The organism is Paenibacillus mobilis (assembly GCF_058267595.1).
Map to the genome: position 1 here is coordinate 1 of NZ_JBZCMS010000008.1, position 56,257 is coordinate 56,257.

Below are 56,257 nucleotides of genomic sequence, written 5' to 3' on the forward strand. Positions count from 1 at the left end.
CTGCTTGGTTAAAATGTTTCTTACTCATGTCATCCCCTCCATTGCCTCTTCCAGTATACAAAAAGTACCCATAGCCCAGACACCTTTTTTTCAAAGTGTCCAGTCTATGGGTACCAGTTTATTTCCGGCGTCTTTCTTTTTTTAACCCGCGATAGCCTCATGGTTTCATCTTTTTATTCGGCGGCTCCATTGACGGCCGCCCGAATAGCCGCGGCCAGCCGGATTATGCCCGGCTCGATATCTTCCGCTTTGAGCCGGGCGTAAGTGAGCCGCATGTATCCGGCGCCCGCCCCATACACGCTGCCGGGCACAAAAGCGACGCCCTGCCGCAGCGCTTCGGCCATCGTATCCCGCTTCCGGATCAACTCCTGCCGCAGCCGGTTTAGACGACAGAAAGCTTTTTATGAAACTTTTCATCCAATAACAATATTTCTGCTTTTTGGCTGACGGCATGGTTCCCAAGCTTTACATCAATGATGAAGTCATTGCTCAGCATCTGGCGGTAACGGGAAATAATATCGTTGTCAGGCAATTCTCCCATTGCCTTCGTTTCGGGCGGGATTACCGGAATTCCGGCTTGCTCTACCAGGCGAATGTTCTGTTTAATCTCTGCGGCAATCTTGCTTAGAGTGCTTACACTTCTTGCCGTCTCTATATCCACCATTCCGTCCTTCGTATAGAAATGCTTGTTGACGATAGCGAGCGCAGCATGCGAAATATGGAAGGCCTGAATGTCTTTTTGGATTTCGTAATGCAAATCCGCCGATTTAAATATTTTGGCAAGCTCTTTCACTCTTTCGGTCGTTTGTCCATTGATTTCACCCAAAATGGTTCCTTGATGTTTTTCGGAACCAAATTGGGCGTATAGAACATCTTCTTTGATGTCTCCACCTGCGCCCGGGAATCCCGGCAGTAAGCGATCGCCCACGATTTCAAGCCAAGAGTCATATCCAATGGTGTTGGTCAAGGTGACGATGGTCTTGCTTCGATTATGCTTGATCGCTGACAGGGCAGATTCGGCCTGATCATATCTGACCGGGACCAAAATGAAATCATAAATGTCGTCGTTATCAAGTTTTTCGATCGTCTTGATCGATATTTGCTTTATCGTTCCATTATCGTTATATTTCAGTCCGTCCCTTCTCAGCGACTCCAGTCTCTTTCCTCGTGCCAGTATAGTGACGTCCAGTTTCGACTGTACTAATCGAAGTGCATACACACTGCCAATCACGCCAGCGCCAAATATCAAAAGTCTTTGTGGTTTGGTGTTCAATAGGATCCTTCCTTTCAAATAATTAGTCACAGATTGTTTAAACAACACCTGTTTGATAAGATAATAAAATCGCATGCTTATGAGTTCAATCGGCAGAGTTGAAGGAAAGTCGTATAAGCAACACATTGTGATCATTGATGTTTAACAAGGAGATATAGGAATGGCAAATCAGGAAGATCCGAGGGTGCTGCGCACACGACAGTTAATAAGAGCAGCGTTCAGAGATTTGTTGCGGAGAAAAGGATTTGATGCAATCACCATCAAAGATATCGCGCAGAAAGCAACCATTAACCGGGCCACCTTTTATGCCCATTTTGAAGATAAATATGCTTTGCTGGACGAAGTTACAGAACAGGTTTTTCATGAAATGATTCCTGAGCAAGTGGCGAATGCAGAGGAGTTTACGGATGAGATATGCGACCAGTTGATCTTGCTGACGCACAAATACATCCTGGATTTTTATCGGATCTGCAGAATGGATTCCAATTCGATGGCTACGCTTGTCGATGAAAAAATAAAGAAAATGCTGCAGCAAACCATCGAGAACATGTTTCTGAAAGAGGGTTCCCTGCATGGGGCGGACAGGCATCATATACAAATCATGGCGGCCATGACAGGATCGGTGATCTATGGCGCTGCGCATTATTGGTTAAATGTCGAGGAGAAAGATCGAACCGATGTGCTTGTAGCCCTTGTACGTCCCTATGTTATGAACGGTCTGGGGCTTTATCGTAGTGGCGAAGAATATCGATGAAAAGCGAGACTCGGTCAGATAGGAAAGTCTGGATTAAATTATTCGGCCAGTGGGTGAGGACGGAAATCCGAAGGTCATCCATTATAAAAAAACAAACAGACGCCGGTATGATTTACGGCGTCTGTTTATTTTTGCCTGCGTCATAGCTCGGGTTTTTGATCCCGCTATTTCCGGACCTTTACTCAGCGGCGCCGTGTAAGGCTGCCCGAACAGCCGCGGCCAGCCGGATTATGCCCGGCTCGATGTCTTCCGCATTGGGCCGGGCATAAGTGAGCCGCATGTATCCGGCGCTCGCCCCATACACGCTGCCGGGAACAAAAGCGACGCCCTGCCGGAGCGCTTCGTCCAGAAGCCGGGTATCGCTGACTTCCGGCAAAATTTTACACCACAAATGCAGGCCGCCCTGCGGAACGCTAAATTCGACCCGATCGCCGAGATGTTTTCGCAGCGCTTCTGCCATCGTATCCCGCTTCCGGATCAGCTCCTGCCGCAGCCGGTTCATATGAGGGTCGAAATACCGCGACTCCATGAACGCTGCGGCAATTTGCTGGGGAATCACGCTGAACCCGAGGTCCATCTGTCGTCTGGCGTCGGCCAGCCGCCGGATAACGGATGCCGGAGCCACGATCCAGCCGATCCGCAGGCCGGAAGCGGCAATTTTGGAAAACGAGCCGATATACAGCGTGTTCACCGCATCCGATTCGGCCTTTATAGGCGACGGGGAATCCGTGTCATAAGCCATAAGGCTGAACTGGTCGTCCTCCACAATCGGCAGGCGGATTCTGCCGGCCGTCTCCAGCAGCTGCCGTTTCCGTTCCTGCTGCAGCAGCGTTCCGGTCGGGTTTTGAAAATTCGGACTGACGAACAGCATCTGAATCCGGTATTTTTTCTGCAATGTACGCAGACCTTCAGTCTTTACGCCGTGTTCGTCCACCGGCATCCGGTACATCCGCAGACCGGCGGATTGGAACATGGACAAGGACAAGGTATACGAGGGAGATTCAACCGCGACGGCGTCCCCTGGAGACAGCAGGCATTGAGTAATCAGATACAGGGCCTGCTGCGAACCGCTAGTAATGAGAATCGACTCCGGCGAGGTGTCGATGCCCCGGTATTTTTTTAGGAAAGCGGCCAAGGCTCTGCGCAGGGGAGGGTAGCCTAGGATGCTGTCATTTTCAGGCTCAGGCCGATATACGGAGCTCCTCATAATTTCATTGATTTCCTGCACGGGCGAAAGGTCCAGCGACAGCTTGCCGCTGGCAAAATCGATGATCGACGGGTCCTGGGCCAGCGCCTCCCGGATGTGGCGCAGAAACGGCGTATTGGGCAGGAAAACGCCATTTTCGGCATAACGGTGCCACTCCGGCGGAAGAGCTTCTTCGTCCCGTCCGCGGTGGAGACTGACCCGCGTTTTGCTTCCGGGCCGGCTTTCAATGAGGCCGTGCTCCCGCAGTTCGGTATAGGCCTGAACAATCGTGCTGCGGTTGACGCCGAACAATTCGGCAAGCTTGCGTTCAGAGGGGAGAGAGCTCCCCGGCGAATATTCGCCCTGAATAATTAAATGCTGCAGCCGGTCTGCAATCTGGAGATAGATCGGCGTCGGACTCCGGCGGTCGGGTTTCCACACAATACACACCTGCTTCATGGTTCCTGATTGATTTTTCCCCATCGTATCACAAGAGGCAAGAACCGAACAAACCCGAAAGGCGAAGAATGGCAGGGGAGCCCGGCGTTTAAATTGGGTGGCGTTATCTTTTGAAAACTGGCTGGTGCGAAAGACAAAACCCTCCACTATAATTTGTAAATGATAATAATAATCATTCACAATTAAGAAGGAGATTCAGATGAAAAAAAACATCCTAACCCTTATTATTTTTATAACGATGTTAAGTCTTGCGGTGACCGGATGCGGCTTCGCTAACGATAGTTCGAATGCGGCACAGGCTGCAGGCGGTTCAAACGCGGGGAATGCGGCAAATGGCGCCAGCGGCTCGAATTCCTCGGCCGCCTCGAATGATAGCGGCTCAGGAGCTTCAAGCGCCGGAACAGGAACGGCCACAGCAGTCGGGACCACTCCGTTTGAGGTGCCGAATGAGTGGAGCACCTTGACGGTCAAGCAAACGCCGCAAAAAATCGTTACTCTGGATTTCTCGTTCATCGATACTTTGACCGCCTTAGGCGTTACTCCGGCGGGAAATGCGGGAGTAGGGACGAGCAGGGTTCCCGAATATTTGAAGGGCATGGTGAAACCGGACATTGCCGATGTCGGTGAAAGGAAAGCGCCGAATCTGGAGGTCATCCAGTCGCTGCAGCCGGATTTGATTATTGCCAGCGTGAAGCGCCATGGTATGATTCGCAAGGAACTGGAGGGGATTGCCCCGACCGTCGCTTTTGACGATGAAAGCTACAGCCGGATTTTGGACAATCTCCACAGCATCGGTAAAATTTTGGGCAAAGAAAAGGAAGCTGACCAGTTCGAGGCCGACTTCAATAAAAAAATCGAGACGGCCAAGCAGCAGCTTCCGGGGAGCCCTTCGATCCTCGTAGTCGGATTTTTCGATAATCAATTTACGGTATGGGTTAAAGACTCCTTCATTGGTTCGCTCCTGAGCAGCATCGGCCTGAATTATGCTTTCAGCGGCGAGGCATCGACCGATCTGGAAAGCAAAGGCGAAGGGACGCACATGGGCCTGGAACGCGTTCATGAGATTAACCCGGACTATATTATGGTTTACGGAGACAAAACCGATCCGCTGCAGTCTAATCCTTTATTTAAGGATCTGAAGGCCGTGAAGGATAACCATCTGATCGAGGTGGACCGCGATCTGTGGTCGCGCGGACGCGGACCGATTGCCGCTACTAAAATCATTGACGAGGCCCTTTCCTACATCACGGCCGCGAACGCTTCCAAATAAGGAGAGAGCACGAGATGAGCAGCAGTTTACAGGAGGAACGCAAAAGAGCCCGGTTCCCGGTTCCGGCAGGTTGGATCTTCTTCGCGATGATCCTCCTGTTGGCCGCCGTGGTGGGTTTAAGCCTTACATATAGGGTAAGCGGCCTTGCCATCCGGCCGCTTTTTTTTCCGTCCGGCAGTTCTGAGGACGTCCTGCTGAACTATACGGTTTGGCAGGTGCGCCTGCCGCGTTTGCTTCTGGCCGTTTCGCTGGGAGCGGTCTTGGCCGTGGCGGGCTGCCTCCTGCAGGCGATGACCCGCAATTTTCTGTCCGACCCGGAGATTATGGGGCTGAATCAAGGCGCTTCTTTTTTTGCCGTGGTCGCTTTATTGGCTTTTGGGGAAGCCAGTACGTCCAGCGTCATTTGTATAGCGGCTTTGTGCGGGGCCGGTGTCTGCGGACTGCTGGTCTTCCTGATCTCCCGCTTCGGCGGAAAAGATCCTTCCCGGCTTGTGCTTGCGGGCGTAGCGATCAGTGCTTTTATGGGCGCTTTGACAACGGGGACGATCCTGCTGTTTGAAACCCGGCTGAGCGAAATTTTGTATTGGATGGCCGGAAAGCTGACCGGGGCCGAATGGCGGGACAATTACCTGGTCTGGGCACTGGATATTCCGGCGATTGCCGCCGCTTATCTGCTTGCCGGAACGCTGAATGTCATGGGGCAAGGGGATGAGGTGGCATCGGGCCTGGGTGTAAAAATTGCCCGGACACGGGCCCTGCTGGGCCTTTTGGTGACGGTGCTGGCGGGAAGTGCGGTTGCCGTCGCCGGCCCGATCGGTTTTATCGGCTTGATGGTGCCCCATATGGCCCGCAGAATCGGAGGGGTTAATTACAGGGTACTGATCCCCTTGTCGGCGCTGCTGGGCGCCGTTCTGCTTTCGCTGGCGGATTTTGCGGCCCAGTGGATGTTTTATCCGTCGGATGTTCCGGTAGGGATTATAACGGCCCTTATCGGGGTACCGTTTTTTCTATATTTGCTTCGGCGCGGCAGGGGGGGACGCTTGTGAAAAAAGGATATTATCTCTTCCTGGTCGCCGGTCTGGCCGGATTGCTGCTGATCGCTGCGCTGCTGAGCTTGTGGTTTGGCGCCGTTAAAACGCCGCTGCCGACTATTTTTCGAGAACTGGAGACCGGGGATCTGCTGGTGCTGAAATATCGCCTGCCGCGGCTGATTCTCGCGGTGCTGGTCGGCGTTAATATGGCGGTATCCGGGTTTATCCTGCAGGGCGTCACCCGGAATCCGCTGGCTTCCCCCGAAATTATCGGGGTGTCGGCCGGAGGAGGGCTGTTTGCGGTCATCGTGCTGCTCGTTTTTCCGACGCTTGGGGAGGAGGTGCTTCCGGGCGCCGCTTTTGCCGGGGCTTTGCTGGCTGCAGCTATCGTCTACCTTGTCGCCTATCAGGGAGGGGGCATCCGCCCGATGAGGTTAGCTTTGACGGGGGTGGCGATATCGACCGGGCTTCAGGCGCTGATCACGTATATGATCGTCAAATACGCGCTGGATTCGTCGCAGGCGCTGGTATGGCTGAAAGGGAGCTTGTACGCCCGTTCCTGGCAGCATGTCGAGCTGATCTGGCCTTGGACAGCGGCGGGTCTGATCTTGGCGCTCATTAACCGCCGGAATCTCAATACGCTGCAGCTTGACGAAGAAACCGTCAAAGGGCTGGGCATGCGGATTCAGCTTGTGCGGCTGCTTCTGCTGCTGGTTGCGCTTGGCCTTGCCGCCAGCGCCGTGGCGGTTGCCGGCACGATCGGTTTCGTCGGGCTGGTCATTCCGCCGCTGGCCAGGCTGCTGACCGGCCCCGACAGCCGGTATTCGCTGCCGGTGGCGGCTCTGCTGGGCGCGCTCCTGGTTGCGCTGGCCGATTTGGCCGGGCGGGTGATTCATCCGCCGCTCGAAATTCCGGCCGGCATCGTTACAGCGCTGCTGGGCGCGCCTTATTTCATTTATATATTGCTCAGACGCAAAACCGGATATAGGTAAAGGCCTAAGATATGAGAGAGTCCTGCAAAAAGAAGGCAAAAAAAGAAGAGCCCCCAGGGCAATGTTATTAAGATTAGCTAGCTTAATGACATTGGCCCCAAGGCTCTTCTTTTTTGTTTATTTTACCGCAGCGGCTTCGGCTCCTTCTTCGGAACCCGGGCTGTTATCGTAGAAAGTTTTTAAAGTCCGCAGCGCCGGGAACAGGTACATCCACAGCACCGCGACTACCAGGGTGCCGATACCGCCGATGATGGTGGCGGTAACTGCCCCGAACCAGTTGGCCATCGTGCCGGATTCAAACTCGCCAAGCTGGTTGGAGGTGCCGATGAACAGCATGTTCACCGCATTTACCCGGCCCTGCATTTCCCGCGGCGTATTTAATTGAACCAGCGTAGAACGGATGACCACGCTCACCACGTCCGAAGCCCCGATCAGGAACAAGGCGACCAGGGACAAGGTGAGGTTTTTGGAGACGGCGAACAAAACGGTGGCCAGTCCAAAAATCGCAAGCGAGCTGAACAGATATTTACCGATGGCATGCTGGATAGAATATCGGGTCAGTACAAGCGACATCAGCAAAGCGCCAACCGCCGGCGCCGTACGCAGCAGTCCAAGTCCCCACGTTCCGGTGTGCAGCACATTTTCGGAAAAGATCGGCAGGAGCGCCGTGGCGCCGCCAAGCAGAACGGCGAACAGATCAAGCGAAATCGTGCCCAGGATGATTTTTCGTTTGAAAACAAACCGCAGGCCGTTCAGCAGGGAATCCATGCTGGCGGCTTCCGCTTTCCGGACGGTGCGTTTGACCTTGATGGACAAAATCAGAAAGGCGGAAATAAGCAAGGCCGCGATAGACGTAAAATAGACGGCCGATGCGCCGAATACGAGCAGCAGGCCTCCGAGGGAAGGGCCGACGATGGAAGCGGTCTGTCCAGCCGATGCCGACCAAGCGGCGGCTTGCGGCAGGTCTTCCCTTTCCACCAGATCGGGGACCAGCGCCGAGTTGGTCGGATTCTCAAAAGACCGGGAGGCCCCGAGAATCGCGGCTGCGATCAGGATGTGGTAGCTTTGGATCCAGTGGCCCAGCGTAGAAGCGACGAGCAAAGCCACAATGCCGCATTCAATAATTTGGCAGATAAAAATGATTTTACGGCGTTCAAACCGGTCGGCCACTTGTCCGGCAACCAGCGTGAGCAGCAGCATCGGGATAAATTCGGCAAGGCCGACAAGCCCCAGGCTGAAAGCGTCATTGGTCAGCTCGTACATTTGCCAGCTGATGGCCACGGTTAACATTTGAAAGGATGTCGTGGTGAAAATCCGCGCAAACCATAAATGGCGGAAAGATCGGTTCGTTCTAAGAACGGATGGACTAGATGCGGCGATGATAAACCCCTCCTGCTGAAACACATCTGTTTCTTGATAATTCAGTCATCCCGCATTTCGGGATGTTCCTGTTTGATTTTCCGGTAATGCGGTCCGTATTTCCGGTTTAGTTCGTCACCGAAATCCTGCTCAATACGCAGCAAAATGACGTCATGCTGATAAGCGCTTGCGACCAGGTCCACAATACTGGGATGATTGCTCTCCAGTACGGATTGTTCGGTGTCCGTTCCAAAGCTGCCGACCAGCGCGCTTTCTTTGTCGCACAGCAAAGTGAAGTGGCGGATTTGACCGGCCGCTTCCTCAGGGCGCTGATGAATGGTGACATTCCGCAGCGCGGTCCGGCATTCGCCCATAACGATCAGGTGTACGGATACGCCCCGTTCCTGCGCTTCAAGCAGCGGCGTTTCCAACGACGGCAGGTCTTCGGCCCACACGTCGATTAAAATGCTGCGCTCGGCGTTGGCGATCAACCGTCGGATCGCCTGCTTGACGAGCTTGTCCCCTTTCCAGTTCGCAAAAAAAGGCGGGATGCAGGGCGGCGCGGACATTTCGTCCAGCAGCGTGCGCGCGGTCCGGTCAAAGTCGGATTGCAGCAGCTTGATGACCTGCTTGATCGGCACAGCCTCGTACAGCACCGGATCGCCTTCAATGATGCGGCAGATTCCCTTTTCATGAAGGGTTCGGAGAGCCGCATAAACATTGCTTCTGGAAACAGAGACGTGTTTGGCCACTTCATAGCCGGAAATGCGCGATTTTTCGTGAAGAACCAGGTAACATCTTGCTTCCAGATCCGAAAGCCCCAGCTTCCTCAATTGTTCAATCATAAGCACCTTCCGTTTCTAAAAGATCATAGTGTTATGTTAAAATACTACTAAAATGCTGTCAATCCAATTTTAAAGATATTTTTGCATGTGAGGGACCCCATAAAAATACCGCTGTCTAGTTTTAAATATACCCCTAGCGGGTATACTAATCCCGAAAGAAAACCATTATGAAACAAACAGAGGTGTTCAGCATGCGAAAATATGCGCTAATGATAGGGATAGCCATTCTGCTCGTTGTAAGCGGGTGCCAAGGCCAAACGGCGAAAAAGGAAAACATGGCGGCTTCCGCCATGCATGAGGACAGCGGCCAACTGCCAGAGGGACTGCAGGTGAAAGCAGATCCGGCTTATAAAATCGGCAGCAAGGTTATTCTGAAAGCCGATCATATGGAAGGGATGAAGGGGGCGGAAGCCACCGTGGTCGGCGCTTATGCGACAACGGCGTACGCGGTGACTTATACGCCGACTACCGGCGGCGAACCCGTCAAAAACCACAAATGGGTCGTTCAGGAGGAGATCAAAGACGCGGGCCGGTTGGTGCTTAAGCCGGGAACAAAGGTCGTCCTGGAAGCCAACCATATGCCGGGCATGAAAGGCGCATCCGGCGTAATTGAATCTGCGGAAACGACCACGGTTTATATGGTGGATTACAAACCTACGACCGGCGAGCCGGAAGTCAAAAACCATAAATGGGTGATTGAAAGCGAAATTAGCGCCAAATAATCCCGTCACTATCCCAAGCTTACGCCTTCAAGCGTAAGCTTCCTTTTTTCCAAACCCTCCCGGGTCAGCATGGAGAGATGGCCGCCGCGGGTCAGAAGCTGGACAAGCTGCCGGGCCATGTATTCATGGGATTGGGCAAAATCGTGTTCAATCCAGTAGCCGATCATCCCGATCAGGCCGGAGGCGTAAAAGCTGCACCAAAGTTCGTGGTCCAGCTCTTGCGATTCAGAAAGGACTGAGTCTCCTGCAGCGCTTTCCAAAACGGCCGGGTAAATCAGATCCTGCATCGGGATGCTTTTAAGGAAAGCAAAGATCTTGCGCTCAAATCCGGGCAGTGAGCTGGAACCGAGCGCGACCCGGTAAAAATTCGCATGCTCTGACACGTGCCGGAAAATCTCCACGGCTCCCGCTTCCAGCCGGTGAATTTCCAATTTGGCACGATTCAGATAAGGGCGGCGGTAAGCTTTAAGCAGATCGGAGAGCACGTCGTGAAGCATTTCCTCCAGCAACTGCTCTTTTTCCTGATAGTTATTATAAAAAGTTCCCCGGTTAACATCGGCATGCTGAACGATTTGCGTGATGGTGATCTCTTCAAACGTGTAGTCCTTCAGCAGCTGAAGCAGCGCTTCTTTTAAGGCCTGCCGCGACTTTTTGATTCTTTTGTCCGTAGTCTGGATGCCGGCCATTCCGCTCACCGCCTTATAAAATTCAACAAATACTCCGAGATGTGAACAATATTGTACAAATTGTCCTAGACGTGTTTATTGTATCAGCTTTTAAGGCAAATTTATAATGGTGGCAAGGAAGTAAAGCGATTACAGTACGTCGCTATAATAAAAGGGAGGTTTCCTGATGAGACTTCAAAATCAAACAGCTATCGTAACCGGCGCGGCTTCTGGCATGGGCAAGCAGATCGCGTTATTATTCGCTAAAGAAGGGGCGAAGGTGATCGTCTCCGACTTGAATCTGGAGGGAGCGGAAGCCACGGTCCGGGAAATTTCGGAGAATGGCGGAACGGCGACAGCGATCAAAACCAACGTGGCAGCAGAAGAGGATATCCAGCAGCTGGTGGATACCGCGGTAAGCACTTACGGCACGGTTGATATTCTGGTCAACAACGCGGGGATCATGGACAACTTCGAGCCGGCGGGCGATGTTAAGGACGCGGACTGGGAACGGATTTTCGCGGTGAACACGACCAGCGTCATGCGCGCTACCCGCAAGGTGCTGCCGATTTTTCTGGAGAAAAACAAAGGGGTTATCGTAAATGTGGCTTCTGCCGGCGGCCTTTACGGCGCACGTGCGGGGGCGGCTTATACGGCATCCAAACACGCGGTTATCGGTTTTACGAAAAATACAGGTTTCATGTACGCACAGAACGGCATCCGCTGCAACGCGATTGCTCCAGGCGGCGTGGAAACGAATATCGGCTCGAGCATGACGCACATCAACTCGTTCGGCGCTTCCCGGCAGGGGCTTGGCATGGCCTTGAACCCGCGGAACGGCAAACCGGAGGAGATCGCGCAGGTGGCTTTATTCCTGGCCTCCGAGGAATCGAGTTTCGTGAACGGCACGGTAATCACGGCAGATGCAGGCTGGACCGCTTATTAAGCGCAAAGCCTTTATGCTTTAGAAGAAACGTCCCTTTGAGGGGCGTTTTTTTATTGGAACAAGCAGATAGTAAGTTTTGGGAAAACGTTTAAATGGGATTGAAAAGGGAACATTAGTTCTTATATAATAGGAACTAATGTTCTTGTTATGGAGGTGGAAGGCATGCTTCCAGATCTGCAGCGCAAGCTGCTGAGGATCTTGTTTAATTTCTCGGCGCAGCAGCGCCGAATGCCGAATTGGAGCGAGCTGGAAAGGAAGACGGGACGGAGGAAGCCGGAACTTTCAAGAGCTCTTGAGCAGCTAAAGGAGAAGGGGTTTATCACGTGGGAAGAGAAGCCGGTGATATCCCTCCGGCGGACCGCGGCCTTTGAATTTGACCCGCAGGCGATTGTGATGCTGCAAAGCCGGGAGCCCGAGGAGCGGATAGCGGATTCGCGTTTTCATTTTTCCGAAGAGAACGAGGGGGACCGGACCCGGTATTGGACTCAATACTAGGGTTTGCTCGCAAAGCTGCGGATCGTATTTTTTTAGGAAAAATTAAGGTTCCTATCATTCTATTTTCAGCTAGCCGGCTTACTATGAAGACATCCCCTTTTGAAATAGTATCTTTGAGTGGTTAGCGCGCTCCGAGAAACGGCAAGCTTGCGCCGCAGTCGCGAGCCCTAGTCCGAACATCTTTCCGTCCTGAGGACGGAGAAGATGTTCTTTTTTTTGCCCAAATCCGGCATAAACCGACTTCCAATTTCCAGCATTTGAGATTAAAGCAAGCAAAGGCCGGGTAAACATGTTGAAGCAGTGACTAATCCGAAATGAGGTGAGGGAGATGAACCGGAAAAAAGGGCCGGAGCTGCTTGAGCAGTTCATTTTTGTAGGACCTGCGGCCGTGTTTTTTGCCGTGATTGTGGCGGTTCCCTTCTTGCTGGGCTTGTATTATTCCTTTACGAGCTGGAATGGCATTGCGAAACATGCGGACCTGACGGGCATACGCAATTATGTCCACATCTTCACGAAAGATCCGTCCTTCCTGCACTCCTTCTGGTTTACGGTCAGGTTTACCGTGCTGGGCCTGATTTTGACGAATCTGCTGGGGTTTACGCTCGCTTATGTGCTGACGCGCAAGCTGTTTACACGCAACGTGATGCGGACGGTTTTCTTTATGCCGCACGTGATCGGCGGCTTGCTGCTGGGCTTTATCTGGCAGTTTATTTTTGTGCGGGGGTTCGCTTCTATCGGCCAGGCTACGGGCTGGCCGTTCTTCAACCTGCCTTGGCTGGGAACGGAGAGCACCTCGTTCTGGTCGATCGTCATCGTCTTCGTCTGGCAAAATGCCGGGTATTTGATGGTCATTTACATTTCTGCCCTGGGCAACGTGCCTAAAGGATTGACGGAGGCGGCCCGCGTGGACGGGGCAGGCCGATGGCAGGTGCTGCGGCATGTGCTCATCCCGATGGTGATGCCGGCGGTGACGGTTTGTTTATTCCTTTCGATCTCCTGGTCGTTTAAGCTGTTTGACCTGAATCTCTCACTGACCAAAGGCGGGCCGTTTAAGGCTACCGAATCGGTGGCGCTCAACATATATAATGAAGCCTACACCCTTAGCCGTTATGGCATGGGTTCGGCCAAAGCGATCATTTTCTTCATCGTGGTTGCCCTGATTTCCGTCCTTCAGGTATGGGCTACAAAACGGAAGGAGGTTGAGGTATGAGAACCAAAACCTTGCGCGGCGGGTACAGCATTCCCCTGGTAATCGCGGAAATTCTCATCGTTTTGCTGGGGCTGCTGTTTCTCGTTCCGTTTTATTTTCTGCTCGTCAATTCGGTTAAGGAATACGGCAGCATCCTGACGGATTCGGCGAATTGGCCGGCGGCATTCCATTGGAGCAATTACCGGGAAGCCTGGAAGGCGACGGATTTTCCGAGCGCATTCCTGAATTCGCTGATCGTGACCGTGGCCAGCAACCTGCTGCTTTCGCTGATTTGCGCTATGGCTGCTTATAAAATGGTCCGCAGGCCAACCCGGTTCAATAAACTTCTTTATCTGGCGTTTGTAGCGGCGATGGTGATTCCTTTCCAGGCGATCATGATTCCGCTGGTGAAGGTGCTCAGCGGCCTGTCGCTGATGGACAGCACATGGGGCCTGATCATCGCTTACCTTGGCTTCGGGGCGCCGATTACGGTTTTCCTGTTCCACGGATTCGTGAAATCGGTTCCGGTCGACATTGAGGAAGCAGGCAAAGTAGACGGGAGTTCGCCTTACGGCATCTTCTTCCGGATTGTGCTGCCTTTGATGCAACCGATTATCGTGACCGTCATCATTTTGAATACGCTGTGGATCTGGAACGACTATCTGATGCCCTATTTGATTCTGCAAAATCCGAATTTGGCGACGATTCCGATCGCCACCTATGCTTTTTTCGGCCAATACACGAAGCAGTGGGATTTGGCGCTTCCGGCGCTGACGCTGGGCATTGCGCCTGTCGTGATCTTTTTCCTCGCGATGCAGAAATACATTATCGAGGGCGTGTCGGCCGGGTCTGTAAAGGGATAAGGATCAGGAAATGAAGGGTTAAGGTTGTAAACGATTAAAGGAATAAACCATCCTGGCAGAAATCCTGAAGGCAATTGGGAAACCCCGAACGGGACGGAGCGAACGGAGGGATACGCGGTGCAGATCATTAAAAAAGCGCAAAAAGCGTTTAAATTGGGCGGCCTGCTGCTGGCTACAGCGCTTATTACGGCCGGCTGCGGCCGGAGCGGCAGCGGGGAAGCGGGCGCCACAAAAACGATCCACATTTTTCAGTTCAAGGTCGAAATCGCCGATGCGCTGGACAAGCTTAAAGCCGATTACGAAAAAGAGCATCCGGGCATCAAGCTGGATATCCAGACCGTAGGCGGAGGCAGCGATTACGGGGCTTCCCTGAAAGCGAAGTTCGCTTCGGGCGACAAGCCGGATATTTTTAATATCGGGGGTTACGTGGAGCGCGATATGTGGATCGATTATCTGGAGGACTTAAGCGACCAGCCTTGGGTGAAAGACGTGAAGGATGTAGCCAAAGAGCCGATGACCCGGGACGGGAAGCTGTACGGCATGCCGATGAACCTGGAGGGCTATGGGTTTATGTACAACAAAGACCTGTTCGCCAAAGCGGGCATCACGAAGCTGCCGATGACGATCGATGAGCTGGAGGAAGCCTGTAAAAAACTCCAGGCCATCGGTGTTACGCCGTTTGCCAACGGTTATCAGGAATGGTTTGTGCTCGGCAACCATAACGTGAACGTGGCTTTTGCGCAGCAGAAGGATCCGGGTGCTTTCATTCAAGGGTTGACGGACGGCACGGAGAAATTTGCAGGGAACCCAGTTTTTGAAGAGTGGGCAAATCTGCTCGATTTAACGCTGAAATATGGCAATAAAAACCCGCTGTCGACCGACTACAACGCCCAGGTGACGATGTTTGCAAACGGGCAGGCTGCCATGATGCAGCAGGGCAACTGGACGCAGGTTCAGCTTGACGGCATAAACCCCGACCTTAAGCTGGGTTTTCTGCCGATGCCGATCGACAACACGCCCGAGGACAACGATAAGCTTTACGTAGGCGTGCCGAACAACTGGATGATCAACAAGGAGTCGCAGGTGAAGCAGGAGGCGAAGGATTTTTTGAACTGGCTGGTCACTTCCGATACCGGGAAAAAATATATCACCAAGGAATTTAAATTTATTCCGGCGTTTAACAGCATCAAGGGCACCGAAGAAGACCTCGGTCCGCTCGGAGCCGAAATTCTCAAATACACGGATGCGGGCAAGACGCTCTCTTGGAACTGGGCCCGGATGCCAAACGGCATGCCGCAGGAGCTTTCAAACACGATTCAGGCTTATATCGGAGGCAAAATCGATAAGCAGGAAATGTTTGAGCAGTTTCAGACGAACTGGGATAACCTGAGTGTCCAATAGATGACGATATAACAAACAGCTCCCCGCGGCCTGAAGGCAGGCGAGGGAGCTGTTTGTTTTTTAGGAGCAGGCTGGTTGTGAACTTCTACAGTTACAGCTTCTCTGCTACCAGCGTAAACGTTTTGGGAATCCCTTTGTCGAAGACGTCGGACGACAGGTTCGGCAGCTCCTCCAAAAGACGGAGGAACAGGCCGGCTGAAGCTACGGCGGTGACGATTTCGCCGAGGTTCCAGTGGCGCAGCATCACTTTCTGCACCTCCGGCTGTTTGCTGTCATCCGGGAGAAACTTAAAGAAGGAGATTTCAGTTTCCTTAAGGGATGTGTCAAAATAGTCGCCGTCTACCTTATGCTTGCGAATATTCGCCGTGGTCCCGCGTGAGGAGATCAGCTTGGTGGATATGGGATGGAAATCCTGCAGCACCAGCTGGCCTCCTTGACCCAGCAGGGCACGAACGACTTCAAACAGCGGAACCAGATCGGTGAAATAATGCAGGATGCCAAATTCCATAAAAACGATGTCATAGTCGCCGGTAACCGTTCCCTCCGGAAGGTCAAGCACGTCGGAGACGACGTAATGCAGGGGAACACCCGCTGCCGCGGCGAGCTCCAAAGCGTAATGCTTGTTTTCCTCCGAAAAATCAGCGACGGTAACGTCCGCGCCAAGCAGGGCAAGCGCCACGGCTTTGTTGCCGCCTGAGCCCATCAGGTTGATGATTTTTTTACCGGAGACCTCGCCCATGTAGTCAAGCACTTTACCCAGCCGTTTCTCCGGTGCGCTGCGAAGCTTTGCCGCGGCTTCCTCAGGGGTGCCGAAACGCTGCGACCAGGCGGCATAGGTGCCGGTATTCCAGGCTTTATGATTCTGCTGATATTGCTGCTCCTCCAACGTAAATCCTCCTTAAAATGGACGTAAGCGCCAACCAAAACTGCTGGCTGACGCTTACTGATGTGTATAGTTAACCGTACCTTCTGTACACGTAAAAAGGCACCTGGTTCCTTCCGAGGCTAAAACCTTCAATCTCAAACTTCTAATACAACAAAAGCCCTACCTCTCTTCTGTCCTTGCGGCTCCGATGACCGCGCCAGTGTGAATCAGAAACTGCTTAAAATCCATACTCTTAGGGTTCATCAAATAGGAATTTATATACCGGAACGGTATTCAAGGAGGGTTAAAGCCAAATGAGGAATTTATACAAGCGTTAACATACTAAATATAGATTATACAGAGGTCGGGACGGAAAGTCAAGATATGTAAATGAATTAATGATTTCCCGTGAAAAATGTTTGCTGCATAGACCAAACCGTTTAATGGTAATAATAGGAGTAATTAAAATTGCGACTATTAATGAGGAGGAGGCGACCGAAATGAATGAACATTTCTGGTACATTTTAATTCTGTCGTTGGTTGGTTTGATCGGTATTGCAGGCATTGGCTGGTTTATGGTCATGCTGGGCCGTGAGGAACGCGGGGCGCGGTAACAAGCTTTTCTTTTGAAATGAAACGGATTCAGGTTTGGGGCGAAGCCTCGGAAGGCTGTTTGTTCTCTGTGAGGGCGGCAGCCTTGTTTTGCGTTGGGATAAAGAAACTCGAGAGGGTGGACGATTGAATTTTTGGAAAGAAAAGGGGTTCTAAAGCGGGTTGAAGAATTATAAAAGGCAGAAAGGTTAGGTGGACAGCCCGAAATTTAGAAGACATTGTGAACTGGGAGTTGCTTCCGTGAGAAGTCGCAATTTATCAATCAAACGCAGATTTTTAATTGTATTCCTTATATTATCCAGCCTTGCTGCTGTTTATTGGATTCTCGATAAAATGGGGGTTCTGGATTACTCCAATAAGACACTGGGAGATTATGAATTTGGGCTCACCTTCTTTATGCCCGGAAAAAGCATATACGGGATGGGAACGGGTTATAAACCAATAACGAAGAAAGAAACACGAGTGATCCACGTATTATTGAATAAAGACACTAACGAGTATTGGATCATACGACCAATCTATATAATGGTTATTTTGTTAGCGGTCATTATTATGCTGATTGGTTATCCAATTTATGTCTCAAGATTCTCTCAGTCGGAGTTAGAGAAAAATATAGAATCAAGAACAGGCTATCAAATTTTAAATCAAGAACAGAACGTAGCTATCAGCTTTAGAATTGAGCCTAAATATATCCCTAAAAAACAAGGCGACATCTTTCAGCTCCACAAAGAAATATATAATGACAATAATACAAAGATCTATCTGGAAACCGTGGCTTTATACAATCCTCCTTATAATACAAGAGATCTGTTTATCCAATTGAAATTTGAGCCTACCTATCACTATGGCGGGGGAAGTTTTGTTGCCCCTATTGTTTTTAATAGCGATGGGACATTTTATGAAGTAATATATCAACCCAAATATTATTTAGATAATGGAGATGAAATTTATATAAACGACGGAAACGGAAAAGAAGAAGTGTTTTTCCCGCCGGACCAGTTAGCTCATTTAGAAGGTGGATTAACGCTAAAATTTAGTGGATATAATTTGGTGGAATACTCAAGGAAGTGGCAATATGAAAAAATATAAAATGAAACTTTCAGGGGAGCATACTTTATCCTGGAACCCCATTTGGGGTTCTTTTCTATTTTCTGGCTATTGCCCTTAATAAAAGAATATGCGGTTAAAAATATGCAACTCTCCTAGTAGGAGCGTCCACTCCTTCTTTAAGAGTCTTCAATATACTAACTTAGAAATATATTGGAGGTGAACAAGAAATGAGTACTTTTTTGGATACTAGAAGTTCAATGAACTCCAACACCGTTGGAGCACCGGCAGTTGCTTTGACCCCTACGCCTGCTTTATTCGGGATTATCGGTCTTCAAACGCAAGGTGTGGCGAATCCTATCGTTACATTGACAGGATCCATCGGCATCAGCGGGGATTTTGGAGACACGTATACGGTTCAACTGGTACGGGGATCAACCTTTGTGCCTGCGAACGTAATTTTCACGGCTACAGGTGTTGTAACCGCCATGGCAACAACACAGGTGGTTGCTTTCGCTGCCCAGGATCTTCAAGCTCCTGCTGCGCTGGAAACCGTATATTCCGCATTTGTTTCGGGAGTAACTACGGCTATCCGCAACGGTCCTGAAGTCTTTATGGGCAGCGCCACTACAAGTTCTTAATACGATTCCCTTCTTTATGCACAAACGAATCTGTTGAAGCAGCACAACCAAAGGGGCGGGAAGCAATTCCTGCCCCTTTTTACATGCAGAAGAACGGAGGCTGAAATTCGATTGAAGAAACTTAAACTGCTTCTGATCACGAGGGACTTTAGCCGGCATATGGAGCGAAGTTTTCATTATTTTCACCAGGAGCTCCTGCCTTACGCAGACGTTGCTCTATATTGCGAGGACGGGAACATTCCCTCCATTCTCCGGAAGCTGTCTTTCAAACCCGATTTTATTCTGCTGAACGATTACCGGAATACCCATTGTCCAAGAATAGAGGGACTCTCCAGCCTTTCCATCCCATGGGGCATCATCATGCATGATCTCCATTTCGATGTGAAGGGGCGCAAGGCGTTTATTACCCAGAACCATGTCCCTGTTATTTTCTCGATGTACCGCAGCGCTTTCAGGAACCTTTATCCGGAGTTCGTTTCCAAAATGAGATGGCTGCCGCATTTTGCCCACGCCCCGGTCTTTCGGGATTACGGGCAAACCAAAAGCATTGAAATGCTGCTGATCGGTTATGTGGAACGGAAATATTATCCGCTGCGGTACCAGATGCTGAATCATTTTCAGAACCGTCCGGGTTTTGTTTATCACGAGCATCCCGGCTACCTGCAGTTCCCGGATCATACGGACGCCTGGATCGGAGAGAATTATGCCAAAGAAATTAATAGAAGCCGGATATTCCTTTCCTGCGACTCTATTTTTCATTACCCGCTGCGCAAATATTTTGAGGTGCTAGCCTGCCGCACGCTGCTGCTTGCTCCTAGCAATCCGGATCTGCTGGATCTTGGTTTCGAGCCGGGAAAACACTTTGTTTCCGTATCTGACGAGGATTTCCGGGAAAAGGCCGAATTCTACGCTGCCACGCGCAATCAGGCAGTCTTAACGAAGATTGCCAGGCAAGGTTTTGAATTTGTTCATGAGCGCCATACCTCCGCAGTCCGTGCGGCCGAGTTTGTGCGAATGGTCCAGTCCATAATACGAACCGGATAACAAGTTATGAACCTATTATCCGTCAGAAACCTTTTTACCCTCTCTTGATCAGATCGTCCATACCTTCTCTTGTATTCTTTCATAAATTATATGGAAGTTTAGCGCCGGCCATGCAGACAAAATGGGCAGCAGCAAGAGTGTGGGGGATCGCTACGGTAATCTGCATCCAAGGAGGAAATAGAATGTTTCGTAATCAAACAATCCTGATTACAGGAGGGACGGGATCATGGGGGCAAAAACTGACGGAAACGCTGCTGAGTGAGCATCCAAAAGAGCTCAGAATCTTGTCCCGGAACGAAGGTGCGCAAGTAGATATGAGGCGGAAGTTAAACGAGGATCCCCGTTTGCGGTTCATCATCGGAGACATCCGGGATTACGAGGCTGTCGAGGGGGCATGCCACAAAGCGGATCATGTGTTCCATTTGGCTGCCCTGAAGCATGTGGACGTCTGTGAGGATCAGCCGAACGAAGCGCTGAAGACCAACGTGCTCGGAACTGAAAATGTGATTCGCGCAAGCATCAAGCAGCAGGTCAAGAAGGTTATCAATGTCTCTACCGACAAAGCGGTGGATCCTATGAATACTTATGGTCTGACCAAAGCCCTCGGGGAGAAATTAATGATCCGGGCCAACCTGCTCAGCGGACATACCCGGTTTGTCTGCGTTAGGGGTGGCAACGTGCTGGGAACCAGCGGCAGTGTTGTCCCGTTATTTTTGGATCAAATCCGCAGCGGGAAAGAGGTCACAATTACCCACACGGATATGACCCGGTTTTTCCTTACGATTTCGGAAGCGATTCGGCTGCTTCTGGTTGCGGCGAAAGAATCGGAAGGCGGGGAAACGTTTGTGATGAAAATGAAGGCATGCCGCATCGTCGACCTTGCCCATGTTTTGATGAAGCTCTCGGGCAGCAAACCGGTGCCCTGCAAGGAGATCGGCATGCGTCCAGGAGAAAGGCTGGATGAAGTGCTCGTTTCCAGAAATGAGGTTTCCAGCACGCGGTTGTTCTCCGACCAGTATTACGTGGTTCTCCCTTCCCCCGGTTTATATGGAAAATATGAGAGATACGGCCGTCTTAACCGGGCTACCTTTGAAGAGTATCACTCCAATGCCGAATTGATGGATGAAAAAGCGATCGCGGAGTTATTGAGGGAGGGGGGATATCGATGGGGAGTTCTGTGAAAAAGGTTGCCGTTCTTGGGCTTGGTTATGTAGGCCTGCCGCTTGCGCTTGCCTTCAATAAGCAGGGAAGCGAAGTGACCGGCATCGATCTAGATGAGCGGAAGCTGCAAGTTCTGAATGAAGGAAAAAGCTACCTTCAAGACATCCCCGATAAGCAGGTGAAGGAAGCGATCGATCACAAACGATTTTCAGCAACCGGGGATATGCGGCGCTTGGAAGAGGCTGAAGTGATCATCATCTGCGTGCCGACGCCTTTGGATGAAAATCATGAGCCCGATCTGACCTATCTGGTGCAGGCCGCGGGAAATGTCCGCGATCATCTGCGGCAGGGCCAGATCATCGTTCTGGAAAGCTCGACCTACCCCGGAACGACGAGGGAAGTATTGAAGCCGATGTTGGAGCAAAACGGCCTGATCGCGGGGAGGGATTTCTTCCTGGGTTACTCTCCGGAGCGTGTAGATCCCGGCAACCGGAATTATCCGCTTGAAGTGATCCCCAAGGTCGTCAGCGGCATAACGGAACGATGCGCCAGTGCGATTGAAGACGTGTACCGGACGGTCTTTCAGACGGTAGTCAGGGTCTCGTCGACGGATGCGGCAGAAATGACAAAGCTGCTTGAGAACACCTACCGTTTCGTCAACATTTCCTTTATTAATGAAATGGCCCAGCTCTGCACCAGTATGGGCATTGATGTCTGGGAGGTCATTGAGGCAGCCCGTTCAAAGCCGTTCGGATTTTCGGCCTTTTTCCCGAGCCCGGGAGCCGGCGGGCATTGCATTCCCGTTGATCCTTTATATTTGCAATGGCGGTCGAAGCAATTCGGAGTATCAAGCTCATTTATTGCGGTCTCCAGGGAAATCAATCATAAAATGCCCGATTATATCGTGGAAAGGATCAAGGAGGCTTTGTCCCTGGCCTCTTTGTCAGGTGTGAACCTTCTTGTGGTGGGGGTTGCTTTCAAACCGAATATAGACGACATTCGGGAATCCAGCTCCATCGAATTGATCAAACGGCTTCGGCAGGAAGGAGCCGCAGTGTCGTTTTATGATCCTTACGTGGACGAAATCCAGCTGGAAGGGGAAAAATTTGCCGGTATCCGGTGGGACGAAAATGAAGGATTGCATTATGATTGCGCGGTTATTGCCGTCAACCATGACGGTCTGCCGCTGCGGCAGCTCCTGGATCAGGTGCCTTTCGTCTACGATACCCGAAATGCTTTGAAGGGCATGAAAGGAAAAGCAAAGGTGATCACCCTTGGAGGGGGAGCGGATTTTACAGCCTAGCTGCAATTCGGATTGGCAGGATGGCTCCAAGCCGTTCTTAAAACTTCTCCTTTAACAAACGGTTCCTTCCCTTGCCGAAGTCAATGCCGACTTTACCGGTTAGCTCCCGGACCATCTGTGCGAGAATCACCGCATTCACGCCGCAGGAAATCAGGGCAATGTCAAAATGGTTGGGGTTTGCCGTTAACCATTTCCGGACCGTCCCCATATCCTTGTAGTGCGAGAAGGGGAGTGCGTGGACGATGTTTAGCCCGTAAGGCTTTGCCTCCAGAACCCTGCGGAATTCATTCGCTTTCGAAGTGATCACAAGTACCCTCCGGCTGCGCAGGATGTTCCAGAATCCCGGATAGATGGCCAGCTTGCGGTTAAGGCTCGCATGACAAAGGCAGCGGGGACGAATGTTGAAGTAGTTGAAAACCTGGTCGGTCAATTCGCGTTTTAAGTATTGAGGGACTCCGATCGTTTGATCGCCTGCAGGGAGAATGCCGACGATATCGGCCTTTTTTAATACGGCCACCATTTCATCCCTCAAAGCAATATTAGGCAGGCTCACGCCTTTCTTCCCCAGGTTCGCTTTTTTTGCCCATTCTTCACGAAGAACCTGCTCCATGGTCCAGACCGAATTCTGGGCCAGAATCAAATTTTCTCCGTCTCCGATTCTCACAAAAGATAAAGGTTGTTTATGATCAAGCGCCGTCCGGATCCGTTCCAGCAAACCGTTAAAATCGAGCATACCCGAGATCATTCCTCCTAAACCGCAGTGTTCTGAATATATCCTATGCTTCCGGGAACGGAGCGATTGGACGGCCCAAAGGCTAAACTTTAAGCGGGTAGGAGCAGGCTTGAAACCCGAACAGCAAAAGGAGGAAACGGATTGATAACGGTCAGTTTGTGCATGATCGTCAAAGACGAGGAAAAGGTACTCGGCCGATGCCTCGATTCCGTGCGGGATTTGGTCGACGAAATCATCATTGTCGATACGGGATCTTCGGACCGTACGAAGGAAATAGCCGCCAGGTATACGGGGAAAGTGTTGGATTGGACATGGACGGATGACTTCGCGGCCGCCCGCAACTATTCATTTGAGCAGGCGAACATGAATTACGTGATGTGGCTTGATGCCGACGACGTTTTGTATGAGAAGGACCGCATCAAGTTTGCCGAACTAAAGCAGTCGCTGTCCTGGGAACCGGACGCCATTATTTTCAAATATGATTTGGCTTTCGACCCGTACGGGCATACGCTCGTCAGCTCGCGCCGGTATCGGTTGGTGAAGCGCAGCCAAGGCTATCGCTGGTTTAACCCGGTGCATGAATATTTGAATGTAACGGGCGGGCAGGCGCTTGAGACCGACATTGCGGTATCCCATCACCGGGAAGGCGATCACTCGGCGAGGAACATGGCGATCTTTCAGAAATGGCTTCAGAACGGCGGCAAGCTGGAAGGCCGAAGTTTATTTTTTTACGCAAATGAGCTGCTGGACCAGAAGAAGTACCAGGAGGCTGCGGAAGGTTACGAAGCTTATTTCCGGGAGCCCGCCGGCTACCGGGAGGACCGGATTGCCGCCTCTGCCAAACTCGCCGAATGCTATCGCCTTCTCGGACAGAAGGATAAGCAGCTGGCCAGCCTGCTAAACTCGTTTCACTATGATGTTCCCCACGCGGACATTTGCTGTGCCCTTGCGGGCTGTTTCGAGGAAAGGGGGGAGCCGGCGCTCGCCGTTTACTGGTATAACCGTGCGCTGGAGTCGCGGCTGCCGGAAGGATACATGGGGGTGGTGAACGTAGCCTTTCAGACATGGGTGCCCCATGTCCAGCTTTGTTTTTGTTATGCCAAGCTGGGTCAGCTCCCGCAGGCTTTGGAACATAACGAACGCGCCCTTTCATACCTTCCGGGGGAACCAAGTCTGCTGGAAAACAAAAAACGGCTGGAGCAGGCCCTCGGAATGGCGTCGGCCCCAGATCCGGCAGAAGGCTCAAGTGGGGAAACGACTAACAAGGAATAAGACAGAATTTTGAGTCATATCCTTAATGGCTCTTAATAAAATTACAGCGTGTAAAAAAGACGCTCTCGCTGCGGGAATCCGCCGAGGGCGTCTTTTTCTCGTTCTTTTTTACAACAGCGATTTAAAAAAGCTTTCCCACTCTAGCTTGCAGGTATTCCAGGACCACTGCTGAAGGACCGTTTCCCTGACATTGCGGCCCAGCTTCCGGCACTGCTCCGGATCCGCCATTAATTTCATGACTTCTTTGCGGATCGCATTTGCTGTCCGGGGAATGATGATCCCGTTGCCATTGTTCCGGATCAGTTCGGGTACAACCCCCACCTGGGTAGAAAGGATAGGCACGCCGCAGGCGGCCGCCTCCAATACCGGAAAAGGAATGCTTTCCGTCCGGCTTGAACAGATCAGGCAGTCGAGCCGCTGATAGAAAGCGATCATTTGATCGCGGGGCACGTATTGCTCCTTAAAGGTACGGATATCGAGCTCGACCTTTAAACCTTTTAAGGCGGACCGAACCAGGTCATATCCTTTCAATTCACGGCGGGCAGGAATATCGATTCTTCCTACCCAGCCGACCTTGAAGGTTTGATTGCGGCTACGGGCAGCCGGTTTGAAAACGGCAGTATCGATTCCTACTCTTGTTCTGCGCAGGGGGAAATAGGGTCCGCATAATCGTACGATTTCATCCGAATACGTATTTACTCCCCGTAACTTCCGGATAAACTGCAAAAAACCGGACGGGAATCTCCCGTCGGCCAGATAGGACTCATAGGGAACGAGTGAGGTGATGCCGGTCGCCATTTTCTCCAGGGGGATTCCGGCTTTATATAGTCTCTGTGCAATTGAGACCGTCATGGGGTAGATCAGGTCGTACCTGGTTTGAGCAGCGGCCGTTACACGGGAATAATAGTCCGTTTCCAACCGGATTCCGTTTAAGTCCAACGCGGACAAATCTTTGGCGATATGGTCAAAGGCCCAGCCGGGATAGTCGGCGACCATTAGAATTTTCACATTTATCGCATCCTTTCCTAGCTATGAAGATCTGTAAGTCTTCTCTTCATAATTTATGAAAACTACCATGAACTTGAATGGGTAAAGAGTAAATTATTCCTCTTAGGAAGTGCTATAGCCGTTCCTCTCTTTATGCAGATACATATGCTGTATTAATTGATTTGGTAAATTCTTCTACATTGTGATAGGGATAAGGGAGGATCCGCGGTGCGCATTCTTGTAACCGGCTGTGCCGGGTTCATAGGATTTCACGTAACCAAGCGGCTGCTGGAGGAAGGGCATGCGGTCGCCGGTTTTGATAATTTAAACGCCTACTATTCGGTTGAGCTTAAGAGAAATAGATTAAAAAGGCTGGAGCATCCAAACTTCCAGTTCGCACAAGGCAATTTGGAAGACCAAGAGAGCTTTAAAAAGCTGTTCGAACGATTTCGTCCGGAGACCGTTATCCATTTGGCAGCTCAGGCAGGGGTAAGGTACAGTCTCGACCATCCTCAAGCCTATATTCAATCCAATGTTGCCGGATTCATGAATGTGCTGGAGAACTGCCGTCAGCAGGGAACCGGACATCTTATCTATGCTTCAACAAGTTCGGTTTACGGTCTTAACCGTTCGCTGCCCTTTTCCGCGCAGCAATCTGCGGAGCATCCGGTCAGTTTATATGCGGCAACCAAAAAGTCCAACGAACTTATGGCTCATGCTTACAGCCACTTGTTCGGATTACCAACAACGGGACTGCGGTTCTTTACGGTTTACGGGCCTTGGGGAAGACCGGATATGGCGTTATTCCGCTTTACCAAAGCCATATTGGAAGGACAGCCGATTCAATTGTTTAACTACGGCAGGATGAAAAGGGATTTTACCTATATCGACGACATTGTGGAAAGCATCGTGCGGCTGATTCCGCTTCCGCCCCAGCCGGACTCCCATTGGAACGGGGATATGCCGACGCCGGGAGCCAGCTCCGCCCCTTATAAAGTCTACAATATCGGCAACCACAATCCCGTCCCTCTGATGGATTTCATTACGGCGCTGGAAAAAAGACTGGGCCTAACCGCCGAAAAAGAATGGCTTCCCCTTCAGCCGGGAGACGTAACGGAGACTTACGCGGATGTAACGGAGCTGTTCAAGGTGACAGGGTTCAAACCGCAGACATCCATTCAGGAAGGGATAGACAGGTTCGTGGATTGGTATTTCGATTATTACGGTAAAGCTTAGAACGGAGGAATGGAATTGCGAATTTTGTATGTGGCACCGAGTTCCAGGGAAGGAGGTTTGCAAACGACCCTGCGAAACCGGATCCGGGCCCTTCGTGCTCAAGGGGTTCAGTCCGAGGTCATTTTTTTGGAGAAAAGCGAAGGAGAATACATTTTTAAGGATATCGTCCATTATCATGTGAAAAGTCCGGGCGAATTTCAGAAACGGGTGATGAACGGCCAATATGACGTGATCTCCTTTATTTATTCGCTTCATTACCTTTCTTGCGTACCCAAAACTTACCCGGGCAAGGTGCTTTACGAGGTTAGGGGCTGGAACCGTGAAATCGCCGCCACCCTAAAATCGATGGGCCGGCACAGAAAGGTTCATGCCGTCATGTGTATTGCCAAATATCTTAAGCCGCTCGTCATGGCCCAATTAATCGCAAACGTTCCGGTTTTTGTAGATGGAAATGCGGTTGATCCCATGTTTCATCTGATTTCGCAAGGGGAGCGCAAATGGAAGGAGGGCCCTCGTCCGGCAGCGGGGCGCAAGGTGGTTGCTTTTGCAGCCCGAATGGAACGCAGCAAAAACTGGTTTGAATTCGTGCGGATTTGCGGGCAGCTGAATAAGCTGGATAAAATTGAGCCTTGGCTGATCTGCAATCCCACCAACCGGGAAGAGCTGTCAAAGGTCCAGTATGTGTGCGAGAGAAACGGACTTAAGGACATTAGCCGGTTTATGTATAACGTCCCCAATCACTATATGCCCGAGGTTTATTCGGAAATTAGTCGCTCCGGAGGCATTATCCTGTCGCCGTCTCTGCGCGAGGGGCTTGGCAATCACGTTCTGGAGCCGCTGGCCGTCGGCGTTCCGATCATCAGCGCAGACGTGCCTGGGAAAAATGAAATCATTACGCACGGAGTAAACGGGCTGTTATACCCGCCCGGTCAAATTGGAGCAGCCGTACAATACGCAGCCAGAGCCATGGGCGAGGAGAAACTGAGAAACGCTTTGATAACCAATGGATTAAACTCGATCCGGGAGGAATACAGTCCATCCGTTTATGCCAAACGGTATTTGGGCCTATTAGCCCGTATATGAAGAAAGCATACTAATGACCCCTCTCCCAATAAGGAAGAGGGGTCCGCTTATCCGTAAGTCCCTTACGGAGTCGGCGTTCCGCCGTTGGCATTCAGCGTTTCGCCGCTTACATAACTGGATTCCGGGCTGGCCAGGAACACATAGGCAGGGGCCATCTCGACGGGCTGCCCCGGACGGCCGAGCGGCGTCTGGCTGCCGAATTCCTTCAGCACCTCCTTCGGCTGGCCGCCAGTGATCTGCAGCGGGGTCCAAACCGGGCCCGGAGCAACGGCGTTGACGCGGATCCCTTTGCTGGCCACCTGCTGGGCCAAAGCTTTGGTAAACGTATTGATCGCCGACTTCGTTGAAGCGTAATCCAGCAGGATCGGCGACGGTTTATAAGCCTGGATGGAAGTCGTATTGATAATGCTGCTCCCCGGCTTCATTTGTTTGAGAGCGGCTTTGCATAGCCAGAAGAGCGAGTACACATTGGTTTTAAAAGTTTCGTCAAACTGTTCATCCGTCAGATCGGCGATATCCTTCACGAACTGCTGCTTGCCCGCAACATTGGCGAGAATATCCAAGCCGCCGAATTCTTGTACCGCTGTGGAGACCAGTTTTTCACAATACGTTTTGTCCTTCAAATCCCCGGGCACAGCTACCGCCTTCCGTCCGGCTTCCTGTATGAGCTCTACGACCTGCTTGGCATCTTCTTCTTCCTCAGGCAAATAGGAGAGGAGAACGTCTGCGCCTTCGCGGGCAAAAGCAATCGCTACGGCACGCCCGATGCCGCTGTCCGCACCGGTTACAATCGCTTTGCGGCCGGTCAGGCGGCCGGTGCCGCGATAGGTTTTTTCACCCGAGTCAGGAACAGGTCTCATTTCCTTCTGCAAGCCGGGCGGCTGCTGTTGCTGTTCGAATTCCGGTCCAGCCTTCGGATATTGCGTAGTCGGGTCCTGCAGATTGTAGAAATCAGCCATGATGGTGCCTCCTTTGGAAATAGGTTGTTTTCAACTGGGGTTATAAACAAACTACCTGTAGCTTGCTCGCGTAAACCCACAAGTATGTAACCGTGGGGAAGTCTGTTTAAACATAAGGTGCGTATGTGTGTATTCCTTCACTGAACGACTGCGGACAACGGAGGTATAATGGGATTCGGCCTAGTCGCCTAAGATTTAGGCAATTAAAAAGTAAGAATTTTCTCTGGAAAATGTGATCTTTTTAACAGTTCAAGTGAAAAAAATCACAAATAATAGAGATATAGATTTTCGGGAGAGAGGAGTGACGGTCATGCCGTCATTACAGCGTGAAGAAACCGGTCTGGTGCTCAGGAGAACGGTGATTATCGCGATTTTTGCCGCGGTAGCCGTTGTGCTCAGCTTGCTGGAGACGTTGGTGCCTATAAACGTTTCAGTTCCGGGGGCCAAACTGGGGCTGGCCAATATTATGGTGCTGACCTGCCTTTATTTTATGCGCGGAAGAGACGCTTTTGTTGTCGTTGTTCTGAAAATCCTGCTTACCGCCTTCATCTTCGGGACGTTTTCCAGCTTTTTATTCAGTTTTCTCGGCGCTTTATTCAGCTTTGGCGTGATGTGGATGCTGCTTAAGATCGGCAGAGGCAAGCTCAGCCTGATCGGCATCAGCGTGGCGGGGGGAATCGCCCATAACTTCGGGCAGCTGGCGGCGGCAGCCATCGTGATTCACTCCTCGGTTGTGTTTTATTACCTGCCGATGCTGGTACTGCTTGGACTCGGCACGGGCATCGTGGTGGGAATCGCGGTCAGGGTGCTGGTGCCGGCCCTGGCCAAGCTGTCTTTATTTGAAGGTTTTCTGGGAGTGAATGCGTGATGGAGACCGGCCAAACAAGCAATACAAGCAACGAAGGCGATGAAAGCGAGAGAGAGAAGGGAGCGGACCGTATTCCCGGCTTTTCATCCGGGCCTGTCCTGCGGTTTGAGCATTTAACTTTTGCTTATGGAAAAAGAAAAGAACCCGCCGTTCTGCAAAACGCCTCCGCCACTATACAGGCGGGGAGCTGGATTAGCCTGGTCGGTCCGAACGGCTGCGGGAAATCGACCTTGGCCAAACTGCTGGGCGGCCTTCTGAGGCCGCAAGCCGGACGGATCTGGATCGAAGAGGAAGAATTGACGCCTCTTTCGGCTTACCGGCTGCGGCGCAGAATCGGCATGGTGTTCCAGAATCCGGAGAACCAGTTTATCGGGGCTACGGTTGAGGAGGACATCGCCTTCGGGCTGGAAGGCCAATGCCTGCCGCGCTGCGAAATGCGCAGCCGGGTGAACGGCTACGCCCGGAAGCTGGGGATAGAGCAGCTGCTGCACAAACATCCGGGCGAGCTGTCCGGCGGGCAGAAGCAGCGCGTGGCGGTCGCTTCGGTGCTGGCTATGCAGCCGAAGGTGGTCATTTTTGACGAAGCCTCCTCCATGCTGGATGAGAAATCCCGCCGCGAGCTGCTAGAGGTGCTGAAAGAGTTGAAGGAAACCGGAGGCTACACGCTGATCTCCATCACTCATGATGCGGATGAGGTGCTGCAGAGCGATCGGGTGCTGGTGCTAGAAGAGGGCGGAATCCGCGAGGATTTGCAGCCTGAGGAGCTTTTTGCGAGAAAAGACCTGCTTGCGTCCTGCCGGCTGTCGCTTCCGTTCCGGATTCAGATGCAGCAGGCGCTTGCCGATTATGGAATCCGGCTTTCGGGAAGCATGAAGGGCGGATCGCTGGAGGAGATCATATGCCCGTTATTTTCGAAAACATAAGTTACGCTTATGACGACAGGACTTTGTTCCGGCACCAGGCGCTTTCCGGCGTGAGCCTGCGGATCGAGGACGGAAGTTTCACGGCGATCGCAGGTCCGACCGGCTGCGGCAAATCGACGCTGCTGCAAATGTTTGGCGGCCTGCTGGAGCCGTCTGAAGGCAAGGTCACGGTGTTTGACACCGTGCTCCAGGCCGGAGTGAAAACGCCGAAGCTGAAGGAAATGAGGCGCCGGGTCGGGCTGGTCTTCCAGTTTCCCGAGCATCAGCTGTTTGAGGAAACGGTGGAAAAAGATTTGTGCTTCGCCCCCTTAAACTTCGGGCTGCCGGTGGACGAAGCCAAACGGCGAGCCGCTGCGGCGCTGCGGCAGATCGGGCTCCCGGATGAGCTGCTTGCGCGGAGCCCCTTTGAATTAAGCGGCGGCCAGATGCGCAAGGCGGCTATCGCCTCGGTGCTGGCGATGGAGCCGGACATCCTGGTGCTGGATGAACCGGGCGCTTCGCTGGATCCGGCCAGCCGGGCGGAGCTGGTAGAGCTGCTGCTCCGGCTGTGCCGCGAGCAGGGTACAACGGTGGTTGTGGTCACCCACCGGATTGACGAACTGCTGCCTTACGCGGACCGCTGGATCCTGATGAAGGAAGGAAGCTGTCTGTTCCAGGGGACGGCCGGGGAAATGGCCGGGCAGCTGCCCGAACTGGAAGCAGCCGGCCTTACGCTTCCAGAATGTATGCACTGGTGGCATCAGCTTGCCGCACATTTTGATCTGCAAAAGGAAAAGCCGGTCTTCACCGCGTCCGCATTGGCGGCGCTCACGGCGAGGCTGCTGGGAGCCGGCAGTAATCCTTTAGAGCCGGAACGCTCCCTCGTGGCGGCCGTCAAATCATGGGGAGGTGCGGCAGGATGAGAAGCAAGCTGCTGATCGGACGGACAATCGATACCGGCTCCTGGATACACGGCCTGGACCCCCGGGCCAAGCTGACCGCAATGCTGCTGTATGCGGCGGCGATCATTCTGCTGCGTTCCTGGCCGGCCTTGCTGCTTGCCGCGTTTTTTTCGCTGCTGCTGATGGCGGCAACCCGGATTCCTTATAAATATTACGCCAAGGCGGCCAAACCGCTGAGACTGCTCATGTTATTCATTTTTGTTTTGCAGGTTTTGACCGTCACGAAGGGCAAAGTGCTGCTGCAGGCCGGACCGCTTTCGGTTTCCGGGGGAGGGCTGAGCGCGGGCGGCCTCGCGGTGCTGCGGATGGCGCTGTTTATTTCTTTTACCGCGCTGCTGACCTTCACTACGACGCCCGGCAGGCTGAACCAGGGTTTGGGCGGCCTGTTAAAGCCGTTCGCCCGGCTAAAAATGCCGGTCCACCGTCTGACGCTGATGGCCGGACTGGCGCTGCGCTTCATCCCGACGATTCTGGAGGAGAGCCAGAAGATTCTGAAAGCCCAAGCGGCCCGAGGGGCGGATTTGCGGGAGCTGCCGCTCAGCGGGAAAGGCAAAATGCTGATTTCGCTGCTTGTCCCGGTAACCGTCGGAGCATTCAGGCGGGCGGAGGAGCTGGTGACCTCGATGGAAGCCCGAGGTTTTGCCGTGGATGCCCCTAGGACGGAATATTATGAACCTTCGTGGGGCGTAAAGGAAATAGCTTTTGTCGCGCTGCACGTTCTGCTGCTGGCTGCCGTACTGCTGCTTTAGGAAATTGGGAGAAACCGAAAAAAGATGACAAGAGATGTGGGGGAGATTGGAATGGCAAGATTTTTTAACGGCAGGGAAGTAGAACTCCTTGCTCCGGTAGGCACCTTTGAAATATTCAAGCAGGTCATTAAAGAAGGCTGCGACGCCGTTTATTTCGGCGGACCGTCTTTGAATATGCGGCTGATGCGGAAGGGTTACAATTTCACGCTGGAGGAAATGGCGGAAGCCATTCAAATCGCCCATTCCCTTGGCAAAAAGGTTTTTGTCACCGTCAACAATATGCTGAACGAACAGGAGATGCAGGAGACCGCCGATTATCTGAAGTATTTGGATAAAATCGGACCCGATGCCCTGATTGTGCAGGATTTTGCCGTGTTGTCTCTGATTCGCAAGCTGGGGCTCAAGCTGAAAGTCCATTCCTCGGTCATGATGAACGCCCACAATATCGAAATGGTGCTTGCGCTGAAAGAGCTGGGCGTAACCCGCGTCGTTGCCTCCAGGGAAATGGACCTGCATACGACCCGGGAGCTGCTGCTGGCTACGGATATGGAGCTTGAATATTTCATCCACGGCGATATGTGCAGCGTGCACGGGGCGAACTGCTATTTCAGCTCGGCCGTCTTCGGCAACAGCTCCAACCGGGGACGCTGCCTGAAGCCATGCCGGTGGGAGTACCGCGTGAAAAAGGACGGCAACGTGTATCCGACCGAATACCCGCTGGCGGCCAAAGATATGTTTATGTACGAGCATATTCCCGAATTGATCCAAGGGGGAATCACCTCCTTTAAAATCGAAGGCCGGATGCGGGATGCCGAATTTGTGCAAATGCTCGTCCGCAGCTACAGTGATGCGATCGACCGCTATCTTGACGATCCTGTCGGATTCGAGCGCAGCGTAGACACGCCGTCCTTGTTCGAGCACCGCAAACGGGACTTCTCTACGGCTTATGCCTTCGGGCGCCCGGGCCTGGATTTCATCAACCGGCGGTATGAGGGAACCGGGAAATTTTACAGCACGGGCAAGGTGTTCAGCACGCCAACGGCCGAACGCGAGCTGGAGGAGGAGCGGATCGGGCAGATTCGCAGCCGTCTGGAGGAGAAGCGGGAGAAAACAGGCGGGCTGCAGGGCGAACTGTCCGTGCATGTGAACAACATGGAGCAGGCTAAAGCCGCTTTGGCGGCCGGCGCCGATCATGTCTACCTGTCCGGCGATGTGTTTGAGCCTGACCGTCCTTTTACGAAAGCACAGATCAAGGAACTGGGAGCGCTGAAAGGCGCAGCCAAGCTGTACCTGGGTCTGCCCCGCATGATGCGGGAGCTGCATTTTGCCCAATATGACGCTTTGCTGAGAGGGGAACGGCTGCCGATCGACGGCATCCTGGTAACGAATATCGGGGCTATCCGCCGCTTTGGATCCGCAGGATATCCGATGGTCGGGGATTACAACCTCAACATTCTGAATCAGACGTCTGGCGACTTTTACCGGGAAAAAGGGCTGGAGCGCTTTACTTTGTCCATGGAAGCCCCGCTTGAGGAATTGGCAGAGCTGCTTCGCAGCAGCCGCGGCCCGATTGAAGCCATTGTACACGGCTCTCCGGCGCTGATGTACATGGAACATGATCTGTATGAAAATGCCGAGGTCTTCCAGCCGATGGCTCAGGAAGATAATGAATACGTGCCAAACGATGTGCTCGTGCTGATGACGGATAAAGGGGAAAATCCCGTATACCGCGACGCGCACGGCCGCTGTCATCTGATGATGGCGAAGGAGTTGTGCCTGCTTCTGGCCGTGAAAGAGCTGCTGGAAGCCGGGTTAACCCACTTCCGGATTGAGGGGGCAGCTTACCGAAATATCGGGCATCTGACCGAGGTGGTTGCCGCTTACCGGCGTGCGCTGGATCGTCCGGATACCGCAGGCGAAGAGTTTGCGGCGCTTAAGCCGATCTATGCGGGATATACCGCGGGAGCGCTGCATTTTAACGGTACGGCCAGAGGAGCAGAAGCAAGAACGGAGGTGCTGGCATGAGCGCATTTATCGGACCTGAAGCGATCGTCAAGAAGAGACAAGAGTATTTCTATCCCTGCACGAGTCATTTCTACCGCAAGCCGCCGCAGCTGGTCAGAGGTTCGATGCAGTATTTGTACGGCCATGACGGCGTCCGTTATACGGATTTCTACGCCGGGGTTTCGGTCGCGTCCTGCGGCCACTGCAACCCTTACGTTGCAGCCAGAACGGCGGCTCAGCTGCGCGAGCTGCAGCATACGTGCACGATTTATTTGACCGAGCAAAATGTTGAGCTCGCCGAGCGGCTGGCGGCCGTCCTGCCAGGGGACATCAGCCGCAGCTTTTTCTGCAACAGCGGCTCGGAGGCCAACGAAGGAGCGCTGCTGCTGGCCCGGATGCACACGGGCCGCCGGAAATTCATTGCGCTCGAGAACGGCCTGCACGGCCGGACGTACCTGACGATGAGCGTAACGGGTCTGGCCATGTGGCGGACGGATCCGGAGCTGGCGAAGGATCAGGACGTGGCTTTTATCCCTCGCCCGTTTGAGCAGGGCGGGGATGCCGAGGCAGCGGCGCGGCGTTCGCTGGCGGCGCTTGCGGCGCTGCTTGCGGAGCGGGGCGGCGAGTTCGCCGCCATGATCGCGGAGCCGATCCAGGGCAACGGCGGCATCGTGGTGCCGCCGGCGTGGTATTTCCCCGAGGTGAAACGTCTGCTCGGGCAGCACGGCGTGCTGCTGATCGCGGACGAAATCCAGACGGGGTTCGGCCGGACCGGCCGCATGTTTGCGATGGACCGCTGGAATGTCGCCAGCGACATTGTCACGGTCGCCAAAGGGCTGGGCAGCGGCATCCCGGTTGCGGCATTCTGCACGACCAGCGAAATTGCATCCAGCCTGAACCGACCGTCCGCGTCGACATTCGGCGGTAACCCCGTATCGTCGGCGACCGCCATCGCGGTGCTGGACTTTATCGAAGGCCACCGGCTGGTGCCGCGTTCGGAGGAGCTTGGCGCACAGCTGCGCGAAGGGCTCGAACGCCTGGCGGCCGAGTTTCCGGAGATCATTACGGGTGTGCGCGGCGAAGGCCTGATGATGGGGCTCGGCATCGCTGAAGACCGGCCGGAGCTGGGAGCCCGGCTGACGGACGATCTGCTGGAGGGCATGAAAAACCAAGGTTATCTCATTGGCAAAAACGGCGTGGACCGCAACGTGCTGGCCTTCCAGCCGCCGCTTGTGATTTCGGCTGCGGACATTGCGGGCATGCTGGCCGCGCTGGCTGCGGAGCTTGCAGCTCTTGAGCCGCAAGGAGAGGGAGCGGGAGCGCAGGAAGCTGCTGCCGGCGGCGAATCCGTGCCATCCCCTACCTCTGCAGCTCCAGCCAATCAAGAAGGGCGGTGACGGCATGTCGACCCTGTCGCTTGTCTACCGCAAGGCAAAGCTGTTCGGCGAGCTGGTGATGTTTTCCCATACGTTGTTCTCCCTGCCGTTTGCGGTGATCTCCATGGTATGGGCGGCCCACGGCATCCCGTCCGGTCGGACGATGCTCTGGGGGCTCGTTGCGCTGGTGGCGGCCCGGAACGGGGCCAACGCCTTCAACCGGGTCGCGGATCAAACCTTCGACGCCATGAACCCGCGCACCGCCGAACGCCATATGCCGCGAAAGCAGCTGCGTTCGAAAGAAGTGCTGATTTTTGTCGCCGTCAATTATGCGATTTTTATCGGCGCATCCGCCATGCTGAACATACTTTGCCTGGCGCTTTCGCCCGTGGCTATCTTTCTGATTTCGACGTATTCCTATACGAAACGTTTTACCTATCTTAGCCATCTGTATCTGGGTTTTGTCATTGCCTCCGCTCCTATCGGCGCCTGGTTCGCTGTCACCGGCCATTTTGCTTTTACGCCGTTTGTGCTCGGCACCGTGGTGATGCTTTGGATCGCAGGTTTTGATGTCATCTACGGCACTCAGGACATCGAATTTGACCGTTCGATCGGCTTGTGGTCGATTCCAAGCTATTTCGGATTAACCAATGCGCTTTGGATGGCTAAAGGGATGCACGCCGTCATGATCTTCCTGCTGCTGTTCCTCTATGTCTGGCAGGGGCTTGGCTGGCTCTACCTGATCGGTATCGCGATAGCCGTGCTGCTCCTCCTGACGGAGCATAACCTTATTAAACCTACCAATCCTAAGCTGATGAAAATCGCTTCTTATAACCTGAACCAGGTCATCAGCATGACGATTCTGGCTTTCACCCTGGCGGATTATTTTGTTTCGTAGAGAGAACGAAAATGGGAAAAGTCGGCAGGCAGGGAACGTTTTCCAGCCTTCCGGCTTTTATTTTTTTCCTTTCAAAGTGGGAGCCTATTCATCTGCCAAGTCCGCAGCATGGGGAATGACCAACTCATTGCGCTTGAGCCTGGCTCAAATAAACATCAGGGTTGCCGGGCTGCACGTTGGGTACATGGACACGGACATGTCCGCCAATATCCAAACCCCTAAACTGAATCCGGCCGACATTGCAAAAATCGCCGTTGACGGGATCGAAGCGAATCTTTACGAGATTCTGGCGGATGATATTAGCCGTCAAGTTCAGCAGGGGTTTGCCGGTGGAGTTGGGGCCTTGTATCCTAATTTGTCCAAATAAGTGAGCAGTCGTACACACTGTTATATAAAAAACAAAGCCGAAGCCCCGCATCCGCGGGAAGCTTCGGCTTTAGCTTTAGGCCGGGGCCCTGACCGGCCCCGGCCTCCTGCCGGGCTGCCGTCTCCGGCGTCCCCGGCAGCTTGCCGCCGCCGGCCCTTATCGGGTCCGGCAGCCAAAATAATCGAGCAGCGTGAACAGATCCCGCTGCGCCTCAAAGCCCTCCAGCCCGGCGGCAATCTGCCGGGCTTCCTCCAGCAGCCGGGCGCTGTACGCTTCGGCTTGCTCCAGACTGCCGCTGCTCCTGATCGCAGCGAGCACGCCTTCGACTTCGCCGTCCGTCGCATCCGGCCCGATCCGCCGGATGCGCGGCGCAAGCTCCGCATCGGCCAGGGCAAACAGCACCGGCAGCGTCACCTGGCCGCTGCGGAGGTCGCTGCCCGCCGGCTTGCCGAGCTGCTCCTCGGTGCCCGTGAAGTCCAGCAGGTCGTCACGGATCTGGAACGACAGCCCTAGCTTGTCTCCAAATTCGTACAGCTTGCCGGCCACGGCTTCGTCCGCGCCGGCCGCCAGCGCTCCGATCCTCAGGCAGGCGGCCATCAGAAGGGAGGTTTTATTGCGTGATTTCTCCAAATATTGATCCAGCGTCAGCTCATAGTCGTAAGCGTGCTGCAGCTGCTGATATTCACCCAGGCAAAGCTTGCTGGTAGCGAGGGAAGAGAGGTCAAACACGTAACGTTTGCGATCGGACGAATATTCGGCAATAAGCTCGACCACCCGGGCGGACATGTAGCTGCCGATGTGTACGGCCGGGTAGACGCCTGTTTCGGTATGGGTCGCCGGACGTCCGCGCCGGAGCGGGGAATCGTCCAGTATATCGTCATGAATAAGCGACGCCGCATGGATGAATTCGGCAGCTGCAGCCAGGCGCCATATTTTTTTCTTATCCGGAGCCGAGCCGAAACGGCTGCCCACAATGACCATCAGCGGGCGGAGCCGTTTGCCGCCTGAAGCGATCAGGGAGGCGATGGATTCGGCCAGCGCAGAGGACCGGGAGACGTCGGGATCATGTTTTACGATGTTAACAATCTCCCGGTCGATAGATGGCAGGTGAATTCGCAGGGCTTCATTAAGCTTCATTCCGATCCTCTCCTTTCAAATGGGGCAGGCCGCGGCGGGCCGCGCGCGGAACGTGCGCGGGCATGTTCAGACTAAATAGCTTCGGCGGCAAGAGGCCGTGCCGCTGCTTCTTTCAATGTTTTCTGGCTTTCGGCGCGGACAAAACGGGACAGTCCCTGCAAAAGCAGCTCATCCTGCGGAGCTCCTTCCGCCCGCTTGATCTGGATGATTTTAATGCAAGGCGCCAGGGCGGCGATCAAATCGAATTCCTCCCATTTCAGGGCCAGGTCCAGATATAAGCTGTATAAATAATCGCCGTCCAGCAGCCGCCGGGCAAGCCGGGAATCGGCTTTTGCGCATTCCTGATGGTATTGCATGGCGAGGGCCACTGCCAAATAGAGGGCGAGAATCCGCGCCGGGCGAAGGGGAGGCAGCGGGTTGGCCTCCAGAATCCGGACGGCATCGCTAAGCAGGCGCAAGGCCTCGGAGGCCTCTGGGGCAATGCCGGATTCCGGCGCCAACTGGGTTTGCAGGAGCCTTGAGGCATCCTGGATAAGATTGTTGTTCATCGTTAGTCGCTCCTTCCCTTCGCGGGACACGGTTGTTCCCGTCACGAACAAATGGCAACGTTTCACTATATAGTACGCTAATGAGGATCGCCGGGGTTCAGGATCATAAGCTCGCCCCGGCCTAAAAAGAAAAGGAGCCGTGTGGAGTTCCGCACGGCTCCGGCTATTTTTCACGAATGGCAGCCTGCCCGATTACTTCGATTGTCCAGCTGAAGCGGATTTGCTTCCGGAAGCCGGCAGAGCAGTTTTACGCAAGGCGCCGAGTTCTGGGCTTTCTTCAGTATAAAGATACCATTTTCGGACAAGCGGAATGCCTTTCCAGTGTTTCTTCAGCCATGGCAGCACGTAGTAGTCCAGACCGAACACGCTGCCGGACCCGCCGATCAGGGCGATGCCTGCGGCCAAGTACCACAGCATTTCCGTCGAAGCCATGCTGGAGGTCCAAATCATGACGCCCAGACCGACGGTAGCGATGGAGCTGAGAGCGGTGAACAGGCCAACGATCAGCAGAACGCCGATGGCTAGCTCCGCAAGCACCATGCAGAACTGGAACACGCTGGCGAGAGGGGTAAAGCTGCCGTCCGCATGGTAGAAGAAGATATCCATAAATCCGTTCACCATACTGGTGATAAAATGCGGAACCGGCATGGCTTCCACCGCTTCCTTGGCACTGCCTACGGCCGACGCGGCGCTTTGGGCGTCAACGGTAGTGGAGACGGCACCGGCGGCTTCGCTCGCCGCGGAGGTAGCGTCGGCCGCTTTGGAGGAAGCCGGGATCAGGAAAATGGAATTCGGATGATTCCAGACCTTGGGCAGCTTATCCAAACCTTCCGAAAGCCATTTGTAGCCGACGAACAGGCGCAGCGGCAGCAGCCAGAAGTTCGGGGAGCGTTTCGAGAAATGCCCGCCGACAAAACTTCTGCGGTTGTTCACATGGAAGAACTCATGCATCATGTAAGTCCAAACCTTGTTGAAGCCGGCTACGGTGAAGAGATAATACAGGTTGATCATATGTTTGAAGAACATGGCCAGGAAACCGCTGACCTGGAACATTTTGTTCGGCATCCCTACATTGGCTACGCCGTAACGGCTGCCGATGCTGACCATGGTGCCGTGGAAGCCCGGTTTGTAGGATTTTTTCGGGGTTCCCATAATTTCGGCGTGAATGTTATGGGCAATAACCGGACCGGCCTGCTCGGCGTTTTCAACCATTTGAGGCACGGGGCGGGTTTCGCCTTCCGGAATGAAGAAAATGTTGTCGCCGACGATATAAACGTTGTCGTGATCGACGCTTTGCAGCTTGTCGTTGGTCACGATCCGTTTGCGGCCCTGCTGCTGCACATCCAAATTGCCGACCAGGTCGGAGCCTTCAACGCCGGCGGTCCAGACGATCGTGTCGGCTTCCAGCTCTTGTTCGCCCAGCACGACGCTGCCTTGGTTTACGCCGGTAATTTTGGCGCTGGTGATGATCTCAACGCCGCGTTTCTCCAGATACCTGGCCGATTTCTCGATCAGTTTATCCGGCAGAATCGGCAAAATTTTCGGGGCCATATCGGCTACGACCAGACGGACATCCGCACGGTCGAAGTTGTATTCTCTGCAAAGCTCATCGCGGTATTCGGACAGCTCGCCGATCAGCTCGATACCCGTGAAACCTGCGCCTACAACAACAAAGCTGAGCATTTTACGGCGTTTGGCCGCGTCTGTTTCCTTGGAAGCCAGGCCAAACATCGCGCGGACCTGCTCTTTCAGCCGGATGGCGTCTTCATAGGACCAAAGCGTCAAAGCATTTTCTTCCGCGCCCGGAATGCCGAAGAAGCTTGGCTTGCAACCGGTGCCGATAACGAGATAATCGTAATCGTAGGTTGCTTCGGCAGAGCGCAATTGATTGGCCTTAAAGTCGATGGAGTCGATGCTGTCAAGCACGACGTCCACATTGCGGCCTTCAAACATTTTTTTCAGTTCGATCCGGATGGCATCTTCCGGCGTACGGTTTGCGGCAACCTCGTGCAGCTCGGTAAGAAGCGTGTGATACGGGTTGCGGTCAATCAGCTGAATTTGTACGTCGCTGTTTTTCTTGAACTTTTTGGCCAGGTGCTTGCCAGTCACGACACCGCCGTAGCCGCCGCCAAGAATTACGATTTTCTTCATTATACTCACCTTTTCTATTTTAGCTGGTCTCTCCATCAATCCGGTCAGTCCGGGTCATGCTTATTTGGCTTGTTCGAGCAGCTTGGCAGCCATGTCGAAGTAATCCTTCAGGTGGATCGATGCGCCGGAGATGGCGTCGGTCGTTCCGTCCGCTTTGAAGGTGACGGCTGCCGGATCCTGTTTTTCCACCAGGAAAGCTTCGGCTTTCTCGGCTTCTTCATGCCACTCGGCGGAAGCCCCGCCAGCTTTCATGCCATACTTGCCGGCAATGGAATAGGCTTTTTTGTCTTCGCCTTTTGCATTTACGCCGCTGAAGTTGGCATGAATGATGTTGCCTGCCGCGATCACGAGATCGGTGGTATCTTTCCAGCCGGTTTCAGGATCAAAGCTGTCGCCTTCGGCATGATAGGTGCCGTCTTTGTAAGGACCGACCTGGACAGGGCCGGCGCTGAACGCTTTTTCAGCGAGATTGACCAGATCGCCGACATGAATGGAAACGCCGGAAATGGCATCCGTGGTTCCATCGTCTTTTACCGGTATGGCTTTAGGATCCTGTTTATCCAGCAGGTATTGCGAAGCTTTCTCGGCTTCTTCGTGCCATTCGGCGGAAGCGCCGCCGGCTTTCATGCCGTATTTGCCTTCCTTGGAGTAGGTCACCTTGTCCGGGCCGATATCTTTGTTTATGCCGTTCCAGTTAACCTCTGTAATTTTGCCTCCGGCTACGTTCATGACCAGGTAGAGCTGCCAGCCGGTTTTGGCGTCCGGTTCCCCGATAGCGTAATAGGTCCCGTCCTGGTATTGGCCCTGATCTGTGCTGGCACCGGCATTTGAGCTGCCCCCGGCGTTCTGGGAAGCATCGGCGGAAGCGGAAGGAGCCGCGCTGTTGCCTGAAGCGGCCGTATTGCCGTTGCTGTCGCCGCAGCCTGCGAGCAGGCCGATCAGCAGGGCGCTGCTGATGACAACGGATGTTTTTTTCATGTTCATAAGTCTTGACCTCCAACATTTGAAAATAAAAGGCTGATGCGGATCATTCAGCCTGTGGAGGCCGTATAATCCGGTATTCTGATGAAAAAAGGCGCAGCCTTTTCTACTTGTTCGATGGAATCTTAGCATATCAAATTGCAATAAATATGTGAAATTAATCACATATCATGTGATAAATAGAACCCTGCCCGAAGCCGGGCAAGGTGTCTGGAAGGAAGCGTTCATTTTTTATCGGAAGAGGAAGAGGACGGTGCCGGAAGGGCGGAGACGGTTTGCCCTTCGTTTTCGGCAGGGTCTGGCTGATCCGTAAGCTCGTCCTGCACGATGCCGGATCGGGACAGCTCCACGGCATCCCGGGCCAGTTTCGGCACGGGATCCGGAATCAGCTCCGGCTCGGGAGAGACGGGGCTGAGCGTTGTCGGCTGAAAGCTGAAAATCCCCTTGATGTTTGCCCGCTCGGCCTTTGGCCCCAGAACATATAAGGTATCCCCCTCCTCGATAAGCGTGTCCCCATGCGGAGTAACAATTTGCTCGCCGCGGATAATGGCGGTAACGAGCACGTTGTCAGGAAGTCCCAATTGACGGATTTCGCTGCCGACCACCCTCATCCCGGCATGAATATGAATGTGATTGATCTCTGAGCGGGTTTTCCCCAGAGAGACCAGTTCCAGCAGAGAATGGGCATGGTTTCCGCTCTCCTCGGATAAGCCCAGCTTGCGCGCAAGGGGAGAGATGGTGGGGCCCTGAATGGCGGCGGAGGTCAGGATAACGAAAAAGACGACGTTAAAAAACAGCTGGCCATGCGGAAGTCCGGCGAGCAGCGGGTAAGTGGCCAAAACGATAGGGACGGCTCCCCGCAGACCGGCCCAGGAAAGCAGCAGCTGCTCCTTGAATTTGAATTTGGAGAACAGCAGGGAGGCAAGTACGCCTGCGGGTCTGGCGATAAGCATCAGAATTAAGGACAGTGCCAGTCCGGGCAGGACGATGCCCAGCAGATCGGCGGGAAACACGAGAAGGCCCAGCAGAGTAAACATCGTGATCTGCATGATCCAGGCAAACCCTTTGTTGAACTGCAAGATGGATTGCCGGTAGGTCAGATCGCTGTTCCCGAGCACCAGGGCCATCACGTAAACGGCAAGCAGCCCGCTGCCGTGGGCAATGGAGGTCAGACCGTAGGTCAGCACCGCAAACGCCACAGTCATGACGGGATAGAGTCCCGAGGAGTCAAAATTGATCAGATTAATGCTTTTAACGGCGAGCCATCCGAGCAGGAGGCCGGCGGCCAGGCCGATGCCCATTTCGAGGACGAAGGAAAGCAGCAGCTCCCAGATTTCATGGTGGGGGCTCTGAATCCAGCCGATCAGCGTGACGGTCAGAAAAACAGCCATCGGATCGTTGCTGCCCGATTCGGCCTCCAGCGTGGACGTAATCCGCTCCTTGATGTTTTTTCCGCTGAGGACGGAGAACACGGCGGCAGCGTCCGTGGAGCCGACGATAGCGCCAAAGAGAAGGCCTTCGGCGACGGTAACGCCCAGAATGTAGTGGGCGGCCAGGCCGATCAGAACCGTGGTGATTACCACGCCTACCGTAGCTAATGAAAGGGCAGAGCCGATGACCGGCCTAATGGTCATGTATTTGGTCTGCATCCCGCCGTCCAGCAGAATAACGACCAGCGCCAGCGTCCCGACAAGCTGGGTCTGGAACGGATTGTCAAAATAAACGAACCGGCTCAGCACCATGCCGGCAACAATAAAAAAGACCAGGGCCGGCATGCCCAGCTTGCTTGAAAATTTGGTGGCTAAAACCCCTATAAGCAGCAGAGCTGCCAACAAAATGACAATTTGTTCGGTCAGTTGCGTCAATTCCATCTAAGCAGCCCCTTATTTTAAAATGTAATTTTTGCAGCCTATCTATTAATTAGACGAAATTAGAGAGAGACGAAACAAGCAGCCGGTTGGGAAGAACAGGATTTCGGTTCAGGCCCAAACCGGCGGGGTAATAAAAACATACAAGGCACCAAAGTTACAACAATCCATGCTAGGAACACAAAGGAGCGACCGAAAATGGACCAAAACGTGTTGAAAGGCAAATGGAATCAGTGGAAAGGCGAAGCGAAGAAGCAGTGGGGCGAACTGACCGACGACGATTTGGATGTCATTGCCGGCGAAAAAGACAAGCTGGTCGGCAAACTTCAGGAACGCTACGGCCACAGCAAAGATGCCGCAGAGCAGGAATATGACAGCTGGGTTCGAAGCCGGAACTAAAGTCCGGAATCATCATGGAATAGAGGCGAATCAGCATGTATAAATCTCATGTTGCGGAAGGCAGACTGTTGGAGCTGCATAACGATTATGTGGTAACGGTACAAGGAGACATGGTCAGCACCTATCACCGCAGGTATTACATGCTGCCGGAGGAGGAGCTTTCTGTTGAAGCATCTGCTGAAGCAGCAGGGGATACGCCGGAGAACCCCGTACGAAGCGAGGAAGCCTTTCCCGCAGGCGTTAAGGGACGAAAACTAAGATGGCCTCATTTTGCCTGGCCGACTTTCGGGAACAGAGACGCGAATCGGGCTTAAGGGTTCGCGTTTTTAGCATACAGGTTTCCGGGCTTCCGGAAACGCGCGGGGAGCAGCCGCCGGAGCAGGACCTCACTTTGTGGGGTTATTTTAATCTGTTCCGGGGCATTTCTTCGTGATATGATAGGATACATATGAAGATATTACAATTTGTTACCTTTTTGATAGAACCCTAGAAACACAGAAAATTGAAAACTTGAAACTTAGGAATCTAGCTGCAATTCCAGTTCATATGATTATGCAGGAGCTAAGGTTGCTGGTCTTCCCGGCCGGCGGCCCTAGCTGCTTCTGCCTGCAGCCGGGAGTGATAGGATGAATGAATGACATGGGAAACGCTTTTGCTATAAATTTGAGTATTCTGGTCACTATCGCCTACCTGGCTAATCTCATATATAAATATGTCTTTGTAGTGGCTTCAGGGAAAATCAAATATGCATCATCCGTGCTGCTGATCGTATTTTCGGCATACGTATCCATGTATTTTGGCCTTCAATTCGGGGAAAACGTTATTTTCGACCTAAGGTTCGTTCCCCTGATCATCGCCGCGCTGAGCTATCGCCAGCCCTTTATCTTAGCCCTCATCGGGGGAGGAATCGGGTTGTGCCGCCTCCTGTTCGGAATCAATGCGGCTTCCATGGCAGGATGTATGAACATGTTTATTCTCGGGCTGGTAGCCGCATTGCTGAGATGGTGGTTCAATCGCCATAAAATGGCTTATATTGTGCAGGCCTTTGTGTTTATCGTAGTCATTAATGTCTTTAACAACCTGGACATTGCGATACTCGGCGTCATTCCTTTCGAATACTACATGGTGCATATGCTGCCGGGCACCTTGCTCCTTTCCCTTGCGCTGAGTACGGGATTCGTTTTCATGTTCCGCGATTTCCAGCTGGAGAGAAGGCGGAACCGGGAGCTGAAGGAAACCAATACCTTGATGATGCGGCAGACGGAAGAGCTTCATAAAGCCAAAATCGTTCTGGAGGAACGCGCCAAGCAGCTGATGCTGGCCTCCCAGTATAAATCCGAATTTTTGGCGAATATGTCCCATGAGCTGAGAACGCCGCTCAACAGCATTATCAACCTGGCTCAGCTGATATCGGAAAACGGCCGAAACAAAGACGGAGAGCCGGATAATCAGCCGGATGACGAAAACGTGCTGTACGGCGAAATTATTTACAAGTCCGGTCAGGAGCTGCTGCAGCTCATCAACGACATTCTGGATTTGTCCAAAGTGGAAGCCGGCCGGCTGGAGATTACGGTGGAAGAAATCAGCATTTGCGAAATTCCGGAGCTGGTTTATCTGCCGTTTGAACTGCTTGCCCAGCGGAAGGGCCTGAGTTTCCAGGTTCACCGGGATGAACAGCTGCCCCATACGCTTCATACGGATGGACAAAGGCTGCAGCAGATTTTGCGGAATTTGCTGTCCAATGCCTTTAAATTTACTTCACAAGGGGAAGTCAGCCTGACGATGCGCAAATCGGAACCGCGGGATCAGGTTCAGGGGGACTGGGTCGTGTTTGAAGTCAAGGATACCGGGATCGGTATTTCGGAGGACAAACATCACTCCATCTTTGAAGCTTTTCAGCAGGCCGACGGGACCATCAGCCGCAAGTATGGCGGGACCGGACTGGGGCTTTCGATCAGCCGGGATCTGGCCCGTTTGCTGGGCGGATTTATCCGTTTGGAGAGCAGGGTGGGCATCGGCAGTACCTTCTCGCTTTTTCTGCCGCTTAAATGATACAATGGCTATAATGATAGTTTGAATAACCGTAAAGCAAAGGATGGGATTTAGCTATGAAAAAGTCCGTAATCGCTACAACAAACGCCCCCGGAGCCATTGGCGCTTATTCCCAGGGGATTTCAATCGGAGATTTGGTTTATACGTCCGGGCAGCTCGGCATGGATCCGGCCAGCGGTGAGCTGGCTGAAGGAGTAGCTGCTCAAACCGCACAATCGCTGCGCAATGTCCAAGCTATTCTGGAAGCTTCCGGCAGCGGTCTGGATCAGGTCGTGAAAACGACTGTTTTCCTGAAAGATATGAACGACTTTGCGAAAATGAACGAGGTTTACAGCACGTTCTTCACCGAACCTTATCCGGCCCGCAGTGCCGTGGAGGTGGCCCGTCTTCCGAAGGACGCGCTGGTGGAAATCGAGGTTATCGCGCTGAAGAAATAATTCTGTCTCCCAAGCGTCTCGACCAAAAGAGCCCGTGCAGGCATCAGCCTGCCGGGCTCTTTTTTTTGGTTAAAGCCTACTCAGAGTTAATTTAACGCCAATGCCGAACGGGCCTGAACAACAGCATCCACAGGCTGAAGACCATCAAAATGGCGGCCAGGCCTATGGCGGTCAGATGAACGTTAACCGTCCCTTTCTGTTCTGCCGCGATAGCCGAATAGGCCCAGACGAAGGCGAGCGGAAAAAGGCCGTCATGGTTGGATAAGGAAACCGCCACCGCAATAACGGCGCCAACCGCCAAGGCGATAATCGCCCACCTGTCAGCGGGAAGGCCCCAGCCGTCCCAGTGGTTTTTCCGAAGTACGGCTGCGATATTGACCATCAGAGCTACGCTGATCCAGCCCAAATAAAGGCTGAAGGGCAGGCGCAGGAACGCTTTTTCTCCGGGGGTAGGATAAGAGATCAGGCGTGTTCTGCGGTAAAGGACAATCAAAACGGCCAGAAGAGCAAGCAGATCGGCTGCGGAAGCCTCCGCATACGGGTACTGCCAGAGCAGAATCCACCCCGCATTAAAAAGACATGATAATCCAAACCAGATCCCGATCGATAAAACCGAGTCGCGGTAATTGGTATACCTTCCGAACTGGTAGATGCAAAAACCGGCCAGCAGCAGGTAAATCAGGCTCCAGACTGCAAAAGCATAGCCGGCAGGGGTTATCAGAGTATGGTATTTGTCCGAAAGCTGCCGGGTGCTCAGGCCGCCGAGCGGAAGGATTACAGCGGCTGCATTTACGGCAATCATGATGAGGTAAAAGAGCACGTTCCACCATCTATAAGGATTACGTTTAAGCATGCCCGGCTCCTCTCCTGTACAAATTCGAGATATCCTTTCTATAAACATATACCCTGTGGCGGACTATATACCCATCTTCCCTGGCCCATTTTATCCCGAGTTTGCCGAAACCTGTTTTTAAACGAGCAGCTTAATGTATAATATAATATTAAGTTCTCAAACGGAGATAGACAGGAGAAAGCAATGAATCAACGTCTTTATGGAATATGGCTTGGCGATGTGTTCTTCAGCTTCTCTGGAGAAATATCGGAATCGAAAGTGGACGCGTGGGTCATGACCATGCGGCGTCTTCAAACTTCAGCGGGCGAACGCCCCTTTCAGCAGGCTGCGCTGCGGCTTGCTGAACTGAGATGGCCGGCGGCTATGCTCCGGGGACAGGAGCGGCGCGGAGAACGCCGGGTGCTGACGGGCCGCAGCCTGGAGGGGCTAGCCTTAACGCCTCAAGATACCTGGAACATGCTGTTTGCCTGGGAAGATGCCGACTTGGAAACGCAGGGCATTACGCCGGGCGGCGAAATGGTGTATTGGCGCGAAGCGGCCCGGTTTGCCATGGATCTTCTCCGGCGGGGACGGATCGCTCCAGGCTCTAGACCTGCGATTATTCAGGGAGGAAGAAGGAGAGGAAGTTTGGCGGCGATCCGTGCCGTCTGGTGCCCGCTGCTGGATGAACCCGAGGATGAAAAGCGGTTCCGGCTGCTTGCTGTCGCAATGCCGCCCTTGGGCCTAGCTCATATCCGGCCGCCTGCGGAAGAAGAAGCGTTGTCGATCGAACAGAGACAGCTGGACGTGCTGCACTCCTTTATGACTGCGCTGATGGATGTGAAAGTAAAAGACGCGGTGCAGGAGCTCGGCAAAGAGTTGAGAAACGCCCGCGCTGACTATAGAAGAGGAACGTCGCCGCTCAGCGAGCTGTGGTGGAACAATTTGACCGGTTCAGTTTATCCGGCTGAAATTCAGGGCCATGCGGCGGAAATTGCGGAGCTTGAGGAAGTTATTGCCCAAGCCGGGGGCATGCAGCCGGAGGGGCGTGGGGGAGAAACTCCCGAGCCTAGTCCCGGCATTCGGCTTTGCCTGCGGCTCGAGCCGCCGGACCGCTGGGAAGAGCACCCGTATTGGATGCTGTCCTTCTGGGCGGAAAGCAAAGAGGATCCTTCCCTCCGGCTGGCGGCGGACAACGTCTGGAACCATTTGGAGCCGGACCTTGCTTTTGGCGGAGGCGTGTTTAAGGATGTGCAGAAAGAGCTGCTGCTCTGTCTGTATAAAGCGGCGGAATGGTCGCCCGAGATCCGGGAGGCGATGTCGATTTCACGCCCAGAGGGGACGGAGTTGAGCCAGGAAGAGGTCTACCGGTTTTTGAGCCGGACGGTGCCGCTGCTCAGACGCAGCGGGGTGACGGTGCAAATGCCTTCAAAATGGACGAAGGAAGGTAAACGCCGGACCGGAATAAAGCTGCGGACGGGGAACTGGGAACAAGAAGCAAACCGTGCTCCTCGTGCCGGCGTAGGAATGCAGCAGCTGGTCACCTTTAAGGTGGAAGCGGTGCTGGGCGAACGGACGTTAAGCCAGAAAGAGCTGGAGGAGCTTGCCGATTCGAAGCTGCCGCTCGTTTTTTTTCAGGGGGAATGGATTGAGATTGACATCAAGGAAATCCGCCAGGTCCTCAAATATATGAAGAAACACGAAGAGGGAAGCATGACGTTTGCCGAACTGATGCATCTCGCCGCCGACCCGGAGCTGGATGGACAGTGGGAAGGCATGTATGTGGCCGGCTTCGAAATGGAGGGGCTACTGCAGGCCCTCGTACAGGGGGACACCCTGGGGCGTCTGGACACCCGCCCGATTCCGAGGTCTCTGCAGGGAACTTTGCGTCCTTACCAGGAACGGGGTTTCCAGTGGCTTTCCCTGATGCGGAGGCTCGGCTTTGGAGCGCTGCTGGCTGATGACATGGGTCTCGGAAAAACCGTTCAGGTTATCACGGCCATGCTGGACGGCAGCAAGGAGGAAGGGGCTTATCTCATCATCTGCCCAACCTCCCTGCTTGGAAACTGGCAGCGGGAGCTCAGCCGGTTTGCGCCCGAGCTCACCGTGTACATTCACCATGGGGGAAAAAGACTGCACGGCGAAGCACTGATCAACGCCTGCAAAACCTATGATGTGGTGCTGACGACCTATCAGCTGGCCGGCCGCGATTCGGCCGAAATGAGGGAGCTGTATTGGTCGGCCATCGTACTGGACGAAGCGCAGTATATTAAAAATTTCGGCACCAAGCAGGCGCAAAGCGTCATGAAGCTGCGCGCGCCGCAGCGTATTGCCATGACGGGGACGCCGGTCGAGAACCGCCTTGGCGAGCTGTGGTCGATTTTTCAGTTTCTCAATCCCGGTTATCTCGGCACGGCGGCGGCCTTCCGGCGCCAGTTTGCGTCAGGCGGAGAGGAGCATCCGGGAGAACTGGCGCGGCTCCGGAGACTGGTGGCGCCGTTCCTGCTGCGGAGGCTGAAAAGCGATCCGGATATTTCCAAGGACCTGCCGCAGAAGATCGAAATGAAATCCTACTGCAGCCTCACGGCAGAGCAGGCCGCTTTATATAAAAACGTGACCGACGACCTAATGGGCCGAATCGGAGACAGCCAGGGTATTGCGCGGAAAGGGTTGGTGCTTTCCTCGCTGACGCGGCTAAAGCAAATTTGCGACCATCCGGCTCTCCAGTCGGACGGCGCGGCTGCAGGCAGGTCTTCGGCGGCCGAACGCTCAGGCAAGCTTGAGCGGCTGCTGGAGCTTGCGGATACGGTGACGGAGAACGGCGAGGCGGCGCTTATTTTTACGCAGTATGTCCGAATGGGGGATCTGCTTGTCCGCCATATCGGCAACCGCTACGGGTTTCAGCCGTATTTCCTGCACGGCAATGTGCCGAAAAAGGAAAGGGATGAAATGGTGCGGGCGTTTCAGGACGGCTCGGGGCCGCCGCTGTTTATTCTTTCGCTTAAGGCCGGCGGGGTCGGGCTTAACCTGACCCGGGCCAACCATGTCATCCACTATGACCGCTGGTGGAACCCGGCCGTGGAGAATCAGGCGACGGACCGGGTATTCCGGATCGGCCAGGATAAAAACGTCGAGGTGCACAAGCTGATTTGCCAGGGCACTTTGGAAGAAAAAATCGACGAGTTGATTGAACGGAAAAAAACGTTGTCCGAGCAGGTGGTAGGCTCCGGGGAACAGTGGCTGACGGAAATGTCCACGGAAGAGCTTCAGGAGCTGATTACGCTGCAGACTGTGGATTGGACTTAACGCCTTCGAAGCCTGGATATGAAGCTGGGCAGGTTTGATAGGCCAGAGGTAAAAGTAAAGGAGCAAGAAGCATATGGCGAAAGGAAAGGCCGCAGGCGGCGCCGTTCAGGTAACGGCAGAACCGGGGCAATTGAAAGCGGAATGGAATCCAGCGCGGCATGAGGCGGGGAAAGAAGCGGCTGATCAGGCGCAGAATCCGTCCGGCGGGGATAACGGCTGCACGCTGGTACTGCCGGTCCAGACGGCGGATGAAGCGATGGCGGGACGCGTAACCGGCTATTTGCAGGAGAAGCCGCTCGAGCTTGGCGCGCTGCTGGCCGGTGCGGCCGTGCCGGCAGGGCTGGCGGAGCTGCTGCCTGCGGAGCCGCCTTTGGCGCAGCCCGTCCCGGACGGGGCTGCTGACGGGCAGGCGCTGCGCGGAACCGCTGCGCGCTGCGCCTGCGGGGACCGCGGCTGCAAGCGGGCAGCCGCGCTGCAGCAGGCGGCGGTGTCCGGCTGGAGCACGGACCCGCGCCTGGCCCTTACGGCGCTGGATCTCGCGCCGGAGAAGCTGGCACGCGCCGTATTTGGCGCGTGGGCCGAAGAGGGCGCGCTGGAGCCCCGCGCGCCGGAGGAACCGGCCGCGGCGCAGCGCGCGGCCGGGGGGGCGGCCCCCCGGCCGGCGGGTGCGGGGCCCGGCGTCGCCGAGTGGCTCAGCGCAGCGGCCGCCAAAGGCGCGCTGCACGAGCCTGGCCCCGGCTTCGCCGAAGCCCGCGGTCTGCCTGCGCCAGCGGCAGACCCGGGCGGCGGGGCCGCGGCCAGCGTGCGCAGCTGGCTGGCCGGTTTGCTGCCGTCCGTGCCCGGCGCGCCGGACGGCCTGGATTTGATCGTGCGCCGGGCCGCGCAGCGCACGGCCGGCCCGCACGAAACGAAGAAACGCCCGGGGAAATAATCCCGGGCGTTTCTTCGTTTTCCACTCAACAGCCCCCGCCAAATGCCGGCAGCCAGAGAACAGCCAACCGCCTACGCACAAAAAAAACGCTGCCTGAGGGCAGCGTGTATCCGGCAGGCGCTTCATTCCTCGGAGCCGGCTGTTCCTTCCGACAGCGCAATGATTTCCTTGCGCAGGCCAAGCATCTTTTTATCGAGCTCGTCGGCCGCGTGGGCCGCTTCCGACAGTTCTTTGATGACATGTGCCGGGACCTGCTTGTCGTATTTGTAGAATAAGATGTGTTCCATACTGGCCCAGAAATCCATGGCCAAAGTGCGAAGCTGGATTTCTACCTTGATCCATTCCGGGCCTTCCATCAGAATCAGGGGAACGGAAACGATCATATGCAGGCTTTGGTAGCCGTTTGGTTTGGGCTGGGCGATGTAATCCTTGATTTCTATCACCTTTAGATCGTCGCGGGTATGCAGGTGATCGACCAGGCTGTAGATATCCTTCACAAAGGCGCATACGATACGCATGCCGGCTATGTCATGAATTTCGTTGACCAGATTGTCAGGCGTCAAAGCCAGGCCTTTGCGCTGCATTTTTCCCACGATGCTCTGAGGCTCTTTAATGCGTGTTTTGATATGTTCGATCGGATCATAACCCTGGCGGTGTTTCCATTCCGACTGAAGCAGCTTGATTTTGTTGTGAAGCTCATCTAAAGCCATTTGATACATCATCGGCAGCTGGTTCCAGTTTTCGAACCCGGCGAGCTGTTCGCCGCCTGCTTCCCACAATTGATTGATTTCCGCGGGGTTCAAAGTCAGTCCTTTGCCCGGTTCATTCGATATGCTCAAGGTATCTTCTCCTAATGATGGGCATTTTACATAAAAAAACAGCAGAGAAAGGCTGCTTGTACCAGCCCTCGGACGGCGAACGAAGGAATGAATCCTTTTGCCGCCCGGATCCGAGGGCATTTTTAAACCTTTTATGCAAAATGCAGAATTGATAAAAATAACGCCGTCGGCTTTTTTATTGTACTCTGATTGATCCGTCAAATCAAAAAGGGGAGCCTAGACCACTATCCCGGTGTTGGGTTTTCACAGAACGCCTTAAATCTGGTATGATAGTTAACGTTAACGGGAGCGCGGGCCGGTTCGGCCCCGCGAAAGCCGTCTAAATATGAATGAAGCATCATACCTTGATGAGGAATGAAGACGATGCTGCTTTGATCGGAGGATGAAGGTAATGGGTTTCTTGGACCGAATTAAAAGCGGAGCGAATAAAGCGAGCGAACGCGCCCAAAACGTAGTGGAAATAAATAAACTAAACGGACAGATTTCAAATATCGAACGTGAGATGGGCATCTATTACCAGCAAATGGGGCAGGTGTTTTATGAGGGTTACCGCGTTAAAGATATGTCCCTTGCGGAAAAAGAAATGATGGAGCTGGCCAAAACCTGCGATTTGCTTGCGGAAGAGCGAGATGAGCTTCGTTCGCGGATCGCCGCGCTCAGAAACGAGCGTCTGTGCGAATGCGGAAAAGTAGTGCCCCAGGACGCTCTTTTTTGTCCCTTCTGCGGCAGAAAGCTAAAATCGCGCAGCGACAATGAAGGCCGTTATCAGGCGGCTGAAGAGCCCGTGCGGGAGAGAGAACCGGAAGAGGCCGTACGCGAAACGGGAGTGACCTCGGAAACGATGATTTACCGCGGTCCGCTGGTGAAAGAAGAACCGGAATATTACGGCGGGCCTGCCTCGCAGGAGGAAGAGCAGCGCCGCAACGAGGAGCTGGAGAAAGAACGCGAACGCCAGCTGGAGCTGGACCGCAGAATCCGGACCTGGAAAGAAAATATGGTTCCGCAGCAGGAAGCTGACTCGAGGCCCGAGGCCTCCGGCAGCACCGTCGTAAAATGCCAGATTTGCTCGGCCACCCTTGCCAAAGGAACAAGATGGTGTCCGCATTGCGGCGGCGAGCAGATTTAGAAGAAGCCTTGTATATCCCGTCATTTAGTATAATTTCATGAAATCGCCTTATTTATTCCGTGTCCGGACTCCAGCTGCGCCGTATTACTAAGAAGGTAGGCTCCTCCCGGATGGATCGCGCGCCGGATGGAGATGCTGAACAAAAGATACTGGACTTGGAGTGTGATGGATCATGGAATGCATCGTTTATTTCGATGTTGTCCACGAGGACAAAATCAAAGAGCTGCGCGGGTTGATTATGCTGGATGAGGACCGGCTGCCCGCCGAGCAGGATTACCTGAACATGTGTACGGATATGGGCTACCGTCTCCGGCTTGAAAAACAGGATCCGTTAACCTTTGTCCCCACAGACGCCGGAGCCGGTTATAAGGAAATCCGCATCCGCCGTCTGGATACCGGGACTGAAGAAGGCCATTTTGAAGACAAAAATCTTAAAAGCATGGTAGCCAACCTGCTGCCGGATAAAACCAAACCCATTTGACCGCAAGCTTGAAAGGGAGAAAGACCGGCTGGCGAGGCTGTGAACGAAATGCTTTGGCCTGTCGGCATCCCCGGGTAAGCCTGTTCCCCCCTGCGGGGAAACGGGCTTTTTGCGTTACATATGCGTTACAATAGAAACAGAACGAATAAACGGTTGCAGTTCCAGCCCCAGAAAAAGATCCGGAGGAGAAACCTATGAAGCTGCTCAAAGATAAAATTATGCAGGAAGGCATTGTGCTCGGCAATCAGGTCTTAAAGGTCGATTCATTCCTGAATCACCAGATGGACCCGGTGCTGATGCAGGAGATCGGGCGAGAGTTTGCCCGCCTGTTCGGCGGGAAACAAGTGACGAAGGTGCTGACGATCGAGTCGTCGGGAATCGCTCCCGGGATTATGACGGCGCTGGCGCTGAATGTCCCGCTGATTTTTGCCCGCAAGCGGAAATCGCTGACCTTGACCGAGGATATTTTTACCGAAAAAGTGTATTCTTTCACCAAACAGGAAATTAACGATGTTACCGTGTCCAAAAAGTTTCTTGCGCCCGGCGACCGCGTGCTGATTGTGGACGACTTTCTGGCGAACGGAGAAGCCGCTTCGGGCCTTGCCCGGATCGTGAAGAAGGCGGGCGCGGAGCTGGCGGGAATAGGCATCGTGATTGAAAAAGCGTTCCAGCCCGGCGGTCGTCTGCTCGCCGATGCCGGTTACCGGGTGGAGTCGCTCGTACGGATCGCTTCCCTGGATCACGGAAAGATTGAATGGGTGTAGGTGGCCTATGACGGGGAAAAGAGTAACCAGCATGGATGTAGCCCGGCTGGCCGGCGTTTCGCGGAGCGTTGTCTCCGCCGTAATTAACGGCACGCAGGGCATCGGCGTAAGCCGGGTGAAACGGGAAGCGGTACTGAAGGCGATGCGCGAGCTGAATTATCATGTCGATGCGGTGGCCCGAGCCATGAAGACGGGGCGAAGCTACTGCATCGCCGTCTTCGGGGACACCTCCAACGCGCTGTTTCTGCAGCTGCTTGAAGGGCTGCAGCAGGCTTCCCTGCGCCACGGCTACCATGTGCTGCTTGTGGGCCAGGGAAGCGGAGGAACAAGCCGGGAAGAGCTGATCTCCCTATATTTCCAGCGCCGGGTTGACGGGATCATTACGCTGGATCATCTGGGCTATGCGGACGAATCATGGGCGGCGAGCATTCGCGACCACGAGATTCCTTACGTTTCGGTCGAAGGTTATGCCGGATCGGAGGATCTGTATTCGGTGATGGCCGACTATTACGGCAGCGTCCGCACAGCCATGGAATTTTTGGCGCAGAGCGGCGTCGGGGCTGTCACCTATCTGCAGATGGAGGACGGACCTTGGCCCGAAAATTGGGCGGAGAGAGCCCGCCGGGAAGCCTACGCCGATTTCTGCGCGGACAAAGGCTGGATCGACCGGGTGGAAAAGGTGCAGCGCAGGGAACCTGAACAGATCGAAGCGATGCTGCAGGCGGATCTCGCCGCGGGGAACCGGCCGGTTTACCTGTCCAACTGGATGGACGGCGCCCTGGAAGTGTACAGAGCCGCTGCCCGGCTCGATTTGAAGATCGGCTCCGACGTTTCGGTCATGTCCGCGGACAATACGTACCGGGTCAGCTCCCGGCTGGTGCCCAGCCTTTCCGTGATGGCCGTGCCTTACAAGGAAATGGGCGAGAAGGCGGTCGAGCTGCTGCTTGAGCAGATCGAAAGCGGGGACGGCGAACGTGAGGATGACGTAAAAGCAATGCGGAAGCATTGGCTGTCTGCCGGTCTGCTGCCGGGGGAAAGCGTATGAAAACATAAAAAGAGCAGTCCTTGTAGAAGGGCTGCTCAGGCTGTCGAGAAACCCCCTGTTTTTTTGCAGGGGGTTTAAAATTGCCTTATTAGTTTATAAAAATGGGTTCTCAGATCGTTTTAAATCCATTTTTGTTTTAAAAGATGAGTCTCCCCATATAAAAAACAGAGTGTCGAAAAGTCCTCTGGACTTTCTCGACACTCTGAGCAGTCCTTGTAGAAGGGCTGCTCTTTTTATTTCACCAATTGCGGATCTGCTGCTCCGCAAAATCGCCGATCCAGGGCAGCTTCAGCCATTTGCGCTGCAGGGACGCGATAATCAGGGCAATCCACAGCAGCAAACCCGCAAGGGTAAGGAGCGAGGCCAAGGCGATGCCGAGAAAGGGAATAAAACCGGCAATGGTGTGGCTCACAATCAGCCCTCCGAACAATAAAACGGACTGAAGGGCGTGGAATAACACGAACCGGCTTCTTTTTTCGATCGCCAGAAAAAGAATACCGCCGATAAAAGGGAATAAGTGACACAGGAAAGCGGCCAAATGTTCAGGAAGGCCTGTAGAGGAACGGAATGGCGACAAGGGCATACACCTTCTTGAGTCAAGGGATGAAGGGGAGAAGTCCCCTTCTCCTTTTTAATGTATGACAAGCCGTTCAGGCTGAGAACGAAAGAAGGCTGCCGGGCAGGTTGGGTTTTTATGGCCTATACGTTCATCAGGACGGTGCCGCGGCTGCGCCGGCGGTATTCTCCGGGGCGATAAACAGCCGGATCAGATCCTCGACGATCGCTTTGGCGGCCTCCGGACGGCGCAGGCTTTCAAGCTCGCGGTAAAGCTCGCTTTCCG

At 53.7% G+C, this 56,257-nt stretch carries 55 protein-coding genes (1 of these 55 cut by a window edge); 36 read left to right on the plus strand and 19 right to left on the minus strand.

Annotated features, from left to right (window positions below; translation table 11 throughout):
- Positions 1–173: 173 nt before the first annotated feature.
- Together AC3ZPD_RS15435 and AC3ZPD_RS15440 are read right to left on the minus strand one after the other, a co-directional pair.
- Entirely contained in the window at positions 174–344 is a 171-nt protein-coding gene (locus AC3ZPD_RS15435) for a hypothetical protein (RefSeq protein WP_490985178.1), read from the minus strand.
- A 38-nt stretch (positions 345–382) separates the two neighbouring features.
- Positions 383–1,273 carry a ketopantoate reductase family protein gene (locus tag AC3ZPD_RS15440; RefSeq protein WP_490985179.1) on the minus strand — a complete coding sequence of 297 codons (891 nt, stop codon included), beginning with the start codon at positions 1,271–1,273 and terminating at the stop codon, positions 383–385.
- A gap of 160 nt (positions 1,274–1,433) precedes the next feature.
- Here AC3ZPD_RS15440 and AC3ZPD_RS15445 point away from each other — a divergent pair, with 160 nt between their 5' ends.
- Positions 1,434–2,027 (plus strand): TetR/AcrR family transcriptional regulator, encoded by a 594-nt coding sequence (locus AC3ZPD_RS15445; protein WP_490985180.1) that lies wholly within the window; start codon positions 1,434–1,436, stop codon positions 2,025–2,027.
- Between the two features lie 178 nt (positions 2,028–2,205).
- Here AC3ZPD_RS15445 and pdxR read toward each other — a convergent pair whose 3' ends face one another.
- Positions 2,206–3,654, minus strand: coding sequence for a MocR-like pyridoxine biosynthesis transcription factor PdxR (gene pdxR, locus AC3ZPD_RS15450; protein WP_490985181.1), 1,449 nt, complete (start codon positions 3,652–3,654; stop codon positions 2,206–2,208).
- Between the two features lie 217 nt (positions 3,655–3,871).
- On the opposite strand from pdxR, the gene AC3ZPD_RS15455 reads away from it, so the two are divergent.
- The 3 genes from AC3ZPD_RS15455 to AC3ZPD_RS15465 are packed head-to-tail and all read left to right on the plus strand — an operon-like array spanning position 3,872 to position 6,965.
- Positions 3,872–4,942: an ABC transporter substrate-binding protein gene (locus AC3ZPD_RS15455; RefSeq protein ID WP_490985182.1), complete on the plus strand. Its 1,071-nt coding sequence runs from the start codon at positions 3,872–3,874 to the stop codon at positions 4,940–4,942.
- A gap of 14 nt (positions 4,943–4,956) precedes the next feature.
- Positions 4,957–5,988: a FecCD family ABC transporter permease gene (locus AC3ZPD_RS15460; RefSeq protein WP_490985183.1), complete on the plus strand. Its 1,032-nt coding sequence runs from the start codon at positions 4,957–4,959 to the stop codon at positions 5,986–5,988.
- Complete coding sequence (locus tag AC3ZPD_RS15465; RefSeq protein WP_490985184.1) at positions 5,985–6,965, plus strand: FecCD family ABC transporter permease; 981 nt, start codon at positions 5,985–5,987, stop codon at positions 6,963–6,965. Before AC3ZPD_RS15460 ends, AC3ZPD_RS15465 begins: the two co-directional genes overlap by 4 nt.
- A gap of 117 nt (positions 6,966–7,082) precedes the next feature.
- On the opposite strand, the gene AC3ZPD_RS15470 is transcribed toward AC3ZPD_RS15465, so the two are convergent.
- Entirely contained in the window at positions 7,083–8,369 is a 1,287-nt protein-coding gene (locus tag AC3ZPD_RS15470; protein WP_490985185.1) for an MFS transporter, read from the minus strand.
- 17 nt (positions 8,370–8,386) lie between these two features.
- Positions 8,387–9,169: a TrmB family transcriptional regulator gene (locus AC3ZPD_RS15475; protein WP_490985186.1), complete on the minus strand. Its 783-nt coding sequence runs from the start codon at positions 9,167–9,169 to the stop codon at positions 8,387–8,389.
- Positions 9,170–9,336: 167 nt separating this feature from the next.
- Between AC3ZPD_RS15475 and AC3ZPD_RS15480 the strand changes: the two genes are divergently transcribed.
- Positions 9,337–9,891, plus strand: a complete 555-nt coding sequence (locus AC3ZPD_RS15480; protein ID WP_490985187.1) for a YdhK family protein — start codon at positions 9,337–9,339, stop codon at positions 9,889–9,891.
- A gap of 8 nt (positions 9,892–9,899) precedes the next feature.
- Here AC3ZPD_RS15480 and AC3ZPD_RS15485 read toward each other — a convergent pair whose 3' ends face one another.
- Complete coding sequence (locus tag AC3ZPD_RS15485) at positions 9,900–10,577, minus strand: TetR/AcrR family transcriptional regulator (protein ID WP_490985188.1); 678 nt, start codon at positions 10,575–10,577, stop codon at positions 9,900–9,902.
- Positions 10,578–10,743: 166 nt separating this feature from the next.
- On the opposite strand from AC3ZPD_RS15485, the gene AC3ZPD_RS15490 reads away from it, so the two are divergent.
- The 5 genes from AC3ZPD_RS15490 (at position 10,744) to AC3ZPD_RS15510 (ending at position 15,450) form a co-directional block, all read left to right on the plus strand.
- Positions 10,744–11,502, plus strand: a complete 759-nt coding sequence (locus AC3ZPD_RS15490) for an SDR family oxidoreductase (protein ID WP_490985189.1) — start codon at positions 10,744–10,746, stop codon at positions 11,500–11,502.
- A gap of 162 nt (positions 11,503–11,664) precedes the next feature.
- Positions 11,665–11,997: a hypothetical protein gene (locus AC3ZPD_RS15495; RefSeq protein WP_490985190.1), complete on the plus strand. Its 333-nt coding sequence runs from the start codon at positions 11,665–11,667 to the stop codon at positions 11,995–11,997.
- A 328-nt stretch (positions 11,998–12,325) separates the two neighbouring features.
- Entirely contained in the window at positions 12,326–13,207 is an 882-nt protein-coding gene (locus AC3ZPD_RS15500; RefSeq protein WP_490985191.1) for a carbohydrate ABC transporter permease, read from the plus strand.
- Positions 13,204–14,049 (plus strand): carbohydrate ABC transporter permease, encoded by an 846-nt coding sequence (locus AC3ZPD_RS15505; RefSeq protein WP_490985192.1) that lies wholly within the window; start codon positions 13,204–13,206, stop codon positions 14,047–14,049. Before AC3ZPD_RS15500 ends, AC3ZPD_RS15505 begins: the two co-directional genes overlap by 4 nt.
- 126 nt (positions 14,050–14,175) lie before the next feature.
- On the plus strand, positions 14,176–15,450 hold the full coding sequence (locus tag AC3ZPD_RS15510; protein WP_490985360.1) for an ABC transporter substrate-binding protein: 1,275 nt from the start codon (positions 14,176–14,178) through the stop codon (positions 15,448–15,450).
- Between the two features lie 91 nt (positions 15,451–15,541).
- On the opposite strand, the gene AC3ZPD_RS15515 is transcribed toward AC3ZPD_RS15510, so the two are convergent.
- Positions 15,542–16,336, minus strand: coding sequence for a class I SAM-dependent methyltransferase (locus tag AC3ZPD_RS15515; RefSeq protein WP_490985193.1), 795 nt, complete (start codon positions 16,334–16,336; stop codon positions 15,542–15,544).
- A gap of 831 nt (positions 16,337–17,167) precedes the next feature.
- On the opposite strand from AC3ZPD_RS15515, the gene AC3ZPD_RS15520 reads away from it, so the two are divergent.
- The 5 genes from AC3ZPD_RS15520 to AC3ZPD_RS15540 all read left to right on the plus strand — a co-directional run bounded on the left by AC3ZPD_RS15520 (position 17,168) and on the right by AC3ZPD_RS15540 (position 22,123).
- A complete protein-coding gene (locus AC3ZPD_RS15520; protein WP_490985194.1) occupies positions 17,168–18,016 on the plus strand; it encodes a hypothetical protein in 849 nt (282 codons plus the stop codon).
- A gap of 188 nt (positions 18,017–18,204) precedes the next feature.
- Positions 18,205–18,615, plus strand: a complete 411-nt coding sequence (locus AC3ZPD_RS15525) for a hypothetical protein (RefSeq protein WP_490985195.1) — start codon at positions 18,205–18,207, stop codon at positions 18,613–18,615.
- 111 nt (positions 18,616–18,726) lie between these two features.
- Positions 18,727–19,659, plus strand: a complete 933-nt coding sequence (locus tag AC3ZPD_RS15530; RefSeq protein ID WP_490985196.1) for a glycosyltransferase — start codon at positions 18,727–18,729, stop codon at positions 19,657–19,659.
- Positions 19,660–19,841: 182 nt separating this feature from the next.
- Entirely contained in the window at positions 19,842–20,840 is a 999-nt protein-coding gene (locus AC3ZPD_RS15535; RefSeq protein WP_490985197.1) for a polysaccharide biosynthesis protein, read from the plus strand.
- On the plus strand, positions 20,825–22,123 hold the full coding sequence (locus AC3ZPD_RS15540; RefSeq protein ID WP_490985198.1) for a nucleotide sugar dehydrogenase: 1,299 nt from the start codon (positions 20,825–20,827) through the stop codon (positions 22,121–22,123). The genes AC3ZPD_RS15535 and AC3ZPD_RS15540 overlap by 16 nt, the downstream gene beginning before the upstream one ends.
- A gap of 37 nt (positions 22,124–22,160) precedes the next feature.
- On the opposite strand, the gene AC3ZPD_RS15545 is transcribed toward AC3ZPD_RS15540, so the two are convergent.
- Positions 22,161–22,856, minus strand: coding sequence for a GT-D fold domain-containing glycosyltransferase (locus AC3ZPD_RS15545; RefSeq protein WP_490985199.1), 696 nt, complete (start codon positions 22,854–22,856; stop codon positions 22,161–22,163).
- A gap of 141 nt (positions 22,857–22,997) precedes the next feature.
- Here AC3ZPD_RS15545 and AC3ZPD_RS15550 point away from each other — a divergent pair, with 141 nt between their 5' ends.
- A complete protein-coding gene (locus tag AC3ZPD_RS15550; RefSeq protein ID WP_490985200.1) occupies positions 22,998–24,128 on the plus strand; it encodes a glycosyltransferase family 2 protein in 1,131 nt (376 codons plus the stop codon).
- 108 nt (positions 24,129–24,236) lie between these two features.
- Here the strand turns inward: AC3ZPD_RS15550 and AC3ZPD_RS15555 are convergent, their stop codons facing one another.
- Positions 24,237–25,136 carry a glycosyltransferase family 4 protein gene (locus AC3ZPD_RS15555; protein ID WP_490985201.1) on the minus strand — a complete coding sequence of 300 codons (900 nt, stop codon included), beginning with the start codon at positions 25,134–25,136 and terminating at the stop codon, positions 24,237–24,239.
- A 207-nt stretch (positions 25,137–25,343) separates the two neighbouring features.
- Here AC3ZPD_RS15555 and AC3ZPD_RS15560 point away from each other — a divergent pair, with 207 nt between their 5' ends.
- Both AC3ZPD_RS15560 and AC3ZPD_RS15565 read left to right on the plus strand, forming a co-directional pair.
- Positions 25,344–26,351: an NAD-dependent epimerase gene (locus AC3ZPD_RS15560; protein ID WP_490985202.1), complete on the plus strand. Its 1,008-nt coding sequence runs from the start codon at positions 25,344–25,346 to the stop codon at positions 26,349–26,351.
- Positions 26,352–26,366: 15 nt separating this feature from the next.
- A complete protein-coding gene (locus tag AC3ZPD_RS15565) occupies positions 26,367–27,434 on the plus strand; it encodes a glycosyltransferase family 4 protein (protein WP_490985203.1) in 1,068 nt (355 codons plus the stop codon).
- Between the two features lie 62 nt (positions 27,435–27,496).
- On the opposite strand, the gene AC3ZPD_RS15570 is transcribed toward AC3ZPD_RS15565, so the two are convergent.
- The gene (locus AC3ZPD_RS15570; protein WP_490985204.1) at positions 27,497–28,393 is read right to left on the minus strand and encodes an SDR family oxidoreductase; all 897 of its coding nucleotides are present in this window, start codon (positions 28,391–28,393) and stop codon (positions 27,497–27,499) included.
- Positions 28,394–28,703: 310 nt separating this feature from the next.
- On the opposite strand from AC3ZPD_RS15570, the gene AC3ZPD_RS15575 reads away from it, so the two are divergent.
- The 8 genes from AC3ZPD_RS15575 to AC3ZPD_RS15610 all read left to right on the plus strand — a co-directional run bounded on the left by AC3ZPD_RS15575 (position 28,704) and on the right by AC3ZPD_RS15610 (position 36,519).
- Positions 28,704–29,261: a Gx transporter family protein gene (locus AC3ZPD_RS15575; protein WP_490985205.1), complete on the plus strand. Its 558-nt coding sequence runs from the start codon at positions 28,704–28,706 to the stop codon at positions 29,259–29,261.
- Complete coding sequence (locus AC3ZPD_RS15580) at positions 29,261–30,184, plus strand: energy-coupling factor transporter ATPase (RefSeq protein WP_490985206.1); 924 nt, start codon at positions 29,261–29,263, stop codon at positions 30,182–30,184. Before AC3ZPD_RS15575 ends, AC3ZPD_RS15580 begins: the two co-directional genes overlap by 1 nt.
- A complete protein-coding gene (locus tag AC3ZPD_RS15585; protein WP_490985207.1) occupies positions 30,160–31,086 on the plus strand; it encodes an ATP-binding cassette domain-containing protein in 927 nt (308 codons plus the stop codon). Before AC3ZPD_RS15580 ends, AC3ZPD_RS15585 begins: the two co-directional genes overlap by 25 nt.
- Positions 31,083–31,874: an energy-coupling factor transporter transmembrane component T family protein gene (locus AC3ZPD_RS15590; RefSeq protein WP_490985208.1), complete on the plus strand. Its 792-nt coding sequence runs from the start codon at positions 31,083–31,085 to the stop codon at positions 31,872–31,874. The genes AC3ZPD_RS15585 and AC3ZPD_RS15590 overlap by 4 nt, the downstream gene beginning before the upstream one ends.
- A gap of 51 nt (positions 31,875–31,925) precedes the next feature.
- Positions 31,926–33,899, plus strand: a complete 1,974-nt coding sequence (locus AC3ZPD_RS15595) for a peptidase U32 family protein (RefSeq protein WP_490985209.1) — start codon at positions 31,926–31,928, stop codon at positions 33,897–33,899.
- Complete coding sequence (locus AC3ZPD_RS15600; protein WP_490985210.1) at positions 33,896–35,275, plus strand: aspartate aminotransferase family protein; 1,380 nt, start codon at positions 33,896–33,898, stop codon at positions 35,273–35,275. The genes AC3ZPD_RS15595 and AC3ZPD_RS15600 overlap by 4 nt, the downstream gene beginning before the upstream one ends.
- Before the next feature lie 4 nt (positions 35,276–35,279).
- The gene (locus tag AC3ZPD_RS15605; protein WP_490985211.1) at positions 35,280–36,152 is read left to right on the plus strand and encodes a UbiA-like polyprenyltransferase; all 873 of its coding nucleotides are present in this window, start codon (positions 35,280–35,282) and stop codon (positions 36,150–36,152) included.
- A 76-nt stretch (positions 36,153–36,228) separates the two neighbouring features.
- The gene (locus AC3ZPD_RS15610; RefSeq protein WP_490985361.1) at positions 36,229–36,519 is read left to right on the plus strand and encodes an SDR family NAD(P)-dependent oxidoreductase; all 291 of its coding nucleotides are present in this window, start codon (positions 36,229–36,231) and stop codon (positions 36,517–36,519) included.
- A 156-nt stretch (positions 36,520–36,675) separates the two neighbouring features.
- On the opposite strand, the gene AC3ZPD_RS15615 is transcribed toward AC3ZPD_RS15610, so the two are convergent.
- The 5 genes from AC3ZPD_RS15615 to AC3ZPD_RS15635 form a co-directional block, all read right to left on the minus strand.
- Positions 36,676–37,656 (minus strand): polyprenyl synthetase family protein, encoded by a 981-nt coding sequence (locus AC3ZPD_RS15615; RefSeq protein ID WP_490985212.1) that lies wholly within the window; start codon positions 37,654–37,656, stop codon positions 36,676–36,678.
- Between the two features lie 71 nt (positions 37,657–37,727).
- A complete protein-coding gene (locus AC3ZPD_RS15620) occupies positions 37,728–38,204 on the minus strand; it encodes a hypothetical protein (RefSeq protein ID WP_490985213.1) in 477 nt (158 codons plus the stop codon).
- Positions 38,205–38,396: 192 nt separating this feature from the next.
- Positions 38,397–40,355, minus strand: coding sequence for an FAD-dependent oxidoreductase (locus AC3ZPD_RS15625; protein ID WP_490985214.1), 1,959 nt, complete (start codon positions 40,353–40,355; stop codon positions 38,397–38,399).
- A 60-nt stretch (positions 40,356–40,415) separates the two neighbouring features.
- Positions 40,416–41,339 carry an FMN-binding protein gene (locus AC3ZPD_RS15630; protein WP_490985215.1) on the minus strand — a complete coding sequence of 308 codons (924 nt, stop codon included), beginning with the start codon at positions 41,337–41,339 and terminating at the stop codon, positions 40,416–40,418.
- A gap of 221 nt (positions 41,340–41,560) precedes the next feature.
- Positions 41,561–43,207 (minus strand): potassium/proton antiporter, encoded by a 1,647-nt coding sequence (locus tag AC3ZPD_RS15635; protein WP_490985216.1) that lies wholly within the window; start codon positions 43,205–43,207, stop codon positions 41,561–41,563.
- Between the two features lie 195 nt (positions 43,208–43,402).
- Here AC3ZPD_RS15635 and AC3ZPD_RS15640 point away from each other — a divergent pair, with 195 nt between their 5' ends.
- From AC3ZPD_RS15640 to AC3ZPD_RS15655, 4 genes are all read left to right on the plus strand, one after another.
- Positions 43,403–43,603 carry a CsbD family protein gene (locus tag AC3ZPD_RS15640; RefSeq protein ID WP_490985217.1) on the plus strand — a complete coding sequence of 67 codons (201 nt, stop codon included), beginning with the start codon at positions 43,403–43,405 and terminating at the stop codon, positions 43,601–43,603.
- 35 nt (positions 43,604–43,638) lie between these two features.
- Complete coding sequence (locus tag AC3ZPD_RS15645; protein WP_490985218.1) at positions 43,639–43,917, plus strand: hypothetical protein; 279 nt, start codon at positions 43,639–43,641, stop codon at positions 43,915–43,917.
- 316 nt (positions 43,918–44,233) lie between these two features.
- On the plus strand, positions 44,234–45,655 hold the full coding sequence (locus AC3ZPD_RS15650; protein WP_490985219.1) for an ATP-binding protein: 1,422 nt from the start codon (positions 44,234–44,236) through the stop codon (positions 45,653–45,655).
- Positions 45,656–45,711: 56 nt separating this feature from the next.
- Positions 45,712–46,092: a RidA family protein gene (locus AC3ZPD_RS15655; RefSeq protein ID WP_490985220.1), complete on the plus strand. Its 381-nt coding sequence runs from the start codon at positions 45,712–45,714 to the stop codon at positions 46,090–46,092.
- Positions 46,093–46,183: 91 nt separating this feature from the next.
- Here AC3ZPD_RS15655 and AC3ZPD_RS15660 read toward each other — a convergent pair whose 3' ends face one another.
- The gene (locus AC3ZPD_RS15660; protein ID WP_490985221.1) at positions 46,184–46,945 is read right to left on the minus strand and encodes a TspO-related membrane protein; all 762 of its coding nucleotides are present in this window, start codon (positions 46,943–46,945) and stop codon (positions 46,184–46,186) included.
- 183 nt (positions 46,946–47,128) lie between these two features.
- On the opposite strand from AC3ZPD_RS15660, the gene AC3ZPD_RS15665 reads away from it, so the two are divergent.
- Both AC3ZPD_RS15665 and AC3ZPD_RS15670 read left to right on the plus strand, forming a co-directional pair.
- Positions 47,129–50,230, plus strand: coding sequence for a DEAD/DEAH box helicase (locus AC3ZPD_RS15665; RefSeq protein WP_490985222.1), 3,102 nt, complete (start codon positions 47,129–47,131; stop codon positions 50,228–50,230).
- Between the two features lie 73 nt (positions 50,231–50,303).
- The gene (locus tag AC3ZPD_RS15670) at positions 50,304–51,161 is read left to right on the plus strand and encodes a hypothetical protein (RefSeq protein WP_490985223.1); all 858 of its coding nucleotides are present in this window, start codon (positions 50,304–50,306) and stop codon (positions 51,159–51,161) included.
- A 122-nt stretch (positions 51,162–51,283) separates the two neighbouring features.
- On the opposite strand, the gene AC3ZPD_RS15675 is transcribed toward AC3ZPD_RS15670, so the two are convergent.
- Positions 51,284–51,883 (minus strand): GTP pyrophosphokinase, encoded by a 600-nt coding sequence (locus AC3ZPD_RS15675; protein WP_490985362.1) that lies wholly within the window; start codon positions 51,881–51,883, stop codon positions 51,284–51,286.
- A 508-nt stretch (positions 51,884–52,391) separates the two neighbouring features.
- On the opposite strand from AC3ZPD_RS15675, the gene AC3ZPD_RS15680 reads away from it, so the two are divergent.
- From AC3ZPD_RS15680 to AC3ZPD_RS15695, 4 genes are all read left to right on the plus strand, one after another.
- Entirely contained in the window at positions 52,392–53,126 is a 735-nt protein-coding gene (locus tag AC3ZPD_RS15680) for a zinc ribbon domain-containing protein (RefSeq protein ID WP_490985224.1), read from the plus strand.
- A gap of 172 nt (positions 53,127–53,298) precedes the next feature.
- Complete coding sequence (locus AC3ZPD_RS15685) at positions 53,299–53,607, plus strand: hypothetical protein (RefSeq protein WP_490985225.1); 309 nt, start codon at positions 53,299–53,301, stop codon at positions 53,605–53,607.
- Positions 53,608–53,801: 194 nt separating this feature from the next.
- Entirely contained in the window at positions 53,802–54,371 is a 570-nt protein-coding gene (locus AC3ZPD_RS15690; protein WP_490985226.1) for a xanthine phosphoribosyltransferase, read from the plus strand.
- 7 nt (positions 54,372–54,378) lie between these two features.
- Positions 54,379–55,416, plus strand: a complete 1,038-nt coding sequence (locus AC3ZPD_RS15695) for a LacI family DNA-binding transcriptional regulator (protein WP_490985227.1) — start codon at positions 54,379–54,381, stop codon at positions 55,414–55,416.
- 238 nt (positions 55,417–55,654) lie between these two features.
- Here AC3ZPD_RS15695 and AC3ZPD_RS15700 read toward each other — a convergent pair whose 3' ends face one another.
- Positions 55,655–55,993, minus strand: a complete 339-nt coding sequence (locus AC3ZPD_RS15700; RefSeq protein WP_490985228.1) for a DUF4870 domain-containing protein — start codon at positions 55,991–55,993, stop codon at positions 55,655–55,657.
- A 133-nt stretch (positions 55,994–56,126) separates the two neighbouring features.
- Positions 56,127–56,257, minus strand: partial view of an MGDG synthase family glycosyltransferase gene (locus AC3ZPD_RS15705; RefSeq protein WP_490985229.1) — the end only. The gene runs 1,033 nt beyond the window's last position; 131 of the gene's 1,164 nt are visible here — the last part of the coding sequence; its start codon lies beyond the right edge, outside the window; its stop codon occupies positions 56,127–56,129.

What these genes read in the sequence shown, in the direction of transcription:
- AC3ZPD_RS15435 (WP_490985178.1), bottom strand. Translation starts at nt 344, where the DNA reads ATGGCCGAAGCGCTGCGGCAGGGCGTCGCTTTTGTGCCCGGCAGCGTG.
- AC3ZPD_RS15445 (WP_490985180.1), top strand. Translation starts at nt 1,434, where the DNA reads ATGGCAAATCAGGAAGATCCGAGGGTGCTGCGCACACGACAGTTAATA.
- AC3ZPD_RS15455 (WP_490985182.1), top strand. Translation starts at nt 3,872, where the DNA reads ATGAAAAAAAACATCCTAACCCTTATTATTTTTATAACGATGTTAAGT.
- AC3ZPD_RS15460 (WP_490985183.1), top strand. Translation starts at nt 4,957, where the DNA reads ATGAGCAGCAGTTTACAGGAGGAACGCAAAAGAGCCCGGTTCCCGGTT.
- AC3ZPD_RS15475 (WP_490985186.1), bottom strand. Translation starts at nt 9,169, where the DNA reads ATGATTGAACAATTGAGGAAGCTGGGGCTTTCGGATCTGGAAGCAAGA.
- AC3ZPD_RS15480 (WP_490985187.1), top strand. Translation starts at nt 9,337, where the DNA reads ATGAAACAAACAGAGGTGTTCAGCATGCGAAAATATGCGCTAATGATA.
- AC3ZPD_RS15485 (WP_490985188.1), bottom strand. Translation starts at nt 10,577, where the DNA reads ATGGCCGGCATCCAGACTACGGACAAAAGAATCAAAAAGTCGCGGCAG.
- AC3ZPD_RS15490 (WP_490985189.1), top strand. Translation starts at nt 10,744, where the DNA reads ATGAGACTTCAAAATCAAACAGCTATCGTAACCGGCGCGGCTTCTGGC.
- AC3ZPD_RS15495 (WP_490985190.1), top strand. Translation starts at nt 11,665, where the DNA reads ATGCTTCCAGATCTGCAGCGCAAGCTGCTGAGGATCTTGTTTAATTTC.
- AC3ZPD_RS15500 (WP_490985191.1), top strand. Translation starts at nt 12,326, where the DNA reads ATGAACCGGAAAAAAGGGCCGGAGCTGCTTGAGCAGTTCATTTTTGTA.
- AC3ZPD_RS15505 (WP_490985192.1), top strand. Translation starts at nt 13,204, where the DNA reads ATGAGAACCAAAACCTTGCGCGGCGGGTACAGCATTCCCCTGGTAATC.
- AC3ZPD_RS15525 (WP_490985195.1), top strand. Translation starts at nt 18,205, where the DNA reads ATGAGTACTTTTTTGGATACTAGAAGTTCAATGAACTCCAACACCGTT.
- AC3ZPD_RS15535 (WP_490985197.1), top strand. Translation starts at nt 19,842, where the DNA reads ATGTTTCGTAATCAAACAATCCTGATTACAGGAGGGACGGGATCATGG.
- AC3ZPD_RS15540 (WP_490985198.1), top strand. Translation starts at nt 20,825, where the DNA reads ATGGGGAGTTCTGTGAAAAAGGTTGCCGTTCTTGGGCTTGGTTATGTA.
- AC3ZPD_RS15545 (WP_490985199.1), bottom strand. Translation starts at nt 22,856, where the DNA reads ATGCTCGATTTTAACGGTTTGCTGGAACGGATCCGGACGGCGCTTGAT.
- AC3ZPD_RS15570 (WP_490985204.1), bottom strand. Translation starts at nt 28,393, where the DNA reads ATGGCTGATTTCTACAATCTGCAGGACCCGACTACGCAATATCCGAAG.
- AC3ZPD_RS15575 (WP_490985205.1), top strand. Translation starts at nt 28,704, where the DNA reads ATGCCGTCATTACAGCGTGAAGAAACCGGTCTGGTGCTCAGGAGAACG.
- AC3ZPD_RS15580 (WP_490985206.1), top strand. Translation starts at nt 29,261, where the DNA reads ATGGAGACCGGCCAAACAAGCAATACAAGCAACGAAGGCGATGAAAGC.
- AC3ZPD_RS15585 (WP_490985207.1), top strand. Translation starts at nt 30,160, where the DNA reads ATGCCCGTTATTTTCGAAAACATAAGTTACGCTTATGACGACAGGACT.
- AC3ZPD_RS15590 (WP_490985208.1), top strand. Translation starts at nt 31,083, where the DNA reads ATGAGAAGCAAGCTGCTGATCGGACGGACAATCGATACCGGCTCCTGG.
- AC3ZPD_RS15595 (WP_490985209.1), top strand. Translation starts at nt 31,926, where the DNA reads ATGGCAAGATTTTTTAACGGCAGGGAAGTAGAACTCCTTGCTCCGGTA.
- AC3ZPD_RS15600 (WP_490985210.1), top strand. Translation starts at nt 33,896, where the DNA reads ATGAGCGCATTTATCGGACCTGAAGCGATCGTCAAGAAGAGACAAGAG.
- AC3ZPD_RS15605 (WP_490985211.1), top strand. Translation starts at nt 35,280, where the DNA reads ATGTCGACCCTGTCGCTTGTCTACCGCAAGGCAAAGCTGTTCGGCGAG.
- AC3ZPD_RS15615 (WP_490985212.1), bottom strand. Translation starts at nt 37,656, where the DNA reads ATGAAGCTTAATGAAGCCCTGCGAATTCACCTGCCATCTATCGACCGG.
- AC3ZPD_RS15620 (WP_490985213.1), bottom strand. Translation starts at nt 38,204, where the DNA reads ATGAACAACAATCTTATCCAGGATGCCTCAAGGCTCCTGCAAACCCAG.
- AC3ZPD_RS15625 (WP_490985214.1), bottom strand. Translation starts at nt 40,355, where the DNA reads ATGAAGAAAATCGTAATTCTTGGCGGCGGCTACGGCGGTGTCGTGACT.
- AC3ZPD_RS15630 (WP_490985215.1), bottom strand. Translation starts at nt 41,339, where the DNA reads ATGAACATGAAAAAAACATCCGTTGTCATCAGCAGCGCCCTGCTGATC.
- AC3ZPD_RS15635 (WP_490985216.1), bottom strand. Translation starts at nt 43,207, where the DNA reads ATGGAATTGACGCAACTGACCGAACAAATTGTCATTTTGTTGGCAGCT.
- AC3ZPD_RS15640 (WP_490985217.1), top strand. Translation starts at nt 43,403, where the DNA reads ATGGACCAAAACGTGTTGAAAGGCAAATGGAATCAGTGGAAAGGCGAA.
- AC3ZPD_RS15645 (WP_490985218.1), top strand. Translation starts at nt 43,639, where the DNA reads ATGTATAAATCTCATGTTGCGGAAGGCAGACTGTTGGAGCTGCATAAC.
- AC3ZPD_RS15650 (WP_490985219.1), top strand. Translation starts at nt 44,234, where the DNA reads ATGAATGACATGGGAAACGCTTTTGCTATAAATTTGAGTATTCTGGTC.
- AC3ZPD_RS15655 (WP_490985220.1), top strand. Translation starts at nt 45,712, where the DNA reads ATGAAAAAGTCCGTAATCGCTACAACAAACGCCCCCGGAGCCATTGGC.
- AC3ZPD_RS15660 (WP_490985221.1), bottom strand. Translation starts at nt 46,945, where the DNA reads ATGCTTAAACGTAATCCTTATAGATGGTGGAACGTGCTCTTTTACCTC.
- AC3ZPD_RS15665 (WP_490985222.1), top strand. Translation starts at nt 47,129, where the DNA reads ATGAATCAACGTCTTTATGGAATATGGCTTGGCGATGTGTTCTTCAGC.
- AC3ZPD_RS15670 (WP_490985223.1), top strand. Translation starts at nt 50,304, where the DNA reads ATGGCGAAAGGAAAGGCCGCAGGCGGCGCCGTTCAGGTAACGGCAGAA.
- AC3ZPD_RS15675 (WP_490985362.1), bottom strand. Translation starts at nt 51,883, where the DNA reads ATGATGTATCAAATGGCTTTAGATGAGCTTCACAACAAAATCAAGCTG.
- AC3ZPD_RS15680 (WP_490985224.1), top strand. Translation starts at nt 52,392, where the DNA reads ATGGGTTTCTTGGACCGAATTAAAAGCGGAGCGAATAAAGCGAGCGAA.
- AC3ZPD_RS15685 (WP_490985225.1), top strand. Translation starts at nt 53,299, where the DNA reads ATGGAATGCATCGTTTATTTCGATGTTGTCCACGAGGACAAAATCAAA.
- AC3ZPD_RS15690 (WP_490985226.1), top strand. Translation starts at nt 53,802, where the DNA reads ATGAAGCTGCTCAAAGATAAAATTATGCAGGAAGGCATTGTGCTCGGC.
- AC3ZPD_RS15695 (WP_490985227.1), top strand. Translation starts at nt 54,379, where the DNA reads ATGACGGGGAAAAGAGTAACCAGCATGGATGTAGCCCGGCTGGCCGGC.